At 39.3% G+C, this 57,671-nt stretch carries 52 protein-coding genes and 1 pseudogene (1 of these 53 running past the window's edge); 31 read left to right on the top strand and 22 right to left on the bottom strand.

Annotated features, from left to right (window positions below; genetic code table 11):
- Positions 1 to 50: 50 nt before the first annotated feature.
- The 7 genes from AC1M9I_RS04175 to AC1M9I_RS04205 form a co-directional block, all read right to left on the bottom strand.
- Positions 51 to 413, bottom strand: coding sequence for a hypothetical protein (locus tag AC1M9I_RS04175; protein WP_481610737.1), 363 nt, complete (start codon positions 411 to 413; stop codon positions 51 to 53).
- A 74-nt stretch (positions 414 to 487) separates the two neighbouring features.
- On the bottom strand, positions 488 to 3,127 hold the full coding sequence (locus AC1M9I_RS04180) for a bifunctional aconitate hydratase 2/2-methylisocitrate dehydratase (protein ID WP_481587005.1): 2,640 nt from the start codon (positions 3,125 to 3,127) through the stop codon (positions 488 to 490).
- 290 nt (positions 3,128 to 3,417) lie between these two features.
- The gene (locus AC1M9I_RS04185; RefSeq protein ID WP_035267100.1) at positions 3,418 to 3,687 is read right to left on the bottom strand and encodes a hypothetical protein; all 270 of its coding nucleotides are present in this window, start codon (positions 3,685 to 3,687) and stop codon (positions 3,418 to 3,420) included.
- Positions 3,688 to 3,829: 142 nt separating this feature from the next.
- Positions 3,830 to 4,207, bottom strand: coding sequence for a hypothetical protein (locus AC1M9I_RS04190; protein ID WP_180027655.1), 378 nt, complete (start codon positions 4,205 to 4,207; stop codon positions 3,830 to 3,832).
- A gap of 73 nt (positions 4,208 to 4,280) precedes the next feature.
- Positions 4,281 to 4,715: an I78 family peptidase inhibitor gene (locus AC1M9I_RS04195; protein ID WP_481588372.1), complete on the bottom strand. Its 435-nt coding sequence runs from the start codon at positions 4,713 to 4,715 to the stop codon at positions 4,281 to 4,283.
- Positions 4,716 to 4,833: 118 nt separating this feature from the next.
- A complete protein-coding gene (locus AC1M9I_RS04200) occupies positions 4,834 to 9,357 on the bottom strand; it encodes a translocation/assembly module TamB domain-containing protein (RefSeq protein WP_481588373.1) in 4,524 nt (1,507 codons plus the stop codon).
- 43 nt (positions 9,358 to 9,400) lie between these two features.
- Positions 9,401 to 12,157: an autotransporter assembly complex protein TamA gene (locus AC1M9I_RS04205; protein WP_481588374.1), complete on the bottom strand. Its 2,757-nt coding sequence runs from the start codon at positions 12,155 to 12,157 to the stop codon at positions 9,401 to 9,403.
- Positions 12,158 to 12,333: 176 nt separating this feature from the next.
- Between AC1M9I_RS04205 and AC1M9I_RS04210 the strand changes: the two genes are divergently transcribed.
- Together AC1M9I_RS04210 and coq7 are read left to right on the top strand one after the other, a co-directional pair.
- Positions 12,334 to 13,653, top strand: coding sequence for an MFS transporter (locus tag AC1M9I_RS04210; RefSeq protein ID WP_481610738.1), 1,320 nt, complete (start codon positions 12,334 to 12,336; stop codon positions 13,651 to 13,653).
- A gap of 4 nt (positions 13,654 to 13,657) precedes the next feature.
- Positions 13,658 to 14,293 (top strand): 2-polyprenyl-3-methyl-6-methoxy-1,4-benzoquinone monooxygenase, encoded by a 636-nt coding sequence (gene coq7 / locus AC1M9I_RS04215; RefSeq protein ID WP_481588376.1) that lies wholly within the window; start codon positions 13,658 to 13,660, stop codon positions 14,291 to 14,293.
- Positions 14,294 to 14,321: 28 nt separating this feature from the next.
- Here the strand turns inward: coq7 and AC1M9I_RS04220 are convergent, their stop codons facing one another.
- From AC1M9I_RS04220 to AC1M9I_RS04240, 5 genes are all read right to left on the bottom strand, one after another.
- Complete coding sequence (locus tag AC1M9I_RS04220; RefSeq protein WP_481588377.1) at positions 14,322 to 14,870, bottom strand: DUF2799 domain-containing protein; 549 nt, start codon at positions 14,868 to 14,870, stop codon at positions 14,322 to 14,324.
- 146 nt (positions 14,871 to 15,016) lie between these two features.
- Complete coding sequence (locus AC1M9I_RS04225) at positions 15,017 to 15,472, bottom strand: 2-amino-4-hydroxy-6-hydroxymethyldihydropteridine diphosphokinase (protein ID WP_481588378.1); 456 nt, start codon at positions 15,470 to 15,472, stop codon at positions 15,017 to 15,019.
- On the bottom strand, positions 15,429 to 15,809 hold the full coding sequence (gene folB, locus AC1M9I_RS04230; protein ID WP_481588379.1) for a dihydroneopterin aldolase: 381 nt from the start codon (positions 15,807 to 15,809) through the stop codon (positions 15,429 to 15,431). The genes AC1M9I_RS04225 and folB overlap by 44 nt, the downstream gene beginning before the upstream one ends.
- Positions 15,810 to 15,928: 119 nt before the next feature.
- Complete coding sequence (locus tag AC1M9I_RS04235; protein ID WP_481588380.1) at positions 15,929 to 17,227, bottom strand: ABC1 kinase family protein; 1,299 nt, start codon at positions 17,225 to 17,227, stop codon at positions 15,929 to 15,931.
- 39 nt (positions 17,228 to 17,266) lie between these two features.
- Positions 17,267 to 18,046 (bottom strand): HesA/MoeB/ThiF family protein, encoded by a 780-nt coding sequence (locus tag AC1M9I_RS04240; protein WP_481588381.1) that lies wholly within the window; start codon positions 18,044 to 18,046, stop codon positions 17,267 to 17,269.
- Between the two features lie 238 nt (positions 18,047 to 18,284).
- On the opposite strand from AC1M9I_RS04240, the gene AC1M9I_RS04245 reads away from it, so the two are divergent.
- Positions 18,285 to 19,211 carry an N-acetylmuramoyl-L-alanine amidase gene (locus tag AC1M9I_RS04245; RefSeq protein WP_481588382.1) on the top strand — a complete coding sequence of 309 codons (927 nt, stop codon included), beginning with the start codon at positions 18,285 to 18,287 and terminating at the stop codon, positions 19,209 to 19,211.
- A 58-nt stretch (positions 19,212 to 19,269) separates the two neighbouring features.
- On the opposite strand, the gene AC1M9I_RS04250 is transcribed toward AC1M9I_RS04245, so the two are convergent.
- Complete coding sequence (locus AC1M9I_RS04250) at positions 19,270 to 20,034, bottom strand: 3-hydroxyacyl-CoA dehydrogenase (protein ID WP_481588383.1); 765 nt, start codon at positions 20,032 to 20,034, stop codon at positions 19,270 to 19,272.
- 281 nt (positions 20,035 to 20,315) lie between these two features.
- Between AC1M9I_RS04250 and AC1M9I_RS04255 the strand changes: the two genes are divergently transcribed.
- The 3 genes and pseudogenes from AC1M9I_RS04255 to AC1M9I_RS04265 all read left to right on the top strand — a co-directional run.
- Positions 20,316 to 20,669: a hypothetical protein gene (locus AC1M9I_RS04255; protein WP_481588384.1), complete on the top strand. Its 354-nt coding sequence runs from the start codon at positions 20,316 to 20,318 to the stop codon at positions 20,667 to 20,669.
- A 293-nt stretch (positions 20,670 to 20,962) separates the two neighbouring features.
- On the top strand, positions 20,963 to 21,934 hold the full coding sequence (locus tag AC1M9I_RS04260; RefSeq protein ID WP_481588385.1) for an aliphatic sulfonate ABC transporter substrate-binding protein: 972 nt from the start codon (positions 20,963 to 20,965) through the stop codon (positions 21,932 to 21,934).
- Between the two features lie 116 nt (positions 21,935 to 22,050).
- Positions 22,051 to 22,752: pseudogene (locus AC1M9I_RS04265) on the top strand (ABC transporter permease); the annotation flags it as partial.
- 37 nt (positions 22,753 to 22,789) lie between these two features.
- Here AC1M9I_RS04265 and prmC read toward each other — a convergent pair.
- Together prmC and prfA are read right to left on the bottom strand one after the other, a co-directional pair.
- Positions 22,790 to 23,608, bottom strand: coding sequence for a peptide chain release factor N(5)-glutamine methyltransferase (gene prmC / locus AC1M9I_RS04270; RefSeq protein ID WP_481588386.1), 819 nt, complete (start codon positions 23,606 to 23,608; stop codon positions 22,790 to 22,792).
- Positions 23,608 to 24,696, bottom strand: coding sequence for a peptide chain release factor 1 (gene prfA, locus AC1M9I_RS04275; RefSeq protein ID WP_035267080.1), 1,089 nt, complete (start codon positions 24,694 to 24,696; stop codon positions 23,608 to 23,610). Before prfA ends, prmC begins: the two co-directional genes overlap by 1 nt.
- A 401-nt stretch (positions 24,697 to 25,097) precedes the next feature.
- On the opposite strand from prfA, the gene AC1M9I_RS04280 reads away from it, so the two are divergent.
- From AC1M9I_RS04280 to AC1M9I_RS04300, 5 genes are all read left to right on the top strand, one after another.
- On the top strand, positions 25,098 to 25,526 hold the full coding sequence (locus tag AC1M9I_RS04280) for a glycine zipper domain-containing protein (protein WP_092766183.1): 429 nt from the start codon (positions 25,098 to 25,100) through the stop codon (positions 25,524 to 25,526).
- 201 nt (positions 25,527 to 25,727) lie between these two features.
- On the top strand, positions 25,728 to 26,234 hold the full coding sequence (locus AC1M9I_RS04285; protein ID WP_092766182.1) for a hypothetical protein: 507 nt from the start codon (positions 25,728 to 25,730) through the stop codon (positions 26,232 to 26,234).
- Positions 26,235 to 26,365: 131 nt separating this feature from the next.
- Positions 26,366 to 27,370: an LLM class flavin-dependent oxidoreductase gene (locus tag AC1M9I_RS04290; protein ID WP_481586991.1), complete on the top strand. Its 1,005-nt coding sequence runs from the start codon at positions 26,366 to 26,368 to the stop codon at positions 27,368 to 27,370.
- Positions 27,371 to 27,659: 289 nt separating this feature from the next.
- Positions 27,660 to 28,589 (top strand): ferritin-like domain-containing protein, encoded by a 930-nt coding sequence (locus tag AC1M9I_RS04295; RefSeq protein ID WP_481610739.1) that lies wholly within the window; start codon positions 27,660 to 27,662, stop codon positions 28,587 to 28,589.
- A 20-nt stretch (positions 28,590 to 28,609) separates the two neighbouring features.
- Positions 28,610 to 29,167 carry an NAD(P)/FAD-dependent oxidoreductase gene (locus AC1M9I_RS04300; RefSeq protein WP_092766179.1) on the top strand — a complete coding sequence of 186 codons (558 nt, stop codon included), beginning with the start codon at positions 28,610 to 28,612 and terminating at the stop codon, positions 29,165 to 29,167.
- A 168-nt stretch (positions 29,168 to 29,335) separates the two neighbouring features.
- On the opposite strand, the gene ppsR is transcribed toward AC1M9I_RS04300, so the two are convergent.
- Complete coding sequence (gene ppsR, locus AC1M9I_RS04305) at positions 29,336 to 30,172, bottom strand: posphoenolpyruvate synthetase regulatory kinase/phosphorylase PpsR (protein ID WP_035267069.1); 837 nt, start codon at positions 30,170 to 30,172, stop codon at positions 29,336 to 29,338.
- A 155-nt stretch (positions 30,173 to 30,327) separates the two neighbouring features.
- On the opposite strand from ppsR, the gene ppsA reads away from it, so the two are divergent.
- From ppsA to alr, 12 genes are all read left to right on the top strand, one after another.
- The gene (gene ppsA / locus AC1M9I_RS04310; protein WP_035267067.1) at positions 30,328 to 32,706 is read left to right on the top strand and encodes a phosphoenolpyruvate synthase; all 2,379 of its coding nucleotides are present in this window, start codon (positions 30,328 to 30,330) and stop codon (positions 32,704 to 32,706) included.
- Positions 32,707 to 32,786: 80 nt separating this feature from the next.
- Positions 32,787 to 33,548 (top strand): RDD family protein, encoded by a 762-nt coding sequence (locus tag AC1M9I_RS04315; protein ID WP_092766178.1) that lies wholly within the window; start codon positions 32,787 to 32,789, stop codon positions 33,546 to 33,548.
- A 289-nt stretch (positions 33,549 to 33,837) separates the two neighbouring features.
- Positions 33,838 to 34,902: a ubiquinol oxidase subunit II gene (cyoA, locus tag AC1M9I_RS04320; protein ID WP_092766177.1), complete on the top strand. Its 1,065-nt coding sequence runs from the start codon at positions 33,838 to 33,840 to the stop codon at positions 34,900 to 34,902.
- 3 nt (positions 34,903 to 34,905) lie between these two features.
- A complete protein-coding gene (gene cyoB, locus AC1M9I_RS04325; protein ID WP_180027639.1) occupies positions 34,906 to 36,894 on the top strand; it encodes a cytochrome o ubiquinol oxidase subunit I in 1,989 nt (662 codons plus the stop codon).
- A 4-nt stretch (positions 36,895 to 36,898) separates the two neighbouring features.
- Positions 36,899 to 37,516: a cytochrome o ubiquinol oxidase subunit III gene (gene cyoC, locus AC1M9I_RS04330; protein WP_180027638.1), complete on the top strand. Its 618-nt coding sequence runs from the start codon at positions 36,899 to 36,901 to the stop codon at positions 37,514 to 37,516.
- A complete protein-coding gene (gene cyoD / locus AC1M9I_RS04335) occupies positions 37,513 to 37,845 on the top strand; it encodes a cytochrome o ubiquinol oxidase subunit IV (RefSeq protein WP_171076771.1) in 333 nt (110 codons plus the stop codon). The genes cyoC and cyoD overlap by 4 nt, the downstream gene beginning before the upstream one ends.
- A 10-nt stretch (positions 37,846 to 37,855) precedes the next feature.
- A complete protein-coding gene (cyoE, locus tag AC1M9I_RS04340; RefSeq protein ID WP_035267056.1) occupies positions 37,856 to 38,734 on the top strand; it encodes a heme o synthase in 879 nt (292 codons plus the stop codon).
- Positions 38,735 to 39,038: 304 nt separating this feature from the next.
- Positions 39,039 to 39,425, top strand: a complete 387-nt coding sequence (gene rpsF / locus AC1M9I_RS04345; protein WP_035267614.1) for a 30S ribosomal protein S6 — start codon at positions 39,039 to 39,041, stop codon at positions 39,423 to 39,425.
- 11 nt (positions 39,426 to 39,436) lie between these two features.
- Positions 39,437 to 39,664, top strand: a complete 228-nt coding sequence (gene rpsR, locus AC1M9I_RS04350; protein WP_004719336.1) for a 30S ribosomal protein S18 — start codon at positions 39,437 to 39,439, stop codon at positions 39,662 to 39,664.
- Between the two features lie 9 nt (positions 39,665 to 39,673).
- Positions 39,674 to 40,120 carry a 50S ribosomal protein L9 gene (gene rplI, locus AC1M9I_RS04355; RefSeq protein WP_035267617.1) on the top strand — a complete coding sequence of 149 codons (447 nt, stop codon included), beginning with the start codon at positions 39,674 to 39,676 and terminating at the stop codon, positions 40,118 to 40,120.
- A gap of 203 nt (positions 40,121 to 40,323) precedes the next feature.
- Positions 40,324 to 41,769: a replicative DNA helicase gene (dnaB, locus tag AC1M9I_RS04360; protein WP_035267619.1), complete on the top strand. Its 1,446-nt coding sequence runs from the start codon at positions 40,324 to 40,326 to the stop codon at positions 41,767 to 41,769.
- Positions 41,770 to 41,880: 111 nt separating this feature from the next.
- Entirely contained in the window at positions 41,881 to 42,951 is a 1,071-nt protein-coding gene (gene alr, locus AC1M9I_RS04365) for an alanine racemase (RefSeq protein WP_481592978.1), read from the top strand.
- Between the two features lie 24 nt (positions 42,952 to 42,975).
- On the opposite strand, the gene AC1M9I_RS04370 is transcribed toward alr, so the two are convergent.
- The 5 genes from AC1M9I_RS04370 to AC1M9I_RS04390 all read right to left on the bottom strand — a co-directional run bounded on the left by AC1M9I_RS04370 (position 42,976) and on the right by AC1M9I_RS04390 (position 47,208).
- Positions 42,976 to 43,419 (bottom strand): BLUF domain-containing protein, encoded by a 444-nt coding sequence (locus AC1M9I_RS04370; RefSeq protein WP_092766172.1) that lies wholly within the window; start codon positions 43,417 to 43,419, stop codon positions 42,976 to 42,978.
- Between the two features lie 78 nt (positions 43,420 to 43,497).
- Positions 43,498 to 44,232, bottom strand: coding sequence for a proteasome-type protease (locus tag AC1M9I_RS04375; RefSeq protein WP_035267625.1), 735 nt, complete (start codon positions 44,230 to 44,232; stop codon positions 43,498 to 43,500).
- A 25-nt stretch (positions 44,233 to 44,257) separates the two neighbouring features.
- On the bottom strand, positions 44,258 to 45,037 hold the full coding sequence (locus tag AC1M9I_RS04380; protein WP_092766171.1) for a transglutaminase family protein: 780 nt from the start codon (positions 45,035 to 45,037) through the stop codon (positions 44,258 to 44,260).
- Positions 45,034 to 45,636: an alpha-E domain-containing protein gene (locus AC1M9I_RS04385; RefSeq protein ID WP_092766170.1), complete on the bottom strand. Its 603-nt coding sequence runs from the start codon at positions 45,634 to 45,636 to the stop codon at positions 45,034 to 45,036. Before AC1M9I_RS04385 ends, AC1M9I_RS04380 begins: the two co-directional genes overlap by 4 nt.
- A gap of 21 nt (positions 45,637 to 45,657) precedes the next feature.
- A complete protein-coding gene (locus tag AC1M9I_RS04390) occupies positions 45,658 to 47,208 on the bottom strand; it encodes a circularly permuted type 2 ATP-grasp protein (RefSeq protein ID WP_481594300.1) in 1,551 nt (516 codons plus the stop codon).
- 226 nt (positions 47,209 to 47,434) lie between these two features.
- Between AC1M9I_RS04390 and AC1M9I_RS04395 the strand changes: the two genes are divergently transcribed.
- Complete coding sequence (locus AC1M9I_RS04395) at positions 47,435 to 48,433, top strand: helix-turn-helix transcriptional regulator (protein WP_481592976.1); 999 nt, start codon at positions 47,435 to 47,437, stop codon at positions 48,431 to 48,433.
- 391 nt (positions 48,434 to 48,824) lie between these two features.
- On the opposite strand, the gene mnmG is transcribed toward AC1M9I_RS04395, so the two are convergent.
- Positions 48,825 to 50,705 (bottom strand): tRNA uridine-5-carboxymethylaminomethyl(34) synthesis enzyme MnmG, encoded by a 1,881-nt coding sequence (gene mnmG, locus AC1M9I_RS04400; protein ID WP_481594299.1) that lies wholly within the window; start codon positions 50,703 to 50,705, stop codon positions 48,825 to 48,827.
- 258 nt (positions 50,706 to 50,963) lie between these two features.
- On the opposite strand from mnmG, the gene AC1M9I_RS04405 reads away from it, so the two are divergent.
- The 7 genes from AC1M9I_RS04405 to purD all read left to right on the top strand — a co-directional run.
- Entirely contained in the window at positions 50,964 to 51,320 is a 357-nt protein-coding gene (locus AC1M9I_RS04405) for a hypothetical protein (RefSeq protein ID WP_035267631.1), read from the top strand.
- A 132-nt stretch (positions 51,321 to 51,452) separates the two neighbouring features.
- On the top strand, positions 51,453 to 52,352 hold the full coding sequence (locus tag AC1M9I_RS04410; protein ID WP_035267632.1) for a bile acid:sodium symporter family protein: 900 nt from the start codon (positions 51,453 to 51,455) through the stop codon (positions 52,350 to 52,352).
- A gap of 135 nt (positions 52,353 to 52,487) precedes the next feature.
- Positions 52,488 to 53,387 carry a 50S ribosomal protein L11 methyltransferase gene (gene prmA, locus AC1M9I_RS04415; RefSeq protein WP_180027873.1) on the top strand — a complete coding sequence of 300 codons (900 nt, stop codon included), beginning with the start codon at positions 52,488 to 52,490 and terminating at the stop codon, positions 53,385 to 53,387.
- Positions 53,388 to 53,406: 19 nt separating this feature from the next.
- Positions 53,407 to 54,261 carry a DUF3426 domain-containing protein gene (locus AC1M9I_RS04420; RefSeq protein ID WP_481594298.1) on the top strand — a complete coding sequence of 285 codons (855 nt, stop codon included), beginning with the start codon at positions 53,407 to 53,409 and terminating at the stop codon, positions 54,259 to 54,261.
- 375 nt (positions 54,262 to 54,636) lie between these two features.
- Complete coding sequence (fis, locus tag AC1M9I_RS04425; protein WP_001086304.1) at positions 54,637 to 54,906, top strand: DNA-binding transcriptional regulator Fis; 270 nt, start codon at positions 54,637 to 54,639, stop codon at positions 54,904 to 54,906.
- A gap of 88 nt (positions 54,907 to 54,994) precedes the next feature.
- Positions 54,995 to 56,569, top strand: a complete 1,575-nt coding sequence (gene purH, locus AC1M9I_RS04430; RefSeq protein WP_481594297.1) for a bifunctional phosphoribosylaminoimidazolecarboxamide formyltransferase/IMP cyclohydrolase — start codon at positions 54,995 to 54,997, stop codon at positions 56,567 to 56,569.
- A gap of 136 nt (positions 56,570 to 56,705) precedes the next feature.
- Positions 56,706 to 57,671 carry the 5' portion of a phosphoribosylamine--glycine ligase gene (gene purD, locus AC1M9I_RS04435; protein ID WP_481594296.1) on the top strand. 318 nt of this gene lie beyond the right edge of the window, so 966 of the gene's 1,284 nt are visible here — the first part of the coding sequence; the start codon lies at positions 56,706 to 56,708; the stop codon falls past the right edge of the window.

Below are 57,671 nucleotides of genomic sequence, written 5' to 3' on the forward strand. Positions count from 1 at the left end.
ACGGAGCTCGGCCGACCTCACACCCAAGTTGTCACTTAAATTTAAACAACTTAGGAAAGCTCTATCTTTAAAATCTTTATGCAACAAAGCCCATCTTTTCTAAAAAACTCTACATCGATTTGATTAGCACCATGTCCTCCTTTAAATAGAGGATCATATTTTTTGGTTCCTATTACTTTAGCAATCGCAATCTTTTTACCTAAAGGAACAATAACAATATCTTCACTCTTTAATTCAAAATAGTTCTTAACTTGATTAGTCATACGACCAATCGAACCATTTTTCTCGATAATTTCTTGAATCACAGTTTTTATATTTGAATGTACTGAAAAGTTTACCTGCTTCCAACCATATCCAATTCTATTCTCTTTTATTAAAGATTCTGGACTTCTTACCATTAAATATTTTTTCATTTTTTAACACACAAAAATAAGGGCTGATTACTCAGCCCTTATTTCTAACTCAATATAAATTATTTTTCAATAACTTAGCTTAATTGAGCTGCAGCAATTTTCTTCGTATCAACGTCTTTAGCAGCGTCTGTATAGTCGTTCATTTGATCGAAGTTCAAGTACTTGTAGATATCCGCAGACATGCTATCAATTTGAGCAGCATATTGTTGGTATTCTTCAGGAGTTGGCAACTTACCAAGCACCGCAGCAACAGATGCAAGCTCAGCAGAAGCCAAGTAAACGTTTGCACCTTGACCTAAACGGTTCGGGAAGTTACGCGTAGAAGTAGATACAACAGTTGTATTTGGAGCAACACGTGCTTGGTTACCCATACATAATGAACAACCTGGCATTTCTGTACGCGCGCCAGCTTTACCATAAGTATTGTAGAAACCTTCTTCCATCAATTGGCGTTCGTCCATACGAGTTGGAGGAGCTAACCAAAGACGAGTAGATAAAGAACCACCAGGTACTTTGTCTAAAAGTTTACCAGCTGCCCGGAAGTGACCGATGTTCGTCATACAAGAACCGATGAATACTTCATCAATTTTGTCGCCTTGAACGTCAGAAAGAAGTTTTGCATCATCTGGATCGTTCGGGCAGCAAAGGATAGGTTCTTTGATGTCAGCAAGGTCGATTTCATACACTTTCGTGTATTCAGCGTCAGCATCAGCTTTAAGAAGTGATGGATTCGCTAACCATTTTTCCATGTTCTCAACACGGCGCGCCATAGTACGAGCATCGCCATAACCTTCAGAGATCATCCACTTCAACATCGTGATGTTTGAACGAAGGTATTCAGCAACTTTCTCTTCAGAAAGTGTGATCGCACAACCAGCAGCAGAACGTTCAGCAGAAGCATCAGAAAGTTCGAACGCTTGTTCAACAGTTAAGTCAGTTTCCATTTCTGATAAGTCGATCTCTAAGATACGACCAGAGAAGATGTTTTTCTTACCTTTCTTCTCTACAGTTAAGTCACCTTCTTTAATTGCGTAGTAAGGAATCGCATGTACTAGGTCACGTAAAGTGATACCAGGTTGCATTTTACCTTTGAACTTCACAAGTACAGATTCAGGCATATCAAGTGGCATAACACCAGTTGCTGCAGCGAACGCTACAAGACCAGAACCCGCTGGGAAAGAAATACCGATTGGGAATCGAGTATGCGAGTCACCACCAGTACCTACTGTATCTGGAAGAAGCATACGGTTTAACCAAGAGTGGATAATACCGTCACCTGGACGCAGTGATACACCACCACGGTTCATGATGAAATCAGGAAGCGTGTGTTGCATTTGAACGTCAACTGGTTTTGGATACGCAGCAGTATGACAGAAAGATTGCATTACGAGGTCAGCAGAGAAACCTAAGCAAGCTAAGTCTTTCAATTCGTCACGCGTCATTGGACCTGTTGTATCTTGAGAACCAACAGTTGTCATCTTAGGTTCGCAGTAAGTACCTGGAAGTACACCTTGACCTTCTGGAAGACCACAAGCACGACCAACCATCTTCTGAGCAAGCGTGAAGCCTTTGCCAGTTGCAGCTGGTTGAACTGGAGTACGGAACAAGTCAGAAGCAGGAAGACCCAATTCTTCACGTGCTTTAGTAGTCAAACCACGACCAATGATCAAGTTAATACGACCACCCGCACGTACTTCGTCTAGAAGTACTGGAGTTTTTAACTCAGCTTCAGCAATTTGAGCGCCATCTTTGAACGCTGTAACTTTTGCAGTCGCTTTGTCAATCTTCAACGTGATTTCGTCGCCCATGTTCATGTTTGCAACGTCGATCTCAACAGGTAACGCACCAGCGTCTTCCATAGTGTTGAAGAAAATCGGAGCAATCTTAGAACCTAAGCAGTAACCACCTTCTTTCTTGTTTGGAATGTGAGCGATTTCGTCACCAAAGAACCAAAGCACAGAGTTTGTTGCAGATTTACGAGAAGAACCTGTACCAACAACGTCACCCACGTAAGCAACAGTATTGCCTTTCGCGATTAAGTCTTTGATTTGGCTTAATGGACCAACTTCACCTGGAACTTCGGGCTTAATACCATCACGTTCATTTTTAAGCATCGCATTCGCGTGTAACGGAATGTCTGGACGGCTCCAAGCGTCTTGTGCAGGTGACAAGTCGTCAGTGTTAGTTTCGCCAGTAACTTTGAAAACTGTAAGTTTGATTTCTTCTGGAACATCTTTACGGCTAGTGAACCATTCAGCGTCAGCCCAAGATTGAAGAACAGCTTTCGCGTTTTCGTTACCTGCTTTTGCTTTATCAGCAACATCATGGAACGCATCGAAAACAAGAAGTGTTTTCTTAAGCGCTTCAGCAGCTAAAGCACCAAGCGCTGCGTCTTCTAATAATTCAACTAAAGGAGCAACGTTGTAACCACCAAGCATAGTACCTAGTAAGTAAACCGCACGCTCTTTAGAAACTAATGGAGAAGTCGCTTCACCTTTCGCCAAAGCAGCCAAGAAAGCAGCTTTTACGTAAGCAGCTTGGTCAACACCTGCTGGAACACGGTTTTCAAGCAAATCAACTAAGAATGCTTCTTCGCCAGCTGGTGGATTTTTTAATAATTCAACTAATGCAGCTGTTTGAGCGTCATCAAGTGGCTTCGGTGGGACTCCGAGTGCGGCACGTTCTTCAACGTGTTGGCGGTAAGCTTCTAGCACGGTGTTATTCCTCTTCTTTAAAAAATTACTTGCAATATCCTGCTTATAAAGCCTGCAAATAATATGGACTGCTAAATTTTACTAAAATTCCGGTTAAAAGTTAATGCAAGAAGAGTGTTTCTTTGTGATGACCATTATTTTCTTACTAAATGATCTCTCTTCTGATTACTCATTGCTCAATATGTTGTTTTATCGAACAATTCTGACATTAACATGAAGCTTTTACGGATCTGAAATAAATAAAAGGCAACAAGATGTTGCCTTTTAAATCCTTTTTTGACTATTCAACCTTAGTGGACAGTCGTGCGATCTAAATATTGTTGCAGACTTTCTCGTGTTCCTTCGAATCTGACCAGAATTTCATCATCATGTAGCATGCGGTGTTCGGCACAGGCAAAACTAATGTGTACCTGATAAATTTTGGCATGTTCATTGATCATATTTTTAAGATAGACTCGATCCCCTAGACTTAGGACGTAATGGCTGCCATTAATTACAGCAACACCATTGGCATCTTCAAGCAGAAGATCGGCATTATTCAGGTATGCGACCACTTCCATTGTTTCGCTCCTTTTGTTTTATTTATCTTATTTTTATATAAGCTTTTCTATTTTAATGCTAATTAAAATTTGTAATTAATTTCAACAAAAAAAGGGAAACTTACGCTTCCCTCTTTTTTATGATCAATCTTTTTGTAGCGCCTTAAAACTGTTTGTAGTCAGGCAGATTATCTTTATCGTAAGGAGTGGCTAAACACTCATCCGTTGCTTCTTTTTTGAATTTAGCCATTAATGCATCACGATCCAATTCTAATTGATTCGCAGGATAAGCATAGACCTTCTCAATTTGAGCATCTACGAATTTCTTCGTCGTCGGATCGGTCAGTTTAGAAGCATGTTCGACCGCCGCAGTTTTCTCGATACCATTTTGACGGTCTAGCAAAATAGAGCGTGCAGCATTACCAATACTGGTACAGTAACCATGCCAGACTTCTTCAGGGGTTAGTGGCTTTTTTTCTTCACAAGCACTGAGCAAAACGGCTGAACCAAGTACAGCACCCAGAATCACGAATTTGTTCATACATCTCTCCTGTTGCGGCTATGATAATCGAGTTAAACCGAATAGGAAATCGTGTAATGACATTTCTCGTTCATTAACCGCAGCTTGAACGAATAATTTTATTCTGATCATCCACGGTTACTGTAATACGATCATTTCGATAATCCATAGTAACCAGATCATTTGGTCCGACACGGCGAATAATTATGGCTTTGGTTTTATTCAAAATCTGTTGATCATCAAGATTATGCATGCCGACTAATTTTTTTGCTTCTTCAGGCTTGCAAATATTTTGATGATGTCTAAATAGTTCCCATTCTTCTACCACAACACCATCTGGCAACTGGCAATAACCCACTTGACCATTTACCTCATCACGTATTTCTAATTTTCCACCTTGTTGAACACAAAATTTGCTTGCAGGATTAGCCATTCCAATTTTTGGAGTAAGTTGCTCAGTTTGAGTGGTTTGACAGCCCGCCATGAGTGTTGCCGCTATCATCGCGATGAATATTGCAATTGTTTTCATTTTTTAATTCTTTCTTGTCCGATAAATTTTAAGTCTAGCATTTTAACAATAGGGCTTAAATTTAATTTCGGTTTATACATTGAATTAAAAAGGGCTTCGATTGAAGCCCTTTTACCTTTTAGAATCGCCAGTTGTAGAAAATATCAATGGCTTTTTCTAAAGACTGACTTGCTTCCAGATAGAGTCTTTGGTTCATCTGATATCGTAGCGTCAATTTATTGACTGGCGTAAAGACACCAACACCATAACGGATATATAAATCAGGGGTCAGATAACCTGTCACACTCACTTGAGTATCATCGCCTGTTCCTTGCGCATCAAGAGCAAGACCACTTAACCCAAATGTCTGTCCAATTTGATTGGTTAAAGCACGTGTACCACCAAGCCCTAAACTAATCCCCGCTGCAGCAATGGTATTGTTCACATCTGATTTAAAGCCTTCTGCTTGACTCAAGCTACTAGAACCTTCATTGATTCGACCTGTAATCAAGGCATTCATCGCCTCTTGTTCAGATAATCCCGCATCATTAAATACTTGGATATTTGGACTACTTGCGGTTCCAGTAACACGCACACCAACTGTACTGCCTGAAATGAGTTTACTTGCTTCAACCTCAAGGGTTGGGTTGGACAATGCACCATTGAAACGCGCAATTGCACGACTTAGTTCTAAAGACTGCCCATAAGCTTCAATAGTAACGCGCTTACTTACACCAATCGCACCATTGGCACGCATGGCAGTTTCTAAACCGCGTTGCGTTAAGTAAATTCGCCCAAGCAATGGAATACGACTATTAAAGCCTTGGAAAATCACTTGGTTTCCTAAATTTAATTCTAAGTCAGCGCGGATATCCCATGGCTTTGCAGCCTTAAGTACCGCGAGTTGATTATCACCTTCACGTACTACTCGAACATCGGCGGATAAAGGCACTACGGATGCGCTCGATTCTGGCATTGAAATCAGCGCACGCGGAACTTCAACTTTACCATTCAAAGTTAACTGCTTACTGACAGGACGTGCATCTAAATCCATTTCAGTGTTCACAACAGCTGTGATTAATGGTGCTTGGCGAATAAATAAATTATCACCTTTGAGTTTTAAACGAATTCTAGGATCATTTTTCCAATCGATATCACCCGTTAACTTACCCACACCTCGACCACTATTGAAAGCGCCATCGATCGTCGCTTGGTTTTGACGAATAGATGAATACAGCTGAATATTCGTGAGATTAACAGGTAACGAAATCATGCTGATTGAACCATTTTTAAGTCGCATTTCGCCGTTAAATAACGGTTGAGTCAATGTCCCACTGATTTTACCCGCAAGGGATAAATTACCATCGATTTTACGCACATCCGAAATGAATGGTTTTAAAATTTTCAGTTGTACTTGACTCAGAGCAACTTCACCACGCATTGGTTTCGAATCAACAAATGGATTCACCACAACATTTGCATATCCAGTCCCAATATTCGGAGCTTTCAAATCAGCACGAAGTAATAATCCTTCACGAATACTTCGTGCAATAAGACTTACTTCATCGTAGTTCATTGTAGTGCTGATATCATCAGGATCGGCAGCTGCTAGACCGACAACACCATTACGCGTAACAAGTTTGGCATCGATTTTTGGTTGAATGCCTTGCCCCCAAGACGCTTTAGCATAACCATCCAATTTACCCGTAATTGCGAAACCTTCAGGCATAAATGCGGCAAAGTCACCAAGATCTAAATTCCGACTCACAAATGAGGCGCTACCTTTGGTCTTACTCACACGTAAGGGCTGATCAAAGCAAAGTTGGCTCTGATTACTGGTCCAGCAATGAGCACCCACAAATAATTCTGTTTTCGCAGTATTATAAATCACAGGGGCAGATTGGGCCTGTTTCAAATGCACCCGTGCAGAGTCAAAGTCACCTTTTTGAATTTGACCTAACCAATCATTCGCAGGATTAAATCCACCTGCCAGTTGCACATAAAATTTAGACAGCTTGTTCGAGGCTTGCACTTTCAATAAATGTGCTTTTCGTGTACCAGCAATTGAGACTTCAGCGTTTTGAATCTCACGATTGCCACTTCTTAAACTGTCCATTCTTGCAGTTAATGCAGTAGGCACTGTGTCTGAAGTTGGTAATTCCCCTTGGATGTTGAGTGATTTGATACTGACAAGATCATTGAAACCAAAGTTATTCACCCTCACATTCGCAGTTGCAGACAATCTCGGTTGAGACTGCACGTTTACAAAACCTTGCGCACGACCACGTAAACCAGGATAAAGCTCAAATAATGCAGGCGCGTCAATCTTAACGCGAAGATTCTGAGCATTCCCTTCGGCTTGAATCTGATTCTGCGCATACACAAAATACAAATTATTGGCTTCAAACTGTTGTGGTAGGAAACCTGTCTGATTCGAATTAAGAATAACAGCAAGATTACCTTTTGCTCTCAGCGGTTTTTTATTGATCATGCCAGCGAGATTGAGTCGATCAATATTAATTTTTTTCAAACGATCTGACCAAACACCATCCGTTTTGACATTACCTGAAATTTCCCCTTTAACACTTGAAACAAAATAATGAGGCTTAAAACGTATTAAAGAAGCATTAATGTCCCATCCGATTCCATTGGCTAAATTGACTAAACCATTGGCATTGATCTGACCCGCAGCACCCTGATGTTTAAATTCGGAAATATTGATGCGCTGAGGTGTGCCTGCTACACGTATTTTAAGCTGACCATCCCCTTGTGGCAGTTGGCTTGCATGTAATGCACCATCATAATTTACTGCGAAGCCTTTAAAGCCACCACCCGACTTTTCATCATGTAGAAGAATGGCTGCTGTACTTGAGCCAGTCAGCTTAATTGTTTCCGGTGGATTTTGATTGGCAAGTTGACCTGAAAGATTGATCTGATTTAACTGAATAATTTGCTGGTTAGGTCGAGCAAAGCCACTCGCTTGAATTTGTCCATTTAATAAATTTACAGGAGCAGCAGAACTGATGGTTTGCGGATTAAAGTCTTTTGCATTAAGCACCGCATTCCACTTCAACTGTCTTTGATCAGATGGTAATTCAACCTTGGCATTTGCTTGTAAAGATCCTTTTCCATCTGCTTGATAGATAAATGAAGGAACATGAAGATCATTACCTTTAAGGTCTAATTGGGCATTGTATTTGCCAGCAGGTAAAGTTCCTTTTTCATTTGCACCAACTACGGTTGCCACATGAATATTTTGTTGACCTTCAACTAAAGCAAGTTTTACATCCCCAGATTCACTACTTAACCAACCAATGTACGGAACAGCACGATCAATATTTTTCCAAGCGACATCTAGCAACATCGGATTCGGTTTATTATTTTTTTGTTCAGCTTGATTAAGATTTAAATTCCATGTTTCATATTGGTCAAAATCAATAAGTGCTGTGAGAGCTAATCCCTTCTCTAACGACCCAGCTGAGGCGATTTTGGCATCCAAACGTTCTGGCAGAAAATCTTGCACCACTTGTGGAATCACTTTATCTTTTGGATTGATTTTATCTAAGCGACCTTGCACATCCCAAGTGACTTTATCCTTCCACCCAACGACACCCGCAAGATTCAGCGCCCCGTTCATCAATTGACCATTCAGGTTTGAAATATTCAATTGATTGACGAGATCTGTATGCGCCAGCGCAGTATATTGTCCTTGAGGAATATTTTTACCAGAAATATCGGTATTAATATCCAAATTCAAACGTTGGATATCTCCAGAAAACTTAGCAACTCCTTGTTTAGATAAGAGCTCCTGCTCTAGCATTAAAGGCCAGTGATAATCTTTAAAGTTTAAAGCACCTTGCATTGGTACATTTTTTCGAACTGGATGTACCACTGCCCAACCTGTTAATAAATCAGGGGTACGTGTGGCAATGCCCGCTTGAATGGTATCTAAAGAGCCTTTTGCATGGAGATAAATATCCTCAACGTTGATCGACTTTAAAGATGGGAGTCTTACAACCGCTTGCGCATCTAACGGATATTTACCTTTAAAATCCATCTGACCTGTTGCTTTTTTTACAGACAAATAACCCATATCAAACTGCGAATCTTCAAACTTAAGCTCAGTACCTGACCATAGTGCTTCGTTTAGGATAATGTCATTAAATTGTACTTTAGAACTTGAAGTCTGAATGACCAATTGATCGATATCGGCTTGATCAACACGTAAAACAAAAGGGAGTTTAATTTCACTAAACTTAAATGGCTCATCACTTGGCGGTGACTTGTTAATGACACGCAAATTTCGGACATCGGCACGATTCAAATGAATTTCTTTATCTAATATGGCACGCCAACCCAAAGTGACATCAGCTCTATCAATTTTCACATCAACTGATTTCAGCGTCACCAATACATTTTTTAGAATAATGCCTTGAAGTAAATTTCCACCTTCATATTCATACTGAATAATCTGTTGAGTGGACAAAGCACGGTCAAGTAAGAATTTACTGCCTTTGTCTGTTGAAAACATTACGGCAAGCGAAGCCACAAAAAAGATCAGAATAAATAAAATGATCAGCAATACACGGCGTAATAAACTTCGCTGTGGCGTCACGTTTTGATCAGGTTGTTGCTCAGGTTGCTGCTCGATGTCTTCAGCCATACTTATTCCAAAAAATGTTTGAGTACTTTTATTATCTTAAATATTAAAGTTGCGGCCCGATAAAGAAATGTAGACGAATCGGTTTACCAGGATCAGATATCCCCGATGCCACATCTAGACGAATTGGACCAATTGGAGAGTTCCAGCGGATTCCTGCTCCTATGCTATATTCAGTATCATTGGTAAATTTTTCATCATAAGCATTACCAAAATCACTAAATAACGCGGCGCGCCAGCCTTCTTTAAATTGGTAATTGTACTCTAAAGTCCCAATCGCACGCGCTTGACCTCCGACTTTATATCCAAATTCCACAGGGGACAAACTCTTATAGTCAAAGCCTCGTAGACTTTGGTCACCCCCTTCAAAGAATCTCAAGTTATAGGGCACTTTTTGAAAATCTTCTGTGATGATATAACCGAGGTTTGCCCCACCAATGAATTGATGATCATTGTTACTGCCTAGTGAATATAAAAATTTCCAGTTCGCATTTACAATCGCCATATCAGCATCGGATAGCAGGCTTTCACTCCCCAATTGGATTTTGTAGTTTTGTTTAAATCCTTTTGTCGGATTTAATCGATTATCACTGGTGACTTTAGTGGCTTCATAACCAAGTAATAAAGATTGCTGCTCATCATTACCCGTTGCAACGACAAACTCTGGGATTTCATCCCAATTGGTATCTGGGTCAAGTGTCTCAGGAATATCACCTTCAATCGTCATACGATCTAGACGATAACGCACACCAAAAATATGCTGCCAATCACGACGCGCACCTTTAATAATTCTGTCAGCTCCGGCAACGGCGGATTCCACAATGAGATTTAATCCATTCCCAATTTCATCACGATCTTCACGCTCGTAACCACCAACTAGACTGACATAATCATTTAATGGGTGTTTATATGGAATATTATAGCGACCATCAATCGATTGTCTGACTTGTGACAACTCCAAGTTTGCATCAAACGAATGACCACGTTCATTCACAATAGAACGGCGGTACTGACTTCGTAAGCGCACACCGGTATCAGTACCATAACCAATACCCGCTTCAACACTATTTAATTTATCCGCATTCAATGTCACGATGACAGGGATTTTTTTCTCTTCACGTGCTAAGGCTTGTAAACGCTCAGTTTCTTCCTGCTTGGCTTGCGCTTGATTATCAGCATCATTACGCTCTTGCAAAGTACGACGTTCATTTCCACCCGCAAATTGAGTTTCATCTGCCACATTCTGCGTGACTTCTTCTGATGAACTTGCCTGTTGTTCAGCCTTTTCTTGACCTGTTAATAAACTTCTATCAATTTTTTGCTCATCCACTAAAGCCTGCAAATCAGGTGCGAGTTCAAGCGGCTTAATAATTGGATCAGGTTTAACAGCGTCAACAAGGCTATAGTTAAAATAACGTGAATTGGTTAAGTTGTTGGCTAATACATTTACACGCCATGCGGTAAAGTCTGCACCTTCTTGCCAAGGAGCTAAGGTTCTTAAAATATCTTCACGAATCGGTATTTTTTTTGATGGATCACTCATTCTAAACTGCACATCATCCAGCTTATAACGTTCACCTGTTTCCATCTTCAAATTTATATCTGCTTGATTTTGAGGGCGGGCCAACATGACATCGTGCATTCGCCAATAATAATCAAAGAAACCGTTGTTATTCGCCGCTTCAATGATTCGAGCTTTTGTCGCTTCGTATTTACCATGATCGAAAATATCACCCACCTCCAAATCAGGAAGCACTCGAATCACTTGCAATTGAGCAAGATTCTCCCCAGGCCCAGTAAATTCAATATTTTGTTCTCGCACCACTACTGGATTATGAGGTGTGACATTGACACGCACTCGGTTATCACTGACTTTTTCAAACTTAAATTCAGCATCGTAATAACCTACGGCTTGTGCAGCTTGGACAGTCATATTACGGAGTTGCGGGACGGCAGCATTGAAATCTGAAAATGACTCAACAGTGAATGATGATAACTTTGCTTTGATATTGTCCGCGAGTGGTTTAGGTGCGCCTGTAACATCTGCGGTAATACGTGGCACAGCAGCGGGCTGATTAAGACGTGGAGGACGTATTTTGTAGAAAATGCGTTTAAACACATTTACTTTTTCTGGTTCTTTATTTTCAGGTTCTTGGGTTTGAACGGATAATGAACGTCCTTCCACATTTTCAGACACCTCAATCTGACGATCAGACTGAATATTTTGCATCAACTGATCAATGTTGACTGGAGCTTTTGTTAACTCAGCCTCTGAAATGTCATTCGCAGGTAGATCTTGTACTTGAACTGCTGGAGTCGTCAATCCCGATCTGAAATTTTGCGCTTCCTGCTTGGCTTGTTCAGCGACTGATAAAATTTCATTGGCAAGTCGAGGGTCCACACTTTCCTCAGGCAGCAACTCCAAATCATCAAATTCTATCGGTTTGAATTGCTCTTGTGGACTCAATTGCTCTTGCTGCTGAAGCATTTCATAACTATTAAAATCATCTTGCCCACTCAACTGATCTATTTTTTGATCAATACTTTCAATTTTCTCTTTTGACAATCCCTGTTGCTGCGCAACATTTTCTATTTTTTGTTTATTATTTTCGATGGCTTGTACAGATGTCGCAGGCTCAAGCTCCTGACTTGATACCACTGTGTCAGCTGCAAATAACACAGGTGAAGAAAGAGCACCTAAAAAAACACTTGCATAGAACCATTTATTGATATCATTTAATATCCATGTGTGCTGTACACATTGGGAAAGTAATGATTTTTTAAATTGTGTTTTCGATGGCATACTGCGCTCTGAATACTTTATATTTTAAATAGAAAATACGGATTTTTCACTCAAGCTAACTGAATCAAATTTCTAGTATTTTCAAAATTTTTAGGATGAAAATATGATACATGATTTTCCGATATTGTTACTAAATCATCACATTTCTTAATAATTTTTAAAAAAGCTGAATTGTCATGCAAAAACAAGAGCATCTACTGAGTTCGCGCCGTTTTTTACCTATGTTTTTGACTCAATTTTTTGGAGCCTTAAACGATAATGTCTTTAAACAATCCTTATTGCTTGTCATTACCTATGGTTGGATTCAACAACAGACCGCAAGCGTAAGCACACTGAATAATCTAGCCGCACTTCTCTTTATTCTACCTTACTTCATTTTTTCAGCGACTGCAGGACAAATTGCAGACAAATACGAACGCTCTTTCTTGATTCGTAATATCAAATTGCTTGAAATCTTGATTATGCTGATTGGTACTGCTGGATTTTTACTCGGCAATTTATGGCTATTGTTATTTGCATTGTTCCTCATGGGTACACACAGTACCTTCTTCGGACCGATTAAATACGCCATTCTCCCTGAAATATTAAAACCGAATGAATTGATGTCGGGTAATGCTTTATTCCAGTCAGGTACTTCCATTGCAATATTGATGGGGATGATCTTGGGTGGTGTAGTGATTTCAAACTCTGAAGGTAACTTAGTTTGGATCAGCCTGACGGTCGTGACCATCGCGATACTTGGTTATATTTGTAGTCGCTTCGTTCTTAAACAAAAAGTCCGTGAAAATCATATCAATGTCGATTGGAATTTCTTTCGAACCAGTTTCCAAACCATACGTTATGCAAAAAGCTTACCCCTCATCTTTACCATTTTATTGGGTAATTCTTGGTATTGGTTTTATGGCGCGACTTATTTAACCCAAATTCCTCAAATGACTCAGCAAAATCTGCATGCCAATGAAAATGTGGTTAGCCTCCTCCTTACCTTTTTTTCTGTGGGTATTGGTGTAGGTTCATTGTTATGCCGAAAAATTGGTGGCTCAGAGGTCAATATTAAAATGGTGCCTATTGGTGCAGTAGGCTTAACCGTTTTCGCCTTCTATTTAGCAGCAAGTTTAGCCTTTGTTCCTGAAAGGACGGGCGATTTTATTGGCATATCAGACATGTTTAATTCTGGTATGATTTATTATCATGTGATGATTGCAGTTACATTATTAGGGATCAGTGGTGGTTTTTATATTGTTCCGCTGTATGCCATGATGCAAGCCTATTCACCGTGTTCACATCGTGCTCGAGTAGTGGCTGCTAATAACATTATGAATGCAGTATTCATGGTGTCTTCTGCTATATTCTCCATTATTATTTTAAGTATCTTAAGTATTGATATTAAGATTCTATTCAGTATTACAGCAATATTGAGTGCTCTGTACACGATTTGGTTGTTAACACGCTTAAAACCAATGTTAAAAAATGCTCAAATTGATTTAGAGGATTAAGGTTATGCGTCACTACACAGGTCTAGATAAATTTATCCATTCATTTGATCAAGCACTGCGTAGTTTGGTGCCAGGCACCACCACCTCACAACGTGAAAATCCAGCAAGTCAAGCAGAGACTCATCTCGCAGTGAGCGAAGCAAGGCATGTTGCTGGACTCATGCGTGTTAATCACAGTGGTGAAGTCTGTGCTCAAGCGCTTTATCACGGTCAAGCATTAACAGCTAAGTTGCCTAATGTTCGTCGTGAAATGGAGCATGCCGCGATTGAAGAACAAGATCATTTAGCATGGTGTGAAGATCGTTTAAAAGAGTTAGATAGTCATACAAGTCTACTCAATCCTGTATGGTATGGTCTTTCTTTTGGTATGGGTGCGATTGCAGGTATTGCTGGTGACAAATACAGTTTAGGCTTCGTTGCAGAAACTGAACGCCAAGTGAGTCTGCATCTGCAACACCATCTCGACCAACTCCCACCGCATGATGAACGCTCTCGTCAAATTTTGACACAGATGAATCAGGATGAACTTCAGCATCGAGATACTGCACTAAATGCAGGTGGTGTGGAATTACCAGCTGCGGTCAAAATCGCAATGACGGGTATATCCAAACTCATGACCAAAACAAGTTATTATATTTAAAAAAACGCGGCTCATGGGCCGCATTTTTTTATAGATGATGGAATCGTCTAAACTTATTTAATTCACGCTCAGCATGATTAAAATTCAAATCTAACCGCAATTTATCCTGCTTTAAGGACTTTATTTTCTTAAGATACTCTTCCCGCTTTTCTTTGGTGATTTTGTCATCCAGCAAGTAGTCTCGATATGTTTCAATTTCTTTATCTTTAGCATCTTTGTCTTTCTTAGAACGATAGTACTGATCGGCCACATTATAAAAGGGTGCTAATTGAGCATGTAACTCCGATGGGCAAACCCTATAAACACCTCCTCCCTCCAAAGCTCGATCAAAAATAACTTCGGGTTGACAATATGAACGAAGCCCAAGTTGGTAACCTTGTTCATATAACTCATGATCTGGTTCAATATTCACTTTTGAACAGGCTTTTTGATGTTTAACAATGCGATTCGAATAACCACTGCTTCCATCTTTTTCACCTATTTCAGACCATTGAGCAGTTCGACACTCTTGAGGGGAAAGCGTTGCACAACTTGAGAGGAACGCCAAAATTGCGCTTAACACAATAATTTTATACATCTTCTTGATATGGAGCTTATTTATTTTGAAGTGCCGTATTATAAAAATTAGTCCATTCAAAAGAAGCCGATTATTGTTAAATCAGAGCCTATTTGCGTATCAAAGATATATTTGATCAATGCTACCGATGGACTATTCAGCGAAACTCATCCTATTTTAGATAATGAACCATCTAGTGACACTTGAGGAAAATGATGCGCTTCATGCTCAAATAATGGATTTTCCCAAATATCAAACATTGGAATTTTAACATCTAAGGCTAATGGCATTTTTTTTGGATTAAATTGCATATTTTGGAGCGTATTTCCCCATGCAATGAGATCTACATCCAAAGAGATATCATGTGACGGACGGACTCGACCAGAAGCTTTTTCCAGCGCTTTTAAAAGATTGGTAATTTCATTGACTTGCTGCTTTGATTCTAATAAACATGCAGCATTCCAATAATCTTGTCCAACACCATCTCGACAAGGTATGACATAGATGGGAGAACGCGTAATACATCCCAATGACGCAATTTGTTTTAATGCATTCACCAGATGATTGTGCGGTTGGCTATTACTCGCCAATGCTAGCGCGTAAATCATTACGGTGTCTTTCAAGACGAATTCCTACTGAATTGGCTTGTGGAATAATGGCAGGCTTACGCACAGTAATTTGAATAGACTCAATTGCTGGATATTGATCAAACAAAGCTTCGAGAACAATTTTTGCAGCAAATTCAATTAATTCAGGTTGAGCTTTTTGAATTGTCTGAGTCGCGATTTCACAAATTTCAGCATAATTTAAAGTATCAGCGAGAAGATCTGAATTTGATGCCTGCTCTAAATCTGTCTCAATATGAAGATCAAGCAATAATGGTTGAATGATTTGCCGTTCCCAGTCAAAACATCCAATGACTGTTTCAACTTTCAATCCTTCAATTAATATGGAATCCATCTTCAATCATGACCTTTTCGTAAACTATCGAACAGTGATAGTACACTTGACGGGAGGCGATAAAAGCAAATCCTCTTCTATTGAGGATTTGCTTTTATATTTTAACACTTGTTTAAGATTTAATGTTTCAACAAAAGATTAGGATCGATTGTTTGTACCATTTGTAAGCGCTGATCTGCATAAATATCAGTGTACGGCGCAAGAATTCTCATAAAACGATCAAAATAAAGCATTTGTTTAAACAGCAATGCGAAATCCCGTGGGAAACGGATGCCATGACGCTCACCTACAGCCACCATATCCATCATGATGTCATTTAAGTCGGCTGGATTAGACGACAGAATTTGCTGAGGATCAGCGGTGAGCACGCCACTGAATAATCGTTCTAAATCGTTTGCCAAAACTGTTGTATCAATTTGCGTATTGGTCATGCCCATTTTCAGCATATTTTCTGCCATCAATGGATAATTGGTATTTTGCAATGCATCCATGAAAGCAATACATGCCGTCCATACTTCAGGCTTTAATTGTCCCACAATACCAAAATCAATGAATCCAATGCGACCATCATCCAAAAGCATGAGGTTGCCAGCATGTAAATCTGCGTGGAAACTTTCACACATCATCAAACTACCAAACCATGTGTTCATGGCAGTAATCAAAACCTGTGATGGGTCTTTAGAAACTTGACGAACCACATCGAAATCCGTCAACGGCACGCCATAAAGACGCTGCATTGTCAGGACACGACGTGTTGAATATTGATGATATACCTTTGGTGCAGTCGCTTTAGTATTTTGAGTAATGTGCAGATAATTAACAAAATCATCAATATTTTTTGCTTCTTCAATAAAATCAACTTCACGAACCATACGTGTTTTGATTTCTTCAACAATATCCGCAAGTGAAGCAAATTTTACTTTAGGAACTGCCTTCTCTAGAATCTTGGTCGCCCAATGTAGGACATTTAAATCCGTATAAAGGATAGTTTCAACACCAGGTTTTTGGACTTTGATCACGACATCTTCGCCGCTCACCAATTTAGCAGCATGCACTTGTGCGATCGAAGCAGAAGCTAATGGCGTTTCATCAATAGATGCGAAAATTTCACCTAAATCGCGACCGTCAAACTCAGCATTCAAAACACTTTCAATATAGCTAAATGGGAGTTTAGGTGTCTGATCTAAACACCCTTGAAATTCCTCAACATATTCACGTGGAAATAATGAAGGCGTACTGGCAATAAACTGTCCCAACTTAATATACGTTGAACCAAGTGACTCGAAAGTTTCGCGCATTAATTTCGCATTACTCGGTTTTTCTGTCGCGTATTTAATCCCTGCTCGCGCAGCAATGACCACAGTTTCACCTACACGGGCCACTGAGCGTAAACCATCTAACCAAATATTATTTTTCATAATGTCGATATTAAATTTCGATATGTTGAGTGTAGCAAATTAAATTGTCTTTGCGGATTGACTGATGTGACAGATTTGACATTCTTTATCCTTGTCAAAATTCAAAATTCGCTGTTGCATGTTCCTTCCATTCCATAGAAGGATCTTCTGTTTTAATGGTGTTAAATTTAACCCCAGATATAATAGCGCATGATGTGCTTGCATACTTGCCATCAGGTTAGGAGTTGTTGCTAAAACTCCTGAATCTGCACACCTTAAACTCTCATCTGCATGATCTTCTTTAGGAAAAAGACATTCATAACATGCTGATTCACCATCCACCATAAATAACTGCCCCTGCAAACCAATCGCAGATGCACTAATGAGTGGAACATTTGCATCCTTACAGATTTGATTGACCAAATAACGGGTTTCAAAATTATCACAACCATCTAACACAAGATCTTGATGTGTAATCAGTGCGGCAGCATTATTAAAATCAATTTTTGAAGTGATGTATTCAATCTTAATATAAGGATTAATTTGAGAAATTTTCTTTGCTAACACTTCAGCTTTGTAAAAACCCACATCATGATGATCAAAGGCAATTTGTCGCTGTAAATTACTGATTTCTACAGTATCAGCATCGATGAGTGTCAATTTACCTACGCCTGCTCTCGCCAATAACTCTGCAGTCAAACACCCTATTCCACCACAACCAATAATAAGCACATTGGACAGCTTTAATCTTTCTTGTGCATCAATATCCCAATCCTCTAGTAATATTTGTCTTGCGTACAACTGTAGTTCAACATCACTCAGTTCAATGCTATCACTCACCTAAACACCCTGATTTCATGCTTGTATAAGCCTATGATACCGAATAAATAACCAGTCTATTCATATAATTCTGAAGATAATTTTTACCTTAGAAGATCCATACCTTATTGTTACAATTCGATTAGATATTTAATTTTTCTTATTTTATTTTTAATTATTTATAAACATAATCTCAATAATTGCTTCACTAGCAATTGATTTTAAAAACATCTAACTCCAATAAATGACAGTCCTACTTATGAATAAAAAAATTTTAGCACTCGCTGCATTATTAGTTTCGAGTTTATTTCTGGCAGCGTGTAAAGATGAAAAGATCACCAACATTACATACGTCAATCAAGGTTCGGATACCCAACCAGAATATATAGAAAGCACGCTTTATGATCTGGACGAAGAGAATACTTCACCCAATCAAGACAATCGGCAAATGTTCTTGATTCTGCACTACACAGCAGTATCTAAAGACGAAACATTGGCTTTGTTTAAAGATCCTAATTTCCCTGCCAGTAGTCACTATTTTGTACCCGAATTATCAACCAATGGTAAATTTACTGTGTACCGTCTTGTGCCTGATGATAAAAGAGCTTGGCATGCTGGCGCGAGTTCTTGGCAGACCAACAGTAGTTTGAATGCCTCGAGTATCGGAATTGAAATTGAAAATCTCGGTTTCCCTGCAGATGATGAACAACTCCCTTTGATGCAACGTCGATGGTATCCATTTTCATCAAAACAACAAATCGAAGTCCTTGCAGATATTATTTTAAAAATTACTAAAAAATACGAGATCAGACCCGACCGAATTTTGGGGCACAGTGATATTTCTCCAGGTCGTAAATTTGATCCAGGTCCGCTATTTCCTTGGAAACGTTTATATGAAGATTATAACATCGGTGCTTGGTACGATAACGACACTGTAAATTATTATCGTACTTATCATCCTTGGAAGAATGATATTGCTTCGTTACAAAGCAAATTGGCATTATACGGATATAACATTCCTGTCACTGGTCAATACGATCAAGTCACTCAAAATGTTGTATCCGCATTCCAAATGCATTTTTATCCTGAGAAATATGATGGTTTCGCGGATATTGAAACTGTAGCCCGCCTTGATGCATTACTTGAGAAGTATCGAAATGTAGCTCGTCCGGCGATTTCACCATAAAACATCTGAGATCAGTTTAGTCGTCTATTTAAGTGAAGACTAAACTGATTTTCATATATTATTTTGGCGCCATACGAATTGCGCCATCCAATCGAATCACTTCACCATTTAAATACGAATTTTCAAAGATATGTCCAACCAGTTTCGCAAATTCTTCAGGTTTGGCTAAACGTGGTGGGAATGGAACCATCTGTCCCAATGCATCCTGCACATTTTGCGGAAGACCTTTGAGCATCGGGGTTTCCATGATTCCTGGCGCAATAGTCATAACACGGATCTTTTCACGTGCTAACTCACGCGCCAATGGTAAAGTCATACCAACAACAGCGCCCTTGGATGCAGAATATGCAGCTTGACCAATTTGACCATCAAAAGCAGCAACTGAAGCCGTGTTCACAATGACACCACGTTCTTCCTCTTCCCCCGAAAGCGTATACTGTGACATTAATTGCGCAGCATATCGCAACATATTAAAGGTTCCACTGACGTTGATATTCAGCACTGTTTGGAACATATCTAAGGCATGCAGGCCATCACGACCAAGCACTTTAGCTGATGGTGCAATACCAGCACAGTTGATTAAACCATTTAATTGTCCATATTTTTCTTGTATGTATGCAAAGAATGATTCAACTGATTTTTCATCAGTTACATCTAGTTGAATAAATTCTGCACCAATTTCTTGACCCGTCTGCTCGCCCAAAGATGCATTCATATCAACAATTATGACTCGAGCACCCTGCTGTTGAAGATAAGCTGCTGTCGCCGCACCTAACCCAGAAGCGCCGCCTGTAATAACAATCACTTTTCCTTGAATATTCATAAATCTCATTATCCTTTTTTAGTTTTAAGTTGGCTTTAGGGTAATCCTCCTCTAATACGGATTCAATTTATTCAGTGACCAATTGGTATAAAAAATTCGAAAAAGTTATAATTTAATATTTATTTTATATAAAAATTAATCACACATTACGGTTAAGTTTGCTTTAGTGACATGATTTAAAAACCATACAGTCATCGTTATTCTTTTGAATTCGGCTAATAATTAGACTATTTTAATCTTATTCATTTCGGCATTTTGCCATATCTCCTAAAGGTTCAATCATGTTTAAAATGATCGATGTCTTAGAGCAAAATTTTGCTCAAACTTTCCCCCATTCACTTAACCAAGATGCAGATCGAATTTCAGAGCAGCTTCAAATGAGCATTCTGAATGCATCTGAAATAGATTTAAAAAATGCAATCAATCATTTCCTAGACACTCAAGATGCAAGTGAAACTGCACTTGCGTTAGATATTTCAACTGAACGTCTTAATGAACTGAAATCTGGCATTGCGTTAAAAGATGCTTCGAAAATTTCGGACACTCTAAAAGTAGTGGCGCTATGCTTGGCTTTGGAGTCAGACTCATTAGACCTTCTTGAAGTGAGCGATATTTCAACTGAGTATTTTGTATAATTTGAGTGTTGAGATCAAACTCATAGGGTTTGGTCTCATTTTCTCTCTTAGTCTTATTATATTAAATTATGTGACCTTCATCTCATTGCACTAATTCATATAAAGTTCTGATAAATCACTATATTTTCACAAAACCACAATATTTATAAAATATTGATTTGATTTCAATGTGTTAACTCATAATTTTAACTTTATCAAAATTTATTCTTTTAATATCTCATTTTCTTTTTTGTCACAAATCATCTGAAAGGCTATTTATATCGAAAATTTAGCGAATTAAATCAGGTACTTTAGTGAAAAAATCAATATCTCTATTGAAATTAGGACTGTTGGGTTTAGTAATTAGTGTTGTTCATAGTGGAGCTATTGCTGCCCTCCCTAAGGAAATCAAACTGGATTATGCCTATTATGCTCCTACGAGCTTAGTGGTTAAAAATCAAAAGTTATTAGAAAAGGCTTTACCCAATACCAAAATCAAATGGGTATTTAGTCAAGGCAGTAATCGCTCCTTAGAATATCTCAATAGCGGCAGTGTTGATTTTGCTTCAACAGCTGGTCTTGCCGCTGTATTAAGTCGTGCCAATGGTAGCCCTGTTAAAACGATTTATATCCAAAGCCAACCTGAGTGGACAGCTTTGGTCGTGCCAAAAGATTCCCCGATTAAATCCCTAAAAGATCTAAAAGGTAAAAAAATTGCCGCGACAAAAGGAACTGACCCATTTTTATTTACGCTACAGGCTTTAGATACCGTTGGATTGAATAAAAAAGATGTACAGCTTGTTCATTTACAGCATCCAGATGGCAAAACGGCGTTAGAGCGTAAACAAGTGGATGCTTGGGCTGGCTTAGACCCTTTGATGGCATCAACTCAAGTCCAGTCGGGTGCAAAACTGCTTTATCGTAATGTAGGCTTTAATAGTTATAGCGTGCTAAGCGTCAAAGAGCCATTTACTCGATCTAGCCCAGAAGCAATTGAAGCCGTAATTAAAGCGTATGAGCAAGCACGTAAATGGGCAAAAGCCAATCCAGATAAACTGGCGCAGTTACTCGCCACTGAAGCTAAACTACCTTTAGAGGTTGCAAAACTTCAGCTTCAGCGTACTGACTTTAATCAAAATATTCCTAAAGCCCAACACATTAATGCACTACAAAAATCCGGCAAAATCTTGACTGAAGAAGACTTAGTTCGTAAAGGAACAAATGTAAATCAAGTTGTTCAACAGTTATTTAATGCCTCATTCGCTCAAAAAGTGGTGACAAAATAATGGCGATCAGTGAAAAAGCGATTGAACATCGGAATATCGATGTCCATTCACAACTGTCGACAAAAGGGAATAAATGGTTGAAAGGTATTTTCCTCCCTGTATTACTGGTACTGCTGTGTGAAATTTTGGTTCGAGGTGGTGTAGTTGAACCTTATCTGCTACCTGCTCCAAGTAGCTTATTTGTTTCCCTGCAAGAACTTGCTCAGAATGATTTAGGTCAACATATTTGGGCAAGTACATGGCGAGTGTTTTTAGGGTTTGCTATTGGTAGTGGTTTAGCACTATTTTTTGCAGTTTTGGTTGGGCTCAATCGCCATGCAGAAGAGTTTATTGAACCGACCTTTTCTGCAATTAAGTCAATTCCTAGTCTTGCGTGGATTCCTCTCCTTTTGTTATGGCTTGGTATTGACGAATCCTCAAAAATCACCCTCATTGCGATTGGTGCTTTTTTTCCAACCTATACCAATACTGTGACTGGTATTCATGGTGTCGACCGAAAATTGATTGAGTTGGCTCAAGTGTATAGACTGAATCGCTGGCAACAAATCTACCAAATCGTTTTACCCGCAGCTTCACCATCTATCCTTACAGGCTTGCGCAATAGTCTGAGTTTAGCTTGGATGTTTATGATTGCCGCCGAACTCATTGCAGCAACGCAAGGTATCGGATATTTGTTAAGTGATGGACGTGAAACATCGCGTCCAGATATTGTGATCATTGCCATTATTTTATTGGCAATATTGGGGAAAATCACTGATACCATAATGAAAGTATTTGAATCAAAATTATTGTTATGGCGTGATGTCATCAAAAGATGAATCAATAAAAAAGCGACCTAAAGTCGCTTTTTTATTTCTAATGAGGCCATTGTGCTAAAGTCACGCGATCGTTACCACCATAATCTTTAACGGTTCTCACTTTCTTATAACCTGCTTGACGAAATAGATGCTGAACAGCGTCTGCTTGATCATATCCATGCTCAAGTACCACCCAACCTTCAACAGTCAGATGCTTCTTGGCTTGTAAAATAATTTGCTCAAGATCCGCTAAACCTTTTTTATCAGAGATTAATGCACGTTGAGGTTCGGTCGCCAAATTGTGCATATGTTCATCTGCTGGATCAATATAAGGCGGATTAGACACAATGACATCAAAAAATTGACGGCCAAACGGTTTTAACCAACTGCCTAATACAAATTCAACCTGATCTAAGTCATGTTGCTCAGCATTAAATTTAGCGACCTCCAATGTAGGCTCATAAATATCGGTTGCTGTTACAGACCAATTAGGACGTTCGGAAGCGAGTGACAATGCAATGGCGCCTGTCCCAGTTCCTAAATCTACAACGCGCGCATCCTCAGGCAACTCTAACTTTAAAACTGTCTCCACCAAAACTTCGGTGTCTGGTCTAGGCACCAAAGTATCGGACGTCACTTTTAAGTCCAATGTCCAAAAAGGTTGCGAACCTGTGACATAAGCTAAAGGCTCACCTGCTTCAATCCGAGCAATCGCCTCTCGATACGCCTGCTCTTGTTCTGCAGTGAGCTCTTTATCCTTCTTCATCACCAAATCGAATGAATCGATTTTAGTGATATGTTCGAGCAACCAAGCATTTTCTTGACGCTCATAACTTTCAGGCTCACCACGCAGTGCAAGCGCTTGTTGAATGTTCATTAACCACCATTCTGCTGTGCAAGCATTGCCAATTGATCCGCTTGATATTCACGATGTAAGCTATCTAAAAGCTCAGTCAAATCTCCCTCCATCACTGCATCCAACTTATATAAAGTTAAGTTAATACGATGATCAGTCATACGACCCTGAGGATAATTATAGGTACGAATACGTTCTGAACGATCACCTGAACCCACCAAATCACGGCGCATTTCAGATGTCGCAGCATCAGCTGCTGCACGTTTAGCATTCTCAAGACGAGATGCCAATAATGCCATTGCCTTTGCTTTGTTCTTATGTTGTGAACGCTCTTCCTGACATTCAACAACAGTACCTGTCGGAATATGCGTGATTCGTACAGCAGAATCCGTTTTATTAACGTGCTGACCACCCGCCCCAGATGCACGATAAGTATCAATACGCAAGTCTGAAGGGTTAATATCTACAGTCGTATCAACATCAATTTCAGGAAGAATTGCAACGGTACAAGCTGAAGTATGAACTCGCCCCTGTGATTCAGTTGCAGGAACGCGCTGAACTCGATGAGCACCGCTTTCAAATTTTAAGCGTCCGTAAACACCTTCACCATTAATTAAACAAATAATTTCTTTGTAACCGCCATGTTCACCTTCATTTTCAGAAAGGATTTCGACACGCCAACCCTGTGATTCAGCATATTTACTGTACATACGGAATAAATCACCAGAGAAAATCGCAGCTTCATCGCCACCTGTCCCTGCACGTACTTCCAGATATGCAGAGTTCGCATCATTTGGATCTTTCGGAATCATCAGAATATTCAATTCTGCCTCTAAAGATTCAATTAATGCTTTATTCTCTTTAATTTCTTCTTGTGCCATTTCCTTAAAGTCAGGATCTGACAACATTGCTTCAGCCGTTACAATATCTTCTTCCGCTTGGGTATATTTTTTCCAAACAGTGGTGATTTCAGTCAAATCATTGTGTTCACGTGACAAATTACGGAAACGCTTATTGTCGGAAATGACTTCAACATCAGCCAATAGCGCTTCTAATTCTTCATGACGATCACAAAGTTGGTCTAATCGTAAACGTAACGATTCTTTCATGTTAAATAAAATCTCTAATACTGGATTAACTTAAGGACTGCCTTAAATTAATATTTCTAAAATTGCGAGTAGTTTAACGACTCTGACATTCAATTAACATATTTATATAGAATGACTTTGCAAAACCATTTTTCGATCCTTGTCACACCCAATTAATGGATAATCAAAAATTAGCTCCATAACTGCCAAGTTTAAAAAATGTTTACTGAATCAACTCTCCATAGTTTCTTCTTAATCAGCCCAATAATGCATATTGAATGATCAGCTGTAATATAAAAACAACATTGTGCAACCAAAACGTAAAACTCTAGGTTAACTTCTACATATTTAGCGCTTCAATTCTTGTTACATTGTGCTCAACGAATTATTACTCGTCCACGAACAAGGACATGGAGTCACACATGAAATTGAATACCCTATTAATGTCAGCCACCTTAGCCACTGCATCAATGTTCACGGTATCTGCACATGCAGACAGTACAGCGCGTGTCGCTGCTGCGAGTGCTTTAGGTAGTGTAGCAGGTACAGCAATTGGTAAAAACATGGGTGGTACAACAGGTGCAACTTTAGGTGCAGCACTTGGTGGTGCTGGTGGTGCTGCTGTTGCTAGTAATAAACGTAACCGCACTGAATCTGCTATTGGTGGTGCATTAGGTGGCGGTGCGGGTTATACCGTAGGTAATAGTATGGGTGGAACCAATGGCGGTTATATCGGCTCTGCTTTAGGTGCTGCTGGTGGTGCTGCTCTTGGTAACAAAATTGCGAAAGACAAAGCATATGATTCACGTCAAGATCGTAAATGGAAAAAGAAAAAACATAGTCGTCGTTAATATAATCTGATTGATAGTTTCCCCTTTGAATACTCTGTATTCACCTCGATGCGCCTTAGGGCGCATTTTTTTATTAACAAATTAATTATGGATAAATTAGGGAGAGAAAAATACAAACCAGCAACTTGCTCTCCCAAATGATTACAGAAATTTGGATTAAATTAAAACCATCAAATATAAGACTTCGACAAGGAGTTCACCATGAAATTTAATTCAAAATTATTTGCTGCTGCGATCGCAACTGCGGCCTTGAGTACAACAACTGCTTATGCTGATAGTTCGTCTAGAGTTGCCCTCACATCTGCTTTAGGTGGAGTCGTTGGTGCTGCGATTGGTCAACAAATGGGTGGCTCGACTGGAGCAATGATCGGATCAGCGATTGGTGGTGCTGGTGGCGCAGCTGCATCAGCGAACAAAAAAGATCGTAATGCTGCTGCAATTGGTGCTGCATTAGGTGGTGCTGGTGGTTACACCGTTGGTAATAATATGGGCGGAACAAATGCTGGTTATGCTGGGGCTGCATTAGGTTCAGCTGGTGGTTCAGTTTTGGGAAAAAAAGTGGCTGAAGACCGTCGCGAAGATGACTATAGAGATCGTTATGATCGCCGTGAAAGCGGTTATCGCAATTCAAACTATCGTTATAATGACCGTAATTACAGAAGTGACAATGGTCGTCATTTAGGCTGGTATAAAAACGGTAAACGCTAATCCCAAACTCTTAGAATTCAAGCGCTCAACTTAGAGCGCTTTTTTATTTACACTTATATCGTTTTTTTTCAATATACAAATACTCAAGTTCGTATTAACATCTTTATGAGTGTTCAAAAGAGTAGAAAGTTATGCGAAGCTTAAAAGATATCGAGTTTTCAGTATTGGAACTCGCTCCTGTACGTGATGATAAAACGATTGCTTTTTCACTACAGCATGCTTTGGAGTTAGCACAAAAAATCGAACAATTGGGTTTTAAACGACTGTGGCTTGCAGAGCACCATAATATGGATGGTATCGCTAGCTCAGCTACAGCTGTGTTATTAGGCTATATCCTTGCTAACACCTCCTCTTTAAAAGTAGGTTCTGGCGGAATCATGTTGCCTAATCATGCACCACTTGTTGTAGCAGAACAATTTGGAACACTAGCAACGCTTTATCCTGATCGAGTTGAGCTCGGACTAGGACGCGCACCAGGTACAGATCAATTGACCATGCGTGCCTTACGCCGAGGTCGTCAAGAGACTGAAGATCAATTTCCACAAGACGTGCTCGAAATTTTGAGCTATTTGGGGGAACCATCGCCACATCAGAGAATCAAAGCGACACCAGGTCAAGGAACACATGTTCCCGTATGGCTGTTAGGTTCTAGCTTATTTAGCGCACAATTGGCAGCTAAACTTGGCTTACCTTATTCTTTTGCTTCTCACTTTGCCCCTCGTATGCTGGGTCAAGCGATTCAACTTTACAGAGAAAACTTCGAACCTTCTGAATATTTGGATCGTCCTTATGTATCTATGGGCGTTCCAACTGTTGTAGCTGATACTGATGAAGAAGCTGAATACTTGGCTACTAGCGCTTATCAACGTGTATTAGGCTTAATGCGTGGGCAAAGCTTAAAACTCAAACCTCCAGTTAAATCAATGGATGGAATTTGGTCTGCTCCAGAAAAGATGTCAGTTGACAATTTTTACGCAATGGCTCAAATCGGATCACCAGAAACAGTGAAACAAGGTCTTGAACAACTACTGGTGCCTTATGATGTAGATGAGTTTATTTTTACCTGTGATATCTACGATACAGACAAACGCATTCAAAACTTTGAGTATTTAATGCAAATTAAGCAAAATGCTTAGATCAAAAAAATCCTGAAATGATTGAGTAATGGTTTTGATTTCAAATCTATAATTAATTACTCTTTCATTTCTTGAGTTTGTCAAACAACTATTGGCAATAAATGACATCAAATGTCCCTAAAAGACTATTCCAATGAAACAATTCTTTTAACCAATAATATTAATTATTCACAATCAAATACTTAAAATTTGGCATTTTATATCAAACTAAAATAAGCACTTCTGCAAAACACATCACATTTTTAAGCGATAAAATTTCATGATTAAAAAATAAATACGGATGTATAACATGGCCTCTATCGACTTAGAAAAAATGTTGGATAAAGTAAAACATACTCAATGGACACTCTCGGATATTGACTGGGATGCTCCTGGCAAAGAATTAGTCACCGCAGAACAGTGGCCCAAGCTTAAAGATTTTATGGCTGATCTAATGTGGATCGAACATGTAGGTGCTCGTGCATTTTCTGCGATGTCAAAAAAAGCACCGACAGATACGCTTCGCGAAATGTATGCCATTTTCCACGCTGAGGAACAGCGTCACGCCAATGCCGAAATGGCACTGATGAAAAGATGGGGTATGCTTGAAGGCGATATTCCTAAACCCAATAAAAATTTAAGACTGATTATCGAATGGCTCGACACTTATGCTGATGAAATGCCCTTCTATATTCTAGGTGCTGTCATTCCGATGCTGGAAGTCGCTCTTGATGGTGCACTTTGTACATTCCTATTGGATACTGTAGAAGACCCAGTTTGCCATCAAGCTTTTAAACTGATTAATGGCGATGAAGCTCGTCATTTAGGTGTTGGATTTAGTGTCATGGAGGATCAAGGCTACAATAAAACCTTTATTGAGCTTTCTAAAATGGCTGCGCGAGTTGTAGATCCACGTTTATTACTTGGTATTCTTGCCTACTTACCACTCATTAATAAAATGCGTGATAATGTGATTAAACTAGGTCTGCCAGAAGAAAAGCTCTATGCAGCGATGCACAAATTTGCTCGAATAGGTGGACGTACTGCAGAAGGTCGTCGTAATCCTTGGTATCAAATTATTAACTTCCATGCACGAAGTGCCATGAACCGACGTAATAAATGGTTTCATACCCCTGTCGACACCATGGTAAAAATGACTGATAAGATTCCAGAAAAATCTTTACCTAAAATCCCTTCTTGGATATATGAATTAACTGCAGAACCAAAAGCAACCCACTAAAACAATAATTAGGTACAGAAATGAAAAAAAGGAATAAAGCCCACACGGATTCGTTCTTTCATAATGAAGCTGAGTATTTTTCCAACTTTAAAGGAAAAATTATCTCAGCTGAGGACATCAAACAAACCGATTTTTCAGGATTAAAGGTCGCGATTATTGGTGCCAATCAAATGTCAGTTTCACATTTAGATGTGGTTTGTCAAAATGCGCTATTCGTCAAAGTATTTCAAATGACACCTCATTTCGTTTTGCCACACACTGAAAAAGGGATTCAAAAAATTATTGCTCATCCCCTCATCGCTAAAAATAAACGATTATTTAATCAGCGAATTAAGACGACTTTGGCAATACGATATTTAGATTCTCAGATTTCAGATACTTGGTTAAAAAGACAATTGATGCCAAATCCAGCTTCGTCGCAAAAAATATTTTTTAAATCCGATCATTATTACAACGCCTTACAGCGAGAAAACTGTAAATTGATCACATGGCCAGTCGTGAAAATTACTGAAAATGCCGTTCAAAGTATGGAAGGAATCGAACACTTAGTAGATATTATTATTACAACGTACGAATAGTGATCATCATTTTGTAGATAAATGCGAATCTAAATGACATTTCATGATGAAATTATAGACACTTGAATTATATAATTTTTGAATTTTATGAGTATTTATGACGATTAATCTCTTAATAAAAAAGAAGCACAGCTAGTGCTTCTTTTTTATTAAATTAGATTTACAGATTTAACCAATCCGGCGTTTCAAGCCTGTCATTTGCAATACTCGTGTTGAGATTTCTTCAATCGACATTTCTGAAACATTTAGATATTTAATCCCTTCAGAAATATAAATACCTTCGATTGCACGCAATTCCATCTGACATTGGCTAAAACTTGCATAACGACTGTTGGCTTTGCGTTCAGATCGAATTGCCACCAAACGATCAGCATCAATCATTAATCCAAACAATTTATGCTTATGTGGACGTAAAACTGCTGGCAAACGGTTGTCATCCAAATCTTCTTCAGTTAACGGATAGTTCGCAACTCGAATACCAAATTGTAATGACAAATAAATTGAGGTCGGTGTTTTACCAGAACGCGAAACTCCAATCAAAATTAAGTCTGCTTTATCATAGTGTCTTGTACGTGCACCATCATCATTATCCAGCGCGAAATGTACAGCATCAATACGTGCCTTATAAGACTCAGAATCAGTCACAGCATGCGTTTGTCCGACTAAAGTTGTAGGGGCTGTTCCAAGCACCTCAGATAGCTTACTAATTAACCCTTCAAACACATCTAAATTAACCGCATTTGCCGTATTGATGATATCCCGAACATAGGGATCCACAAGAGTATCAAAGACAAGAGGTTGTTGGCCATCAGACTCTGCGCGCGCGTTAATCTCTGCAACGACGTTCATTGCGGCTTCTTCTGTAGTGATATACGGAATGATATGAATATCAAAATCGACATGAGGAAATTGAGCCAATAAAGAATGCCCGAGTGTTTCAGCCGTAATGGCAGTACCATCGGAAATAAAAAAAACACTTCGTTTAATATCTTTACTTTCTGCCATTAAATTAATCCTCAAATATTTGTCTAAGTACTATATAATCTTTATAGTAAACCGATCTTACATGACTGTCGCTTAGTAATGAAAGTTTGCTAAGTTTTCACAGAAAAATATCATGCCAAGATAGTGATTAATACTGCAAAAGTGGAGTAACAACTTTGGAAGCACGCGTAATCGGTCTGGAAAAATTAGGTAAACACGACGTAGAAATCGTGGGCGGTAAAAACTCATCTCTAGGCGAAATGATCAGCCATTTAGCAAATGCTGGTGTATCAGTTCCAGGTGGTTTTGCAACAACTGCTGCAGCTTACCGTGAATTCCTTGAGCAAAGTGGTCTAAATGCCAAAATTTCAGCCGAGCTCAAACAACTCAATGTTGACGACGTAAATGCACTTGCTGAAACTGGTGCTAAAATCCGTCAATGGATCGTTGATACTCCGCTTACTCCAGCACTTGAAAAAGAAGTTCGTGATGCATTCGCAACTCTTTCTAACGGCAACCCTGAGATCGCGGTTGCCGTTCGTTCATCTGCGACTGCAGAAGATTTACCAGACGCATCTTTTGCAGGACAACAAGAGACTTTCCTAAACATCCGCGGTATTGATAACGTCTTAATCGCGATTAAAGAAGTTTTTGCTTCACTTTATAACGACCGCGCAATTGCTTACCGTGTACACCAAAACTTCGATCATGACATCGTTGCTCTTTCTGCTGGTGTGCAACGTATGGTTCGTTCAGAGACTGGTGCTGCTGGTGTAATGTTTACACTGGACACTGAATCTGGTTTCCGTGACGTTGTATTCATTACTGCATCTTACGGTTTAGGCGAAATGGTCGTTCAAGGCGCTGTAAACCCTGATGAATTCTATTTATCTAAGCCACTTTTAAATGCCGGTAAACACGCAGTATTGCGTCGTAACCTCGGCTCTAAGCACCAAAAAATGATCTACGGTGAAGAAGGCTCTGCAGGTAAATCAGTTGTTGTTGTGGATGTTGAAAAAACTGAACGCCAACAATTTGCTTTAAATGATCAAGAATTACAAGAACTTGCTAAGCAAGCGTTAATCATTGAGCAACACTATGGTGCGCCAATGGATATCGAATGGGCGAAAGACGGTGATGACGGTCAAATTTACATCGTTCAAGCACGTCCTGAAACTGTGAAAAGTCGTGAGAATGTCGGCACAATGGAACGCTACCTATTAAAACAAAAAGGTACAGTTCTTTGTGAAGGTCGCTCAATCGGTCAACGTATCGGTTCTGGTAAAGTCCGTATTGTTAATTCAATCAAAGAGATGGACAAAGTCCAAGATGGCGACGTTCTTGTTTCTGACATGACCGATCCTGATTGGGAACCAGTTATGAAACGTGCTGCTGCGATCGTTACAAACCGTGGTGGTCGTACTTGTCATGCCGCGATTATTGCACGTGAACTCGGTGTTCCAGCGATTGTTGGATGTGGTAACGCAACAGAAGTACTTGTTGATGGTCAAGAAGTAACTGTTTCATGTGCTGAAGGCGATACAGGTTTCATTTACGAAGGCGCTTTAGATTTCGAAGTTCAACGTAACTCGATTGAATCTATGCCAACACTTCCGTTCAAAATCATGATGAACGTTGGTAACCCTGATCGTGCATTTGACTTCGCTCAAATTCCAAACGAAGGTATTGGTCTCGCACGTCTAGAGTTCATCATCAACCGTATGATTGGTGTTCACCCTAAAGCATTACTCAATATTGACAGCTTACCTCGCGAAACACGTGCAGCTGTGATGACCCGTACTGCAGGTTACTCTTCACCGATTGAATTCTACGTTGAAAAACTCGTTGAAGGTATTTCTACACTTGCTGCTGCATTTGCTGATAAACCTGTCATCGTACGTATGTCAGACTTCAAATCAAATGAATATGCGAACTTAATCGGTGGTAAGTTATACGAACCTGAAGAAGAAAACCCGATGTTGGGCTTCCGTGGTGCAAGCCGTTATGTTTCTGACAACTTCCGTGACTGCTTCGAATTAGAATGCCGTGCATTGAAGAAAGTTCGTGATGAAATGGGTCTAACTAACATTCAAATCATGATCCCATTCGTCCGCACAGTCGCTGAAGCAAAACGTGTTATTGAACTTCTTGCTGCAAATGGCTTAAAACGTGGCGAAAATGGTCTTAAAGTGATCATGATGTGTGAATTACCAACTAATGCTCTACTTGCTGAACAATTCTTAGAGCATTTTGATGGCTTCTCAATCGGTTCAAATGACTTAACTCAGTTAACGCTTGGTCTTGACCGTGACTCAGGCATCGTTTCTCATTTATTTGATGAACGCGATCCAGCAGTAAAAGCACTTCTTTCAATGGCGATTCATGCATGTCGTAAAGCAGGCAAATATGTGGGTATTTGTGGTCAAGGACCATCAGACCACCCAGATCTTGCTCGTTGGTTAATGGAACAAGGTATCGAATCTGTTTCACTCAACCCAGACTCAGTTTTAGATACATGGTTCTTCTTATCTGAAGAAAAGACTAAACAAGCTTAATAAACTATGTTAAAAAAAGACCCACTCATGGGTCTTTTTTTTACCCCATTATTTTTAGTAATTTTTGAGAAATTAGGTTTATGCAAATTTACTTGGCGAGAAATAATCAACAAGCTGGACCGTATACGGTAGAGCAGTTAAATCAAATGCTCTCGAGCCAACAAGTTTTACTCACAGACTTGGTCTGGCATCAAGGTATGACTGAATGGAAAGCTTTAGGTGAACTCACTCAAGGAAAATTATATTACCAACCTGAAGGCTATCAACCCACTCCACCAGCACAACAAAGCTATTCAAATCCTTCAATTTCGAGTGTCAATGTTCAAAAAAATACTGCACAGCAAGAACTTGCCTCAATTGGATCACGATTTTTAGCTAAACTCGTTGATCTGGCGCTGTGGTTGCCTGCCATGGTGATTCCATCATTCTTTATGCAGGAAGAACAAGTTGCTCAATTGACTGAACTTCAGCAAAAAATGCAGAATGCTAGCTCATCAGATCAAGCAATCAAATTACAGGAACAGTTATTTACATTGATTCCAATGGAAGCTTGGCAAGCAATGTTGGTTTACATTGTATTAATGCTAGCTGCTCAAGCATTTTTAATTGCGAAAAGTGGTCAGAGTTTAGGAAAAAAAGTAGCAAAAATTCAAATTGTTGATGCTGAAAATGGACAGCAAGTAAACTTAATGCGCGCATTCACATTGCGTAGTGTGATTTTTATTGTATTGAATTTACTCTTTATGCCATTCATTACCATCATTGATCATGCCTTCGGTCTAAGTCAAAAAAGACAAACTTTGCACGATAAATTAGCAAAAACTAAAGTCATAAAACGATAATTTTTATCTTAGGGGAGCAAATGCTCCCCTTTGTTTTGCCTCTGTTTTCATACCAAAAGTAATTAATTCTTCAACCAATTCCGACCAAACAAATTGGGTTTAATCCTTATATTTAAAGGCACTTTACATATAGCTTAGTTGGTCGTTATAGGGCATAATGCCCTACAACGTAGCGGTGTCATATGACTGAAATTCAGTAAATGTCATTTTCTGTTTTTCAATCATGTGACACTATAATCGCTATCCCATAATTTTATTAGGGAATGGGACTCTTCACCGAGGTTGTAAAATGAGACAAACAATTTTAGCTGTATTGTCTTTATCAACGCTTGCCGTGCTCTTAACAGGGTGTGGCGGTGATATGGTACTTCTAAACTCAAAAGGTCCAGTAGCACAAGGTCAGTCTGATCTTATGATGACTGCGATCTACCTCATGCTATTGGTAGTAATTCCATCAGCATTGATGGCTTTATGGTTTAGTTGGAAATATCGTGCGTCAAATAAAGATGCAGACTATAAACCTACATGGGCACACTCTACTATTATTGAAATCGTAGTATGGGGTATCCCGTGTATTATTATTGGTATTTTAGCGTATTTAACATGGTGGGGCTCACACAAGTATGACCCTTATCGTCCGCTAGAATCAGAGAAATCACATTTAACTATTCAAGTTATTGCTGAACAGTTTAAATGGGTTTTTGTTTACCCTGAACAAGAAATTGCAACAGTTAACGAAGTTCGTTTCCCAGAAAAAACTCCGATTAATTTCAATATCACCTCTAACTTCACAATGAACTCTTTCTTCATTCCTCAGTTAGCTGGTCAGATTTATGCAATGGCGGGTATGCAAACTCAACTTCACGTCCTTGCGGATAATGAAGGTGTATACCGTGGTTTCTCTTCGAACTATTCAGGCTATGGTTTCACACAAATGCGCTTCCAAGCTCATTCTGTTTCAGAAGCTAAGTTCGCTGAATGGGTGTCTGCAGTAAAAGCTGGTAACGGTACTTCAATTAACCCTGAAGCTGTTCAAAAAACAGTTTTAGACCAAGCTGAATTTGCAACCTTGCGTGATGGTAACCGTTCAGAGAAACAAATCGCTGCGATGGTTCGTAACGCTAAAACCGATCTAGAGAAGCAACAAGCTGAAATTGCTCAAAAAGAAGGTCCATATAAGGCACATCCTCATCCTGTGACTTACTACTCTTCTGTTGAAAAAGGCTTGTTTGAATCAATTATCAACAAATACATGGCAAACTACCACGGTGCGGATCACTCAGCTAAAGCTGAAGGTCATGCTGTAGCTGCTGATGTAAATGCTGAACCTGCTTCTTCAGTTGTAGGGGAATAAGACATGAGCTTCTTAGGTAAGTTAAGTGTAGATGCTATCCCGTACGATCCAATCGTACAGGTAACAGTGTTAATGATGATTTTAGGTGGTATTGCAGTATTTGCCGGTATCACTTATTTCAAAAAATGGGGCTACTTGTGGAACGAATGGTTCACATCTGTAGACCATAAAAAAATTGGTATTATGTACCTTATCGTTTCTGTGATCATGTTATTACGTGGTTTCGCGGATGCGATTATGATGCGTCTTCAATTGTTCCTTGCAAAAGGCGGCGGCGAAGGCTATCTACACCCTGAACACTACGACCAGATTTTCACCGCACACGGTGTAATCATGATTTTCTTCGTAGCGATGGGTCTTGTAGTGGGTATGATGAACATTTCTGTTCCACTACAAATTGGTGCGCGTGACGTAGCATTCCCATTATTAAACTCTTTAAGCTTCTGGTTATTCGCTGGTGCTGCAGGTTTGATGATGGTTTCTCTTGCGCTTGGTGAGTTTGCGGCAACTGGTTGGATGGCTTACCCTCCTCTTTCAGGTATCGAATACTCTCCTGGTGTTGGTGTTGACTACTATATCTGGGCACTTCAGATCTCTGGTCTTGGTACACTTCTTACTGGTGTTAACTTCTTCGTTACCATCATTAAAATGCGTGCTCCTGGCATGGGTCTTATGGATATGCCGATCTTTACGTGGACATCTTTATGTACTTCAGTATTGATCATCGCATCATTCCCAGTGTTAACTGCAACAATTGCAATGTTAACGCTTGACCGTTATTTCGGTTTCCACTTCTTTACAAATGACATGGGTGGTAGCCCAATGTTGTATGTAAACTTGATTTGGACATGGGGTCACCCAGAAGTTTATATCTTGATCCTACCTGCATTCGGTCTATTCTCTGAGATTACTTCTGTATTCTCTCGTAAGACATTGTTTGGTTACAAATCAATGGTATATGCAACGATCGCGATTACAGTTCTTGCATTCGTAGTATGGTTACACCACTTCTTTACAATGGGTTCAGGTGCCAACGTTAATGCGTTCTTCGGTATCATGACCATGATTATTGCGATTCCTACAGGTGTGAAAATCTTCTCTTGGTTATTCACAATGTATAAGGGTCGTATTACCTTCACATCACCAATGTACTGGACAGTTGGCTTCTTAGTGACTTTCGGTATCGGTGGTTTGACTGGTGTACTTATGGCGGTTCCACCTGCGGACTTCCTTGTACACAACTCACTATTCTTAATCGCTCACTTCCATAACGTAATTATTGGTGGTGTTGTATTTGGTATGTTTGCTGGTATTACTTTCTACTGGCCGAAAATGTTCGGTTGGCAGTTAAGTGAATTCTGGGGCAAAGCATGCTTCTGGTTCTGGTTCTTCGGTTTCTACTTCGCGTTCATGCCATTGTATATCCTAGGTTTCATGGGTATGACTCGTCGTCTAAACTCGTATGACAACCCAGACTGGGATCCATATGTTGGTATCGCATTATTCGGCGCTGTATTAATCGCAATTGGTATTGCTTGTTTCATCATGCAAATCATTGTTGGTTTCTTACAACGTGAACAAACTCGTGACGTTACAGGCGATCCATGGGATGCACGTACGCTTGAATGGGCGACTTCATCTCCAGCTCCATTCTATAACTTTGCAGTACTGCCTCAAGCGAACGGTATCGACCGCTTCTGGACTGACAAAGAAAATGGTGTAGCTTACGCACGTCCTGCTAAATATGAAGATGTTCATATGCCAACTAACCGTGCTGCGGGTGTACTTATTGCACTGATCATCACTGTTATGGGCTTTGCACTTATCTGGCACATTTGGTGGTTAGCGATTGTTTCTTTCGTTTCTGCAATCATTGGCTTTATCTGGAGCTCATTCACGAAGAAAGTGGATTACTATGTTCCAGCTGCTGAAGTAGAACGTATTGAAAACGAACGTTATGCGTTACTCGAAAAACACTTGAAGAAGGACTAAGGATATGGCTGAAGTACTTCATCACGAAAACCACGAGCATGATGAACATCATCACGATGATACAGACATCACGGTCTTTGGTTTTTGGACTTACTTGATGAGTGACTTGATTTTATTCGGTACACTCTTCATCGCGTTCGCTGTATTAAGCAGTCATATTCCACCTGGCACTCCAAGTGCAAAGGATCTTTTTGCAGATTCTTTAGGTTTCGTTTTAACTGAAACTTTCGCACTTTTGATTTCATCAGTGACATTTGGTTTTGCGGTACTTGCTTCTTACAAGAAAAATGTTGGTCAAGTTCTAACTTGGTTAGCAGTTACATTTGTATTCGGTGCAATCTTCATCGGCATGGAACTTTATGAATTTAATCATTTAGTTCATGCTGGTCATGGACCAAGCGTGAGTGCGTTCTTATCTGCGTTCTTTACTTTAGTTGGTACGCACGGTATTCACGTAACTTCTGGTTTGGTATGGATGATCGTGTTGATGATTCAAATCAAAAAATATGGTTTGACTACAATCAATACTCGTCGTCTTGCTTGCCTAAGCTTGTTCTGGCACTTCCTTGACATCGTATGGATCTGCGTATTCAGCGTAGTGTACTTAATGGGAGTATTATAATGAGTCATGATCATAATGCTGCTGGTGCATCACACGGTAACGTAAAGCAATACACAATCGGGTTTGTACTTTCTGTTTTATTGACTGTAGTTCCATTCTACATGGCAATGAATACTGATAGCTTCAGCCGTGGTGCAATTATTGCTGTTATCGGTATTACAGCTGTTGCTCAGGTACTTGTACAATTAGTTTACTTCTTGCACATGAACTCATCTTCAGAGCAACGTTGGAACGTGATTGCATTTATCTATACAATTCTAACTATTGCTGTTCTTTTAGTTGGTTCTGTATGGATCATGAACTACTTACATTCAAACATGATGATCTAAACTGATTGTCATGTTTAAAAAGTACTTATTCCTGACTAAGCCAGGAATTCTCTTTGGTAACTTTGTTACCACTTTGGGTGGCTACTTTGTAGCCACCCAAGGTTCAGTAGATTTCCTTCTCCTGCTTCTTACCCTCATTGGCACTACCCTCGTAGTTGCATCTGGATGTGTGGTCAATAACGTTATTGATCAAGACATCGACCAAAAAATGCAGCGCACACAAAATCGTGCGTTAGTTAAGAAAACCATTTCTGTTCAAATTGCATTAGCTTTTGCTTTGCTGTTAGGCATACTCGGTTTTGGCATTTTATGGTTTTGGGTAAATGCGTACGCTTTTTTATTCGCAGTTATTGGTTTTGTCGTATATGTTGGTTTTTACAGCTTATGGACAAAACGAACAACGATCCACCAAACTGTGGTCGGTAGTATTTCTGGTGCAGCTCCCCCTGTCATTGGATATACAGCGGTCGCGAATCAATTCGATTTAGGTGCGCTACTCATTTTCTTGGGTTATGCATTTTGGCAAATGCCTCACTCATGGGGAATTGCAATTTATCGTTTTGATGATTACAAAAATGCGGGTATTCCGATTCTTCCTGTTGCGCGCTCGATTGTTCGCACCAAGATCGAATCGCTGATTTACATTGTGCTATTTGCAATCTCAATGAACGCTTTATTTGTATTTGGCTATGCAAATTGGCTTTATTGTATAATTCTCAATGTATTGACTGTTTATTGGCTATATTTAAATATCATTGGATTTAAAGCTGAAAATGATCAATTATGGGCAAAGAAATATTTTTTATTCTCTGTTCTCCTAATTACGATTATTAGTATTTGCTTTAGTTTTACTGCTACTGCACCAATAAACAATCTTGTCATTTTTTAAAAGATAGAGAAGCCTCTATCTTTTTTTTATCTTCGCTTTAAGCAGTCTATAAATATCTATACTCAACACTACCTTCAAATACTTTCTAAAAGTAAGTTAATTTTCAAAATTAAATATTCCAATTTATTTTCTTCGTCGTTATATTTTGCTTTATTTTTCTTGTAATCCCCTGCCGACATCCTTACAATACAGCTTCGCATTTTTTGCGACACATTAAGTTTTTTTGAAACCAATAAAATTTATTTGTGACTCCTTGCTTCTAACAAATGCGTTAGGGGCTGCATAAAACCGTAAGGAGCTGACAATGCGTCACTACGAAATCGTAATTCTGGTACATCCAGACCAAAGCGATCAAGTGGTAGGTATGGTAGAACGCTATATCTCTCACATTAAAGATGCTGAAGGTCAAATTCACCGTCTTGAAGATTGGGGCCGTCGCCAATTGGCTTACCCAATTAACAAAATTCACAAAGCGCACTACATTTTAATGAACGTTGAATGTAACCAAACTACGCTTAATGAATTAGAAGAATTATTCCGTTACAACGATGCTATTCTTCGTAACGTTATTATTCGTCGTGAAAACGCAATCACTGAAGAGTCTTTATTGGCTAAGAGTGCTGAAGAAAAACGTGCGCGTAAAGCTCAACGTGAAGAAGCACAACAAGCTCAAGACTCTGCTGAAGCATAAGGAGAACATCAATGGCACGTTTCTACCGTCGTCGTAAGTTCTGCCGCTTTACAGCTGAGAACGTTACATATATCGACTATAAAGATATCGATACTTTAAAACAGTACATCACTGAAAACGGCAAGATTGTTCCTAGCCGTATTACAGGTACTAAAGCTCGTTACCAACGTCAATTAGCTCTTGCTATCAAACAAGCTCGCTACTTAGCGTTGATTCCTTACACTGACAATCATAAGTGAGGTTGAGCTGTGGATATTATCTTATTACAACGCATTAAGAACCTTGGCAAATTAGGTGATAAAGTTTCAGTTAAAGCTGGTTACGGCCGCAACTACTTAATCCCTCAAGGTAAAGCAGTTGCTGCTACTGAAGCTAACACTGCTGCATTTGAAGCTCGTCGTGCTGAACTTGAGAAGCAAGAAGCTGAAGTACTAGCTGCTGCTCAAGCACGTGCTGACCAATTGAACGAAGTAAATATCGTAATCACTGCGAAAGCTGGTGACGAAGGTAAACTATTTGGTTCTATCGGTACTCGTGACATCGCTGACGCGTTGACAAATGCTGGTCTTGAAGTTGACCGTGCTGAAGTTCGTTTACCGAACGGTGCACTTCGTCACACTGGCGAATTCAACATCGCAATCCAATTGCACCATGATGTTGTTGCTGAAGTTCTCGTTACTATCGTATCTGAGTAATTTTATGCAAAGAAAAAGAGCATGCATCTGCATGCTCTTTTTTTATCCCTAATAATTATAAAATTTTATTTAGCAAGCTGAAATTTGGACTTAGTTTTTCATTTGTTATCGATATTATTTGTTGCACTGTCTTGATTGTGCATTTTGCATTAAGATAAGTCTCCCCTATTCATTTTCGTAATTATTGTAAATCAAGGTTTTATATGTCTCAGGCGACTGCCAAAAAAAATACGAATAACACTGAGTTAGATTTGCTAAAGAGCGAATCTTCAGCACTCAAAGAGTTTCGTACGCCTCCGCACAATCTTGCTATTGAACAGGCTGTTCTTGCCGCACTCATGACAGTAGCTGAGTCATTCGAACAGGTCAGCGATATATTAACCGAGAATGATTTTTACGCGACTCGACATAAATATATTTTTAGAGCAATTGAAAAACTTTCTAAAGAAAGTTCACCTTATGATGCCGTATTGGTCAATGATTGGTTAATCAAACAGAACCTGCTTGATGCGATTGGTGGTGAAGAATATTTAATGCAATTGATGGCGGATTCTCCATCAAGCTTTTATAACCTTGAAACTTATGCCAATAAAATACGTGAATTTGCAACTTTGAGAAATATGATCAAAGTTGGTAATGAAATTCTACAAAATGCTTATGACACGAAAGGCCGAGAAGTCAGTGAAATTTTAGATTTAGCAGAGACCAGTATCTTTTCTTTGGCTGAACAACACAATAACAATGCTAAAGCTCAAGGACCAAAAGCAATTAATACCGTTGTCGCAGATGTATTCGATAAACTCAACGAATTATCACAACTTGATGGGAATATTACAGGTCTTACCACAGGATTTGTGGAGCTTGATAATAAAACATCAGGTATGCAAGCTGGAGATATGATCGTCGTTGCTGCCCGTCCATCAATGGGTAAAACAACTTTCGCAATGAATTTAGTCGAAAGTGTGCTATTCAATTGCAACCTTCCTGCTCTCGTATTCTCCATGGAGATGCCTGCTGACTCTATTGCCATGCGTTTAATTTCCTCGTTTGGTAAAGTGCATCAAGGACATTTGCGATCTGGCAAATTAGATGGCGAAGAATGGAACAAGGTCACAGGAACGATTCTTCAACTGCAAGAGAAGCATCTCTATATTGATGATTCTTCTGCCCTTCCACCGACTGAAATGCGCGCACGTGCAAGACGTATAGCCAAACAACACGGTGGTAAACTGGGTTGCATCATGGTCGATTACCTGCAGTTAATGAAAGTACCAGGTATGGGTGATAACCGTGTGGGTGAAATTGGTGAAATTTCTCGAAGCTTGAAAGCATTGGCGAAAGAGATGCATTGCCCTGTGATTGCACTTTCGCAGCTTAACCGCTCACTCGAAAACCGTCCAAATAAACGTCCTGTGATGTCAGACTTACGTGAATCAGGAGCAATTGAGCAGGATGCCGATTTGATCATGTTCATTTACCGTGATGAGGTATATAACAAAGAATCTAAAGAAGCAGGAACTGCCGAAATCATTATCGGTAAACAACGTAATGGTCCAATTGGTACCGTTCGACTCGCTTTTGAAGGTCAATATACGCGTTTCAGTAATCTATCACCTGAATATTATGCGCAAAACCAAGAAGAAGAGTAATTTTGCTTTGATAAATTCGTAGTTGAGAACCCACGAATTGATCTGACCACAATTATCTTTTTTTATTTTAAAAGATTTAACCTTTCCACATGCCTCTAGGAGTAAATTAGAGTGCGCCAAGCAACGGTTTGTATTGACACACACGCATTGCAATACAATTTAAATCGCGTGAAACAAATTGCACCAAACTCTAAAGTTGTAAGTATGGTGAAGGCAAATGCTTATGGTCATGGCGTTTCAGACTGTTTAGCCGCATTGAGCCAGTCTGATGCTTTTGGCGTTGCATGTTTAGAAGAAGCACTTGAAATACGTGAATTAGGTTTTAAACAATCTATCACATTAATTGAAGGTGTTTTTTCTGAAGATGAAATGCAAATTGCGATTGACCAACATATTGAAGTAATCGTTCATCATCATCAACAACTGCAGTGGTTGTTGCAAGTTAAAGATGCTTATATCGCCCGAAATCTAAAAGTATGGGTTAAACTAAATAGCGGAATGAACCGCTTAGGCTTCAAAATTGATGTAATCAAATCGATTATTCATCAATTAAAAAATGAAGGTTTTACCTGTGTACTTGCAATGCATTTTGCTAATGCAGATGTTGATCACCCTTTAAATGAACAACAAATATCTCAATTTCTTGAAGTAAAACAAGATTGTGCACCAATTTTAGCTTCGTGTTGTAATTCAGCAGCAATTTATAAATACCCTGAATTGCATTTTGACTATGTTCGTCCTGGTATTATGCTGTACGGCGCAACGCCATTTGCAGATCGTGGCGTCCACGCTCTAGATTTAAAACCTGTCATGACATTCAGTGCTGAGATTATTGCACTTAATGCCATTCAATCAGGTGAAGCTGTAGGTTATGGCTCAACCTTTGTTGCACAGCGACCTATGCAATTAGCAATTGTCTCGATCGGATATGGTGATGGGTATCCAAGAACTTTTATTCGTGAGAATTCGGTTTCACTAGATGGTCAATTAACCCCAGTGATTGGCAGAGTTGCCATGGATATGATTGCCATAGATGTCACTGATCTCAACGCGAAAATTGGTGATCCAGTAGAATTATGGGGTAAACATCGTTTAGTGGATGATGTTGCTGAAGCGAATGGTACGATTGGTTATGAGTTGTTATGTCGATTAAGCCAACGTCCGAAGCGTCTCAAAATGTAATGAGCAAATTAAATCAACGTAATGCTAAACAGCATTACGTTGTAGTTCATTAAAATCCGTATCCTGAGCGCGTGTCAAAAATCGAATTAAATAATCAGCTTGATCTTGTGTAAACTGTGTAGGCGTAAATTGACTAAATCCCATATCTATTAAAGCCTGCTTCACTGGACTTTGTCGTCCTACAAACTTCATAGACCATTCTTGAAATTGTTTTTTTTCAATATTTTTTCGCTGGAATAGGCGAATTTGATGATGGCGTTTATCCTTGTGAAGCTTTTGCAACAATATATCTAGTGTGGTTTCATCACCCTCTAGACATTGAAAATAGTGCCCATCTGCATAATATAGCGCTCCAGAAATTTTATGCTCAAAATTGAAATGACGGGCTTCATTCAAGATTTCACGAACATCAATCAATAAGCGACTTGCATCTGCAGTCGACACACTCGCATAACTGAACTGTTGCATTGCTTCCCCTAATTTTTATAGTAATGATTTAATATTCAATGCAACTCAATTTAATCTAAACTCAATCATAAAGCAAAATTATTGCCAATAGTCTTCTGTTGGCCGTGGCAAACCGTTCAATCCTTGACGCAAAGTATCTGACCAAAGTTTACTAATTGATGAGAAATATGGATCATCATCATGAATACGTTTAGACAATGGAATTGCAAAACTATCTTTTTTATAAATACATGCATCTAGTGGTAAGCCCACAGAAACATTAGATCTAAGGGTTGAATCAAATGAAATTAAACCGCATCTTAATGCTTCATCTAATTCAGTATTGTAATTTAATGCACGATCTAAAATTGGTTTACCGTATTTACTTTCCCCAATCTGAAAAAAGGGCGTATCTGACGTCGCATTGATAAAATTACCCTGAGGATAAATATTATATAACTGAATATCCTCCCCTTGAATTTGACCAGAAAGTAAAATCGTACAGTGATAATTACTTTGCTCTAGTTGATCAGTAGTCACATCCATAATGACACGCTTTAAAGTATGACCAACCAATTCAGCCATCTCGAACATGCTATTCACACTATACAAATTAGGTTCGTGTTTTAAATCTAGCTGATTCTGTAAATGTCCTATAACGGCTTGTGTCGTCGCCAAATTACCCGCAGTTTGTATACTGATAAAACGCTCACCCTCAACACCGAAAAGATAGAGTTTACGAAAGACAGAGATATGATCTACACCTGCATTTGTTCGCGTGTCACTGATACAAATTAAGCCATCACGTAAACGCATAGCACAACAATAGGTCATTGAAATCTCTCTTCTAAATTTTGTTCTAACACGGTAATACCTGAACGATGGTCGTCATACTCTCCACGCCACCAGCCTCTCGCACACCTCTGATAGGTGCAACGTCCCAATAATCACGCCCTAATGCAATATAAATGTGTGAACTTGGCGTATAGAGCTGATTGCTAACATCAAATGTATACCAAACTCCATCTATATAAGCTTCAGCCCAAGCATGGCTCGCCAAATGACTCATTTCTGGAACGTAAAGATATCCAGAAACATAACGCGCAGGAATATTTAACTCTCTACACATACCTACAAATACATGAGTATGATCCTGACATACCCCTTGTTGATGATGGAATGCATCTATTGCCGTAGTATTCACTTGAGTAGAATCTGAAATATATGGCATATGCTCAAGCAATGCATAACTTAAATGTTTTAATTCATCACGAGTCTTTTTACTCACATGCTGAGCTGCAAAAGCTTTCATTTCAGCATCACATTGAGTCGCTGGGGTAATTTGTAGAAAAATACCGACTGGCACTTCTGACTCAATAGCTTGTTCTGAAACTGTATCGATTTCAATAATGCCCTGCGCCATAATACTTAAATTTTGATATGCATAGCGTTGAGTCGAAGTGATCCAAATATTATTAAAGGCATCTTTTGCTTCGACCGTATGACCAGGAATACTCACTGACCAAGCATCTACTTTTTGGTGAGCATTACATTGAGGACACATTCGTATATATTGGATACTATTTTTTGCCGTTTCCGTATATTGATAATGGGTTTGATGATTAATCATCAATTTCATGCATCCACCTCAAATAAACATTGCACCTGATCATTCAATTGGTAAAAGCTATTAGCATTTGGATGCGCTAAAAGATGTTGCCAAGCCTCATCTAAGCTGTCCCATCCTTTAGACTTCAACAGTTCAATCACAACACTTAAAGAATTGATTGTAGAATTAACATCCTGATTCAATCTTATTTCACGATCAAGATTTTCGAAATATTGTCCTAGACTAAAAAACAGAAAAATGTCTTCATTTTCAGCTTCTAGAATATCGCTACACTCATCAACAACAGTACAAATTAATCCTGCATTTTGTGTCGCTGTATCCACCATCTGTTTTAATTCTGAATAAGCCTGAACTGACAATACACCACGTAAATCTTGAATATTATTTTTCACATATTCAAATTGTTGAAAAAAAGAAGCTGGCTGATCATTACTCAGAATCAGCTCATTGAGCGAACACGCATTAAAAGCAGGTAAGCAAAAAGCATGGGCATACTGCAATGCTTGAACATCATCTTGAAATGGAAACTGACCACATAAATGTTGAATACGAGATAAATAACGGCCAACCCAGTAAATATTTTGCGCATTGCTGTTTAATATAATCATGACAAGCTCCTGGTTGTATATTTATGAATGTAGCGGATCTATAACCCACGTATCTTTAATGCCACCACCCTGTGACGAATTTACAACTAATGACCCTTCTTGCATCGCAACTCGGGTTAAACCTCCCGGCACGATTTCTGTACGATACGGTGAACTTAAAATAAACGGTCTTAAATCAATATGGCGTTCAGCGATGCCGAATTCAGTTAAAGTGGGAGCGACTGAAAGCGCTAAAGTTGGTTGTGCAATGTAAGCATGCGGCTGTGCAATTAACTTTAATCTAAATTGTTCAATTTCTTGTTCGGTCGCTTTAGGACCAATTAACATGCCATAACCGCCTGAACCTTGCGCCTCTTTAACCACTAACTTTTCTAAATTACAAAGTACATAATCGAGTTCTTCACGTTCACGACATTGGTAAGTCGGTACGTTATTTAAAATTGGCTTCTGGTTTAGATAGTAATTAATCATTTTATCGACATAAGGATAGATTGATTTGTCATCTGCTACCCCCGTGCCAGGCGCATTCGCAATCACGACATTGTGTTGTAAGTAAGCAGACATTAGGCCAGGTACACCTAATGTACTGTCTGGCATAAAACACAATGGATCAAGAAATCCATCATCTAGGCGTCGGTAAATTATATCGACTTGTTTTTTACCCCAAACGGTTTTGGCATAGACCTTAGCATTTTCAACGAATAAATCCTGACCTGTAACTAGAGGAACATCCATCTCACGTGCGAGGAAACAATGCTCATAATATGCACTGTTATATCGGCCGGGTGTAAGCACCACGATAAATGGTTTATATACTTCAGCATTTTCCTCGAGTATTTGTCTTAAAAGTTGAGGATATTGCTCTACACCTTGTAAATTTGATGACTTACAAAGTTCGGGCATCATTTTTTCACTAATTTTTCGACTTTCCAACATATAAGACACGCCTGATGGTGTTCTTAAATTGTCTTCTAGTACGAAGAAGTCACCTTGCTGATCACGAATAATGTCGATTCCGCTAATTTGACTATAAACTTTACCTTTCAATGAATGTTTATACATCAATGGTTGGTATGCCTCATGAGTGAGCACTTGCAGCTCAGGCACTAAACCATCTTTTAAAATCGCCTGATTATGGTAAATATCATCTAAAAAAAAGTTCAATGCTTGCACCCTTTGTGCACAGCCTTGCTCTATTTTGTGCCATTGTTGTTTGGCAATTACACGTGGAATTAAGTCATAAGGAATAATACGATCTGTACCCTCAGCACCACCATAGACTGTAAATGTAATGCCCTGATAGAGGAAATGTTCCTTCGCTTGATGATTTAATGATTTCAGCTCATCCAAGCTTCTTTCACATAACCAATTTTCGATTTTGCTAGATGCCTCTAAGCCAATCGTTTTATCATCTAAAAGTTCATTATAAAATTCAGATTTAAGTTGATCGAACAAGTACGCAGTGCTGTTTTGTTTAACTTCGATCTGCATAGATTTTTCAAAAGCTTCGACGGTATGATCAGCCTTAAAATTTGCGAGAATTGAAGTGGTATCTTTTTCCTCTTTTAGCATACATACCTCTTAATTGTTATCAATTGTAAACAAAATTAAGCAATTTCAATGCCAAAAATTTACCTATTCATCTATTAATGCCCCATTTTTGAAGCATTCACAACGAAAAATGGCCTAAAGATGTATCGAAATATAGTCAATAGCTTCACTTTCCATGCTTGCTTATCTCTTAAAGATTTTTTATTGTGTGTTTGAAAAATATTTTCTCTTTATTCATTAGTTGATTATGTCCTCTCAAGAAAAAGAAACATCGAATAGCTTATATCGACAGTGGCAAATTCTTTCACGTTTAACCACTGGCAAATGGATGGGTACACGAGAGTTGCAAGAGACCCTGCAAAGAGAAGGTATTGAAATCAGTTTAAGAACCATTCAACGTGATTTAAATCAAATTTCTCAAAGATTTCCTATTGAGAGTAATAAAACTGTACCACAAGGTTGGCGTTGGCGATCAGATGCCCCAATTCAAAGCTTGCCGCATATGACCAGCTCACAAGCGGTCACCTTTATGATGGTTGAAGAGCATTTGAAGCATTTGCTTCCTCCAAGTTTAATTGAGGAGATGAACCCTTGGTTCGAGCTTGCAAAACGCAGCTTATCTACACAAAACAACGTACGTCAGTGGATTAACCGTGTCCGTATTGTCCCTGCAAGCCAGCCCTTGATCCCTCCTGTTGTAGAGAAACATGCGCAGCAAGCCATTTATGAAGGTCTATTACAAGATAAACAGATCGAATGCATATATCGTGCGCGTGGACCTGAAAGTGAAGAACGTGGTTATACCTTAAACCCGCTCGCATTGGTTCAAAAGGGTTCAATCATTTATTTGATTTGTACTCGACATGACAAATCAGAAGTTCAAACCTTTGCTTTACATCGCTTTAAATCTGCAAAAGTTCTAGAACAACGCGCCTTACACCCTGTTGACTTTGATATTGATGCTTACATTGAATCTGGTGCGCTCGGCTTTAGAGTTGATTTCAATAAACCCACTGAGCTCGTTCCACTCGAACTCTTTATGAATAAAGCTGATGCACTTTACTTTTCCGAAAGCCAACTCAGTAAAGATCAATCCATTACACAAGTATCCGATGATCTCTTTAAAGTGGTGGCTAATGTGCCATTTACTTCACAATTGGTTTGGTGGCTCAGAAGCTTCGGCAAAAAAATCATTCGTATAGAACCGCTCGATGTATTTAACGCCGTTCATGAAATTGAAAATTAAAAAAGAGCCAAATTGGCTCTGAAGATTTTTTATTATCATATTTTCAGTATTGCGCTGATTTCTTATTGTGTTGAGTTTAAATACGTGAACTAAACTCCCCTTTAGCCCACGTACACTTTTCAATGTCGTTGGATTATGATTTACATCGTGCAGCATGCAATTTCATAACCATTATAACGAATACGCTTCATCGTCATGGCCTTTCCTCTTTGTTGTGAACGTAGAATCAATATAACGACATCAACTTGGATTGAGAAATAATCATAATTTCTTTATTAATCTCTATTCTTGTTAAACGTAAATAATAAATTATTTATCTTATTTATGAATAAATCGTTATATGAGGATCAAAAAAACCCGCATCAAGCGGGTTTTTTGGACTGCAACAGGCTTAAGCAGATTTTTTAGTTTGTGCATTCTTACGAATCGTAATCATCACCAATTGAACAGCAGCAGGTGTAACGCCCGGAATACGACTTGCTTGAGCGAGAGTTTCAGGGCGAACTTCTTTGAGTTTCAAAGTAATTTCACGAGATAAACCAGATACCACGTCATAATTAAAATCAGCTGGAATCTTAGTCTCTTCTAAGCGCTTCATTTGCGCAACATCCTGATGCTGACGGTTGATATAACCTTCGTATTTCACCGCAATCTCAATTTGGTCACCCACTTGAGCAGAAACATCAGAACCAGTAAGTTCCGCAATTTGAGCAAAAGTAATGTTTGGACGTTTCAATAAATCAATTGCTGAACATTCTTTAGAAAGATCCGCACCTGTCATTTCAACGAATTTTTTACCCATTGGATTGTTTGGTGCAGCCCAAAGATGTTGCAAACGACCTGTTTCACGCTCAACCGCTTCCATTTTTTCACAATATGCTGCCCAACGCTCGTCATCCACAAGACCCATTTCACGACCGATTGGCGTCAAACGTTGGTCTGCGTTATCTTCACGAAGCATCAAACGGTATTCCGCACGTGAGGTAAACATACGGTACGGTTCTTTCGTACCTAAAGTGATTAAGTCATCAACCAATACACCCATGTACGCTTCATCACGCTTCGGTGTCCATTGCTCTTGATCCCACGCACGGCGTGCAGCGTTCAGGCCTGCAAGTAATCCTTGTGCACCTGCTTCTTCATAACCAGTCGTACCGTTGATTTGACCAGCGAAGTACAAGTTATTAATCGCTTTAGTTTCTAAAGTAAATTTCAACGCTTGTGGATTGAAATAATCATACTCAATGGCATAACCCGGACGAAGAATGTGCGCATTTTCCATACCACGGATTGAGCGTACTAACTCGAACTGCACATCAAACGGTAAAGATGTAGAAATACCATTTGGATAAAGTTCATGTGTATCTAGGCCTTCAGGCTCTAAGAATACTTGATGAGAATCTTTATCGGCAAATTTATGAATTTTATCTTCGATTGACGGACAGTAACGTGGACCTACACCTTCAATCACACCAGTATACATCGGTGAACGGTCTAGGCCGCCACGGATAATCTCATGTGTTTTGTCGTTGGTATGCGTGATATAGCAGTTGACTTGCTCTGGGTGCATAGATGCATCACCCATAAATGACATCGTTGGTGATGGGAAATCACCCGGCTGTGGTGTCATCACAGAGAAATCTACAGAACGTGCATCAATACGTGGTGGCGTACCTGTTTTTAAACGACCTACTGGCAATTGAAGCTCACGTAAACGGTGCGCTAAAGAAATTGAAGGTGGATCACCTGCACGACCGCCGCTTGATTTCTCAAGACCAACATGAATCACGCCACCCAAGAATGTACCAGCGGTTAACACGACTGTTTTCGCATCAAAGCGAATCCCCATTTGTGTTACCACACCTTTAACGGTATCGCCGTCAACAATGAGATCATCTGCTGCTTGTTGGAAAATATCAAGATTGGCTTGGTTTTCTAATGTTTCGCGAATAGCCGCTTTATAACGTACACGGTCAGCCTGCGCACGCGTTGCACGAACTGCAGCACCTTTACGTGAGTTCAGAATACGGAACTGAATACCACCCTTGTCTGCAGCGAGTGCCATCGCACCACCTAAGGCATCAATTTCGCGAACAAGGTGTGATTTACCAATACCACCAATCGCTGGGTTACAGCTCATCTGCCCTAAAGTCTCAATATTATGAGTTAAGAGTAAAGTCTGTCGACCCATACGTGCCGCAGCAAGCGCTGCTTCTGTACCAGCGTGTCCGCCACCGATAACAATGACATCGTAAACTTTAGGATAATGCATAGTGGTATATGAGGAGATAAAAATAATGACAGAAAATTATAGCAAATTTTGTTTGCCTTGAGACAATCGAGAACAATTTAATTCTAATTTTTTTGAAGTCCAATAATATAAACCATATTGATATTAAAATTTATAAATTTTGCAGATTTAAGTGATTTTTTAACAATTTAGAAAATTTATTTACAGCATTGCCCTTCCATTGATTTGACTATTTTTTCAACATATTCCTGTCATATTTTTTAACAAGAGTATACGAACATGAAAGTCCAGTTATTTACGATGTCAATGTTATGTTGTTTGGGTCTAAGCGTAAGTAGTATGAGTATTGCGAATGACAAAGTTGATAATGCCTATAATGCCAAACAATTCCAAAGCGTATGTAAGGGTAAAAGCGAAGGCGATGCTGTCAGCTTCCCGTATAAAGGAATCATTTGGAATGGTACTTGCCAAACTCAATTTTTCCCTACCCAAAGTAAAGATTTGAAAGGCAATGAAGAGCAGCTTAATTCAGCTTGTAAGTCTGATGCAGCGAGTGTTTCCGTGAATATTGAAGGTCAAGAATATAAAGGCAAATGTGCACTCGGATATGCGCCACCGATGCCAAAAGCGTCTTAACCTATTTTTTTAAATTCGACCGTTTATGCAACCAATTGAAAAATTTGTTGCTTTTATTTATTGATAACGATAAAACCAAATTAAAAATAACGATCTATTTATAAATAGCACAACAAAATTCAGGATGAATTTATGGACACAGGGATCCTTACGATTTTTTTACCTTTAGCACTTGCAATTGTGATGGCGGGTTTAGGACTTGAACTCACTGTTCAAGATTTTCTACGCGTTCGTAAACACCCTAAAGCAGTGCTCATCGCATTATTTTCCCAACTCGTCATTTTGGTTGGCGTTGCATTTATTATATGTAAAATACTCAATCTATCGCCTTACTTGGCTGTCGGCTTAGTGTTGCTTGCTGCCTCACCTGGGGGGGCGACAGCCAATCTGTTTAGCTATTTATATAAAGGTGATGTTGCCCTCAACATCACCTTGACTGCGATTAATGCCATTATTGCTGCAGTGACCTTGCCGCTGATCGTGAATTTTGCAATCACACATTTCATTCAGGATTCAACTCAAATTGGTCTGCAATTTAGTAAAATTTTACAAGTGTTCGCCATTATTCTTATTCCAGTTGCCCTCGGTATGTTTGTGCGCTACAAATTTCCAAATGTTGCAACCAAACTAGAAAAACCAGTGCGTATTTTTGCCGTTGTATTCTTAGTGTTAATTATTGTCGGTGCAGTACTTTCTGAACGTGCCAACATTATGAATTATCTTGCTCAAATTGGTTTGGCAACAGCGTTATTTTGTATCGCAAGTCTTAGCGTTGGTTATTTTCTACCACGCTTCTTTGGTGTACCGAGTTTTCAAGCAAGAGCGTGTGCTTTTGAAATTGGTATCCATAACAGTACTTTGGCCATGGCGATTGCAATCACGATAATGAATAGCAGCGAAATTGCGATGCCAGCAGCTGTTTATTCAATCTTTATGTATATCTTCGCTGCTATTTTCGGCATGTTGCTGAATCGTTTTGCACCATTAGACCATCCGGCTGAGTTAACTCGAAACCACTCACAAATTAACTGATATTAATTGAGTTAACCAACTCATCTTAAAGGCACTGTAATCGTGCCTTTATTTATGCTTCAGGTTTTATCTGCATTCTTAAAGCGAATACAGTACAATGCTAACTCTCGTATTGCATATTTAGGTTTTTTTACTGTGAAGTGGTTACAAATCCATATTACTGTCGATCAAGCACAAGTTGATTTTACTGAAACATTATTATTATCTCTTGGTGCAGTCAGTGTGACGCTAGATGATGCAGAAGATCAAGCGTTATTAGAACCACTTCCAGGTGAGACTCCGCTTTGGAACAAAGTCATCGTAACGGGTATTTACGCTCAAGAAGATGATGAAGAAATCGATGTCGTCGCACTAGAAACTTTCATTAAAGACCAGATGCCTGAAGCGCCTTTACGTTATGAGTTTATCGAAGATCAAGAGTGGGAACGCACTTGGATGGATGCATATGAGCCAATTCAAATTGGTGAAAAATATTGGATCGTGCCTGAGTGGATGGAAGCACCTGAAGCGGATGCGGTCAATATTAAATTAGATCCAGGCCTAGCTTTTGGTACAGGTAATCATGCTTCAACATTCCTCTGCCTACAATGGTTAGGTAAAACCGATGTAAAAGACAAAATCGTCATCGATTACGGCTGTGGTTCTGGCATTCTAGGTGTTGCTGCCCTATTGCTTGGTGCAAAAAAAGTATATGCGACAGATATTGATCCTCAAGCTGTACTCGCTACACAACAAAATGCTGAATTAAATGGCGTGCTCGAAAATTTATATGTCGGCTTACCTGAAGAATTTAATCAAACACTTGGTGAGCAAAAGGCAGATGTATTTGTCGCAAATATTCTTGCTGGCCCACTGATGGCGCTTGCTGAGGAGTTTTCAACACTCATTCAACCTGAGGGTGAATTCGCACTAGCCGGTATTATTGAAGAGCAAGTTGATGATGTTTCTCGTGTTTATGCTGAATTTTTTGATATATTAGACAAAGAAAAGCGTGATGAAAATTGGTACCGTCTTTCTGGGAAACGCCATAAATAAGTAGAGCTTAATTTAAGATATGAGTGATAAACAAACCCGCTGCCCAAATTGCTCCACAATTTACAAGGTATCAGTCACCCAGTTAACTGTTGCCGAGGGTATGGTTTGTTGTCCTAAATGTTCTGCTGAGTTTAATGCGCTTCTACATCTATTCAATCCTCAACCGAAAGTGATTGAACCTTTAATCACAGAAGCACAAGACAGTACCGCACCATCTGAAGATGTAATTGAACCCAAACAAGAACAACACCTATTGGATATTTTCGATCGTAAAGTTGCAAATTCAAACATAACCTTGCGTACGTATTTAAATAACTTAAATACGTTCAATCATGATCCGATTACCAACTACCCTTCTTTAAATCTTTCATCATCAATCCATGCCAATAGCCAATCGAAACCAAGAACTAGGCTTTATATTGCGACATGGGCGATCGTAAATACAATTTTAGCGTTATTACTGGTTTTTCAATTTTTATGGTTTAACCCAAATGTATTGCAACGCTCACCTGCGCTAAATCAGGCATTTATATCAGCATGTAACTTATTTAATTGTGACACGCTTGATGAACGCTATACCCATATAAAAGTACAAGACCTCAATATTGAGTCAACATCAGCGATCTCCACTGTTTTTTCAGGTCACTTGGTGAACGAATATAGCAAAGGGCTAAAACTGCCTCTCTTGAAAATAAGCATTTTTCAACAAGGTAAATTGATTTCATCCTCTATTAAAGCACCCAATGAATATTTAGTAGAAAGTTTGCATGGAATTACACGAATTCCTCAAGACAGTCCATTTGGTTTCAAATTTAGTATAAATTTTTCTCAATCTGAGTTTGACAATTATAAATTGGAAGTTATACGACCATAAGATCAAAAAAAACGATAAAAAAATTAAAAAAAATGTAGTTTTCTTGCTCACTTTTTCATAGACAATGGTATGATACGCGCCACGAAAGCTTTGTACCGCAAACTCCTCGCAATTTCTCAAAATAAATACAGTTCTGTTCATGTGCTTAATTTTTTTATTCAGCGCATCAGGGATGTTTTTTGTTTTATGTGGAACCGTAACAAATATTAAACTATTGTTACGCTTATTTTTCACTCAATTGCTCTAGTTGTGGCAAGCTAATTGTTCTTGTTTTAGAGTCGACCGTTTTAGGACCTAAAACGGAGCTCGTTTTTTTTATTTTGACCACAAAATCACTTTTACCCTAAGTGATTATTGATTCTCGGATTAACTCGCATGAATAGCAAATCTCCTATTTTTACTGCACAATCTGATGTCGCTCTTCGTATTCACGTAGATCGCGCAGTTCGCCATTATTTTGCACAATTGCAAGGCGAGCAACCATCTCAAGTTTATGACATGGTTTTAGCAGAAATGGAGAAACCTCTTTTATCTGTAGTGTTAGAATATACACGTGGCAACCAGACTCGCGCTGCTGAGATTCTAGGCCTTAACCGTGGTACTTTACGTAAAAAGTTGAAAGCTCACGGTTTAATGAGTGAATAAATGATAAAATGCTTGCGGCTTCCGCGGGCATTTTTTTTACCTGCTATTTAGCTTTTTTGTTTTAATTCTTGATAACTGTGACTAAATCATGACTATTAAACGCGCATTAATCTCTGTTTCTGATAAAACAGGCATTGTTGAATTTGCCCAAGACCTTGTTGCTCTAGGGGTAGAAATTTTATCTACTGGCGGTACTTATAAGTTGTTACGTGACAACAATATTGCTGTAGTCGAAGTTTCAGAGCACACTGGTTTCCCAGAGATGATGGACGGACGTGTAAAAACACTTCATCCGAAAATCCACGGTGGTATCTTGGCTCGTCGTGGTCTAGATGAAGCTGTGATGGCTGAACACAACATCGATGCGATCGATTTAGTTGTGGTAAACCTTTATCCATTTGCTGCAACTGTTGCAAAACCTAACTGCTCACTTGCTGATGCAATCGAAAATATCGACATCGGTGGTCCAACGATGGTTCGTGCTGCTGCGAAAAACCATGCAGCTGTTGGTATCGTTGTAAATGCATCTGACTATGCGACTGTAGTTGCTGAGCTTAAAGCTGAAGGCTTACTTTCTTATGCAACTCGTTTTGACTTAGCAGTTAAAGCATTTGAACATACTGCTCAGTACGACGGTATGATCGCATCTTACTTAGGCGCTCGCGTTGGTAAAGAAGAAGGTCAAGCTGATCAATTTGCACGTACATTCAATACGCAATTAAATAAAGCACAAGATTTACGTTACGGTGAAAACCCACACCAATCTGCTGCATTCTATGTTGACCCTGCTGCAACTGAAGCATCTGTTTCTACTGCTAAACAGTTACAAGGTAAAGAACTCTCTTATAACAACATCGCGGACACTGACGCAGCTTTAGAGTGTGTTAAATCATTCGCTAAACCTGCATGTGTAATCGTAAAACACGCAAACCCATGTGGCGTTGCAGTCTCTTTAGAAGGCATTAAAGCTGCATATGATTTAGCTTATGCAACTGACCCAGAATCTGCATTCGGTGGCATCATTGCATTCAACCGTGAATTAGACGTTGCAACTGCACAAGCTATTGTTGATCGTCAATTTGTTGAAGTGATCATTGCACCAAGCGTTGCTGAAGGCGTATTAGAAGTTACTGGTGCGAAGAAAAACGTACGTGTACTTGTATGTGGCGAATTACCAGCAATTGACGAACGTGCTGCACAGCTTGACTACAAACGTGTAAATGGCGGTCTATTGGTTCAAGACCAAGACTTAGGCATGATCACTAAAGATGACTTAAAGGTTGTGACTAAACGTGCACCAACTGAACAAGAAATCGATGACATGATCTTTGCTTGGAAAGTTGCGAAATACGTTAAATCAAACGCGATTGTTTATGCTAAAAACCGTCAAACGATTGGTGTGGGCGCAGGTCAAATGAGCCGCGTAAACTCTGCTCGTATTGCTGCGATCAAAGCTGAACATGCTGGTTTAGTCGTTGAAGGTGCAGTAATGGCATCTGACGCATTCTTCCCATTCCGTGATGGTATTGATAACGCCGCTAAAGCAGGTATCAAATGTATTATCCAACCGGGTGGTTCAATGCGTGATGAAGAAACGATTGCTGCTGCTGACGAAGCAGGTATTGCAATGGTGTTCACTGGCATGCGTCATTTCCGTCATTAATTAATGGTTCGTGTCATGATGACTTCTCATAAGTCACCTATAACACTGCTAAGAGATTTTTAATCTTGCCTAAAGTCCTCTTCTATTCATTTAGTTGAGGACTTTATGTCATTTTCGATTCATGGAGTATGAACCGATGAATATTTTAGTTTTGGGTAATGGCGGTCGTGAACATGCGTTAGCATGGAAAATCGCTCAAGATGAAAAAGTAGCTAAAGTTTTTGTTGCACCGGGTAATGCGGGCACAGCAACTGAACCAAAATGTGAAAATGTAGCACTTAACATTTTAGAGAACCCTGCCATTATCGACTTTGCAAAAAATAATGCCGTGGATCTGATTGTTGTCGGTCCTGAAGCACCGCTAGTAAATGGTGTAGTCGATGCTTGTCGCGCGGCAGGTGTGAAAATATGGGGTCCTACCCAATTTGCAGCGCAATTAGAAGGCTCTAAAGCATTTGCCAAGCACTTCTTGAAACGTCACAACATCCCAACGGCTTTCTATGACGTGTTCACGGAAGTCGATGCTGCTAAGGCATTTGTTGAGAAAAATGGTGCGCCGATCGTAATCAAGGCAGATGGTCTTGCTGCGGGTAAAGGCGTAATTGTTGCCATGACCAATCAAGAAGCATTTGATGCGATTGATGACATGCTTGCAGGCAACAAATTTGGTGATGCAGGTTCACGCGTTGTCATCGAAGAGTTCTTGGCAGGTGAAGAAGCATCTTTCATTTGTATGATTGATGGCGACAACATTTTACCTATGGCAACTTCACAAGATCATAAACGTATCTTTGAAGGTGACCAAGGTCCTAATACTGGTGGTATGGGTGCTTACTCTCCTGCTCCTGTTGTAACGGCTGAAGTTTTTGAAAAAACCATGAATGAAGTGATGCGTCCTACCGTTGAAGGTATGAAAAAAGACGGGCACGTTTATACAGGTTTCTTATACGCAGGTTTGATGATTGATGAACAAGGTCAGCCTAAAGTAATCGAGTTCAACTGTCGTTTTGGTGACCCTGAAACTCAACCGATCATGATGCGTTTAAAATCATCTTTAGTTGATTTAGTTGAAGCAGGTATTGAAGGTAAACTTCCTGCAGAA

The sequence above is a fragment of the Acinetobacter sp. ANC_7553 genome (assembly GCF_056779895.1).

Excerpts from the sequence above, each read along its gene's own strand:
- AC1M9I_RS04175 (WP_481610737.1), bottom strand. The coding sequence starts at position 413 with ATGAAAAAATATTTAATGGTAAGAAGTCCAGAATCTTTAATAAAAGAG.
- AC1M9I_RS04185 (WP_035267100.1), bottom strand. The coding sequence starts at position 3,687 with ATGGAAGTGGTCGCATACCTGAATAATGCCGATCTTCTGCTTGAAGAT.
- AC1M9I_RS04190 (WP_180027655.1), bottom strand. The coding sequence starts at position 4,207 with ATGAACAAATTCGTGATTCTGGGTGCTGTACTTGGTTCAGCCGTTTTG.
- AC1M9I_RS04195 (WP_481588372.1), bottom strand. The coding sequence starts at position 4,715 with ATGAAAACAATTGCAATATTCATCGCGATGATAGCGGCAACACTCATG.
- AC1M9I_RS04200 (WP_481588373.1), bottom strand. The coding sequence starts at position 9,357 with ATGGCTGAAGACATCGAGCAGCAACCTGAGCAACAACCTGATCAAAAC.
- AC1M9I_RS04205 (WP_481588374.1), bottom strand. The coding sequence starts at position 12,157 with ATGCCATCGAAAACACAATTTAAAAAATCATTACTTTCCCAATGTGTA.
- AC1M9I_RS04210 (WP_481610738.1), top strand. The coding sequence starts at position 12,334 with ATGCAAAAACAAGAGCATCTACTGAGTTCGCGCCGTTTTTTACCTATG.
- coq7 (WP_481588376.1), top strand. The coding sequence starts at position 13,658 with ATGCGTCACTACACAGGTCTAGATAAATTTATCCATTCATTTGATCAA.
- AC1M9I_RS04220 (WP_481588377.1), bottom strand. The coding sequence starts at position 14,870 with ATGTATAAAATTATTGTGTTAAGCGCAATTTTGGCGTTCCTCTCAAGT.
- folB (WP_481588379.1), bottom strand. The coding sequence starts at position 15,809 with ATGGATTCCATATTAATTGAAGGATTGAAAGTTGAAACAGTCATTGGA.
- AC1M9I_RS04235 (WP_481588380.1), bottom strand. The coding sequence starts at position 17,227 with ATGAAAAATAATATTTGGTTAGATGGTTTACGCTCAGTGGCCCGTGTA.
- AC1M9I_RS04245 (WP_481588382.1), top strand. The coding sequence starts at position 18,285 with ATGAATAAAAAAATTTTAGCACTCGCTGCATTATTAGTTTCGAGTTTA.
- AC1M9I_RS04250 (WP_481588383.1), bottom strand. The coding sequence starts at position 20,034 with ATGAATATTCAAGGAAAAGTGATTGTTATTACAGGCGGCGCTTCTGGG.
- AC1M9I_RS04255 (WP_481588384.1), top strand. The coding sequence starts at position 20,316 with ATGTTTAAAATGATCGATGTCTTAGAGCAAAATTTTGCTCAAACTTTC.
- prmC (WP_481588386.1), bottom strand. The coding sequence starts at position 23,608 with ATGAACATTCAACAAGCGCTTGCACTGCGTGGTGAGCCTGAAAGTTAT.
- prfA (WP_035267080.1), bottom strand. The coding sequence starts at position 24,696 with ATGAAAGAATCGTTACGTTTACGATTAGACCAACTTTGTGATCGTCAT.
- AC1M9I_RS04280 (WP_092766183.1), top strand. The coding sequence starts at position 25,098 with ATGAAATTGAATACCCTATTAATGTCAGCCACCTTAGCCACTGCATCA.
- AC1M9I_RS04285 (WP_092766182.1), top strand. The coding sequence starts at position 25,728 with ATGAAATTTAATTCAAAATTATTTGCTGCTGCGATCGCAACTGCGGCC.
- AC1M9I_RS04290 (WP_481586991.1), top strand. The coding sequence starts at position 26,366 with ATGCGAAGCTTAAAAGATATCGAGTTTTCAGTATTGGAACTCGCTCCT.
- AC1M9I_RS04295 (WP_481610739.1), top strand. The coding sequence starts at position 27,660 with ATGGCCTCTATCGACTTAGAAAAAATGTTGGATAAAGTAAAACATACT.
- AC1M9I_RS04300 (WP_092766179.1), top strand. The coding sequence starts at position 28,610 with ATGAAAAAAAGGAATAAAGCCCACACGGATTCGTTCTTTCATAATGAA.
- ppsR (WP_035267069.1), bottom strand. The coding sequence starts at position 30,172 with ATGGCAGAAAGTAAAGATATTAAACGAAGTGTTTTTTTTATTTCCGAT.
- AC1M9I_RS04315 (WP_092766178.1), top strand. The coding sequence starts at position 32,787 with ATGCAAATTTACTTGGCGAGAAATAATCAACAAGCTGGACCGTATACG.
- cyoA (WP_092766177.1), top strand. The coding sequence starts at position 33,838 with ATGAGACAAACAATTTTAGCTGTATTGTCTTTATCAACGCTTGCCGTG.
- cyoB (WP_180027639.1), top strand. The coding sequence starts at position 34,906 with ATGAGCTTCTTAGGTAAGTTAAGTGTAGATGCTATCCCGTACGATCCA.
- cyoC (WP_180027638.1), top strand. The coding sequence starts at position 36,899 with ATGGCTGAAGTACTTCATCACGAAAACCACGAGCATGATGAACATCAT.
- cyoE (WP_035267056.1), top strand. The coding sequence starts at position 37,856 with ATGTTTAAAAAGTACTTATTCCTGACTAAGCCAGGAATTCTCTTTGGT.
- rpsF (WP_035267614.1), top strand. The coding sequence starts at position 39,039 with ATGCGTCACTACGAAATCGTAATTCTGGTACATCCAGACCAAAGCGAT.
- rpsR (WP_004719336.1), top strand. The coding sequence starts at position 39,437 with ATGGCACGTTTCTACCGTCGTCGTAAGTTCTGCCGCTTTACAGCTGAG.
- dnaB (WP_035267619.1), top strand. The coding sequence starts at position 40,324 with ATGTCTCAGGCGACTGCCAAAAAAAATACGAATAACACTGAGTTAGAT.
- AC1M9I_RS04370 (WP_092766172.1), bottom strand. The coding sequence starts at position 43,419 with ATGCAACAGTTCAGTTATGCGAGTGTGTCGACTGCAGATGCAAGTCGC.
- AC1M9I_RS04375 (WP_035267625.1), bottom strand. The coding sequence starts at position 44,232 with ATGACCTATTGTTGTGCTATGCGTTTACGTGATGGCTTAATTTGTATC.
- AC1M9I_RS04380 (WP_092766171.1), bottom strand. The coding sequence starts at position 45,037 with ATGAAATTGATGATTAATCATCAAACCCATTATCAATATACGGAAACG.
- AC1M9I_RS04385 (WP_092766170.1), bottom strand. The coding sequence starts at position 45,636 with ATGATTATATTAAACAGCAATGCGCAAAATATTTACTGGGTTGGCCGT.
- AC1M9I_RS04390 (WP_481594300.1), bottom strand. The coding sequence starts at position 47,208 with ATGCTAAAAGAGGAAAAAGATACCACTTCAATTCTCGCAAATTTTAAG.
- AC1M9I_RS04395 (WP_481592976.1), top strand. The coding sequence starts at position 47,435 with ATGTCCTCTCAAGAAAAAGAAACATCGAATAGCTTATATCGACAGTGG.
- mnmG (WP_481594299.1), bottom strand. The coding sequence starts at position 50,705 with ATGCATTATCCTAAAGTTTACGATGTCATTGTTATCGGTGGCGGACAC.
- AC1M9I_RS04405 (WP_035267631.1), top strand. The coding sequence starts at position 50,964 with ATGAAAGTCCAGTTATTTACGATGTCAATGTTATGTTGTTTGGGTCTA.
- AC1M9I_RS04410 (WP_035267632.1), top strand. The coding sequence starts at position 51,453 with ATGGACACAGGGATCCTTACGATTTTTTTACCTTTAGCACTTGCAATT.
- AC1M9I_RS04420 (WP_481594298.1), top strand. The coding sequence starts at position 53,407 with ATGAGTGATAAACAAACCCGCTGCCCAAATTGCTCCACAATTTACAAG.
- fis (WP_001086304.1), top strand. The coding sequence starts at position 54,637 with ATGAATAGCAAATCTCCTATTTTTACTGCACAATCTGATGTCGCTCTT.
- purH (WP_481594297.1), top strand. The coding sequence starts at position 54,995 with ATGACTATTAAACGCGCATTAATCTCTGTTTCTGATAAAACAGGCATT.